40 protein-coding genes and 1 tRNA gene are annotated in these 43210 nt (G+C 55.6%); 23 read left to right on the plus strand and 18 right to left on the minus strand.

All coding sequences use genetic code 11. The annotated features are described in order from the left end of the window. Positions 1 to 23: 23 nt before the first annotated feature. From B2R17_RS04020 to brxE, 7 genes are all read right to left on the minus strand, one after another. Positions 24 to 218, minus strand: a complete 195-nt coding sequence (locus tag B2R17_RS04020; RefSeq protein ID WP_008661678.1) for a DUF2997 domain-containing protein — start codon at positions 216 to 218, stop codon at positions 24 to 26. A gap of 3 nt (positions 219 to 221) precedes the next feature. Continuing rightward, a complete protein-coding gene (locus tag B2R17_RS04025; protein ID WP_286762955.1) occupies positions 222 to 584 on the minus strand; it encodes a hypothetical protein in 363 nt (120 codons plus the stop codon). A gap of 201 nt (positions 585 to 785) precedes the next feature. Then, positions 786 to 4376, minus strand: coding sequence for a P-loop NTPase fold protein (locus B2R17_RS04030; protein WP_286762956.1), 3591 nt, complete (start codon positions 4374 to 4376; stop codon positions 786 to 788). Positions 4377 to 4921: 545 nt separating this feature from the next. After that, the gene (locus B2R17_RS04035) at positions 4922 to 6310 is read right to left on the minus strand and encodes a hypothetical protein (protein WP_286762957.1); all 1389 of its coding nucleotides are present in this window, start codon (positions 6308 to 6310) and stop codon (positions 4922 to 4924) included. A 42-nt stretch (positions 6311 to 6352) separates the two neighbouring features. Beyond that, positions 6353 to 7909, minus strand: coding sequence for a helicase-related protein (locus tag B2R17_RS04040; protein ID WP_286762958.1), 1557 nt, complete (start codon positions 7907 to 7909; stop codon positions 6353 to 6355). A 56-nt stretch (positions 7910 to 7965) separates the two neighbouring features. Continuing rightward, a complete protein-coding gene (locus tag B2R17_RS04045; protein ID WP_286762959.1) occupies positions 7966 to 8475 on the minus strand; it encodes a hypothetical protein in 510 nt (169 codons plus the stop codon). Positions 8476 to 8513: 38 nt separating this feature from the next. Then, a complete protein-coding gene (gene brxE, locus B2R17_RS04050) occupies positions 8514 to 9131 on the minus strand; it encodes a BREX-6 system BrxE protein (protein WP_286762960.1) in 618 nt (205 codons plus the stop codon). Positions 9132 to 9243: 112 nt separating this feature from the next. On the opposite strand from brxE, the gene B2R17_RS04055 reads away from it, so the two are divergent. The 14 genes from B2R17_RS04055 to B2R17_RS04115 all read left to right on the plus strand — a co-directional run bounded on the left by B2R17_RS04055 (position 9244) and on the right by B2R17_RS04115 (position 19897). Beyond that, positions 9244 to 9573 (plus strand): helix-turn-helix domain-containing protein, encoded by a 330-nt coding sequence (locus tag B2R17_RS04055; RefSeq protein ID WP_286762961.1) that lies wholly within the window; start codon positions 9244 to 9246, stop codon positions 9571 to 9573. Between the two features lie 39 nt (positions 9574 to 9612). Continuing rightward, entirely contained in the window at positions 9613 to 10707 is a 1095-nt protein-coding gene (locus tag B2R17_RS04060; protein ID WP_286762962.1) for an endonuclease NucS domain-containing protein, read from the plus strand. Between the two features lie 244 nt (positions 10708 to 10951). After that, positions 10952 to 11728 carry a hypothetical protein gene (locus B2R17_RS04065; RefSeq protein ID WP_286762963.1) on the plus strand — a complete coding sequence of 259 codons (777 nt, stop codon included), beginning with the start codon at positions 10952 to 10954 and terminating at the stop codon, positions 11726 to 11728. Between the two features lie 402 nt (positions 11729 to 12130). Next, entirely contained in the window at positions 12131 to 12385 is a 255-nt protein-coding gene (locus B2R17_RS28285; RefSeq protein WP_414707219.1) for a helix-turn-helix domain-containing protein, read from the plus strand. A gap of 134 nt (positions 12386 to 12519) precedes the next feature. Further along, the gene (locus B2R17_RS04070; protein WP_286762964.1) at positions 12520 to 12915 is read left to right on the plus strand and encodes a hypothetical protein; all 396 of its coding nucleotides are present in this window, start codon (positions 12520 to 12522) and stop codon (positions 12913 to 12915) included. Positions 12916 to 13190: 275 nt separating this feature from the next. Beyond that, a complete protein-coding gene (locus B2R17_RS04075; protein ID WP_286762965.1) occupies positions 13191 to 13865 on the plus strand; it encodes a hypothetical protein in 675 nt (224 codons plus the stop codon). Next, positions 13855 to 14826 carry a DNA primase gene (locus B2R17_RS04080; RefSeq protein WP_286762966.1) on the plus strand — a complete coding sequence of 324 codons (972 nt, stop codon included), beginning with the start codon at positions 13855 to 13857 and terminating at the stop codon, positions 14824 to 14826. The genes B2R17_RS04075 and B2R17_RS04080 overlap by 11 nt, the downstream gene beginning before the upstream one ends. Continuing rightward, positions 14823 to 15737 (plus strand): DnaB-like helicase C-terminal domain-containing protein, encoded by a 915-nt coding sequence (locus B2R17_RS04085; protein ID WP_286762967.1) that lies wholly within the window; start codon positions 14823 to 14825, stop codon positions 15735 to 15737. Before B2R17_RS04080 ends, B2R17_RS04085 begins: the two co-directional genes overlap by 4 nt. A 94-nt stretch (positions 15738 to 15831) precedes the next feature. Then, the gene (locus B2R17_RS04090; protein WP_414707220.1) at positions 15832 to 16059 is read left to right on the plus strand and encodes a MarR family transcriptional regulator; all 228 of its coding nucleotides are present in this window, start codon (positions 15832 to 15834) and stop codon (positions 16057 to 16059) included. A gap of 272 nt (positions 16060 to 16331) precedes the next feature. Beyond that, positions 16332 to 16568 carry a DNA-binding protein gene (locus B2R17_RS04095; RefSeq protein WP_286762969.1) on the plus strand — a complete coding sequence of 79 codons (237 nt, stop codon included), beginning with the start codon at positions 16332 to 16334 and terminating at the stop codon, positions 16566 to 16568. A gap of 56 nt (positions 16569 to 16624) precedes the next feature. Next, positions 16625 to 16891: a helix-turn-helix transcriptional regulator gene (locus B2R17_RS04100; RefSeq protein WP_144056543.1), complete on the plus strand. Its 267-nt coding sequence runs from the start codon at positions 16625 to 16627 to the stop codon at positions 16889 to 16891. Positions 16892 to 17796: 905 nt separating this feature from the next. Next, on the plus strand, positions 17797 to 18474 hold the full coding sequence (locus B2R17_RS04105; RefSeq protein ID WP_286762970.1) for a site-specific integrase: 678 nt from the start codon (positions 17797 to 17799) through the stop codon (positions 18472 to 18474). 152 nt (positions 18475 to 18626) lie between these two features. After that, positions 18627 to 18711 (plus strand) — tRNA-Leu (locus B2R17_RS04110). A 730-nt stretch (positions 18712 to 19441) separates the two neighbouring features. Then, positions 19442 to 19897 (plus strand): hypothetical protein, encoded by a 456-nt coding sequence (locus B2R17_RS04115; RefSeq protein WP_286762971.1) that lies wholly within the window; start codon positions 19442 to 19444, stop codon positions 19895 to 19897. A gap of 201 nt (positions 19898 to 20098) precedes the next feature. On the opposite strand, the gene B2R17_RS04120 is transcribed toward B2R17_RS04115, so the two are convergent. The 4 genes from B2R17_RS04120 to B2R17_RS04135 form a co-directional block, all read right to left on the minus strand. Next, entirely contained in the window at positions 20099 to 21145 is a 1047-nt protein-coding gene (locus tag B2R17_RS04120) for a DUF3500 domain-containing protein (RefSeq protein ID WP_286762972.1), read from the minus strand. Positions 21146 to 21223: 78 nt separating this feature from the next. Further along, positions 21224 to 22270: a tRNA pseudouridine(55) synthase TruB gene (gene truB, locus B2R17_RS04125; protein ID WP_286762973.1), complete on the minus strand. Its 1047-nt coding sequence runs from the start codon at positions 22268 to 22270 to the stop codon at positions 21224 to 21226. Positions 22271 to 22361: 91 nt separating this feature from the next. After that, positions 22362 to 23624, minus strand: coding sequence for a hypothetical protein (locus B2R17_RS04130; protein WP_286762974.1), 1263 nt, complete (start codon positions 23622 to 23624; stop codon positions 22362 to 22364). Between the two features lie 139 nt (positions 23625 to 23763). Beyond that, complete coding sequence (locus B2R17_RS04135) at positions 23764 to 24039, minus strand: ferredoxin family protein (RefSeq protein ID WP_007333249.1); 276 nt, start codon at positions 24037 to 24039, stop codon at positions 23764 to 23766. Between the two features lie 179 nt (positions 24040 to 24218). Between B2R17_RS04135 and B2R17_RS04140 the strand changes: the two genes are divergently transcribed. The 5 genes from B2R17_RS04140 (at position 24219) to B2R17_RS04160 (ending at position 29905) form a co-directional block, all read left to right on the plus strand. Further along, a complete protein-coding gene (locus tag B2R17_RS04140) occupies positions 24219 to 25583 on the plus strand; it encodes a class I SAM-dependent rRNA methyltransferase (protein ID WP_286762975.1) in 1365 nt (454 codons plus the stop codon). Positions 25584 to 25779: 196 nt separating this feature from the next. Next, positions 25780 to 26442: an FHA domain-containing protein gene (locus tag B2R17_RS04145; RefSeq protein WP_007327679.1), complete on the plus strand. Its 663-nt coding sequence runs from the start codon at positions 25780 to 25782 to the stop codon at positions 26440 to 26442. A 64-nt stretch (positions 26443 to 26506) separates the two neighbouring features. After that, positions 26507 to 28267: a hypothetical protein gene (locus tag B2R17_RS04150; protein WP_286762976.1), complete on the plus strand. Its 1761-nt coding sequence runs from the start codon at positions 26507 to 26509 to the stop codon at positions 28265 to 28267. A gap of 107 nt (positions 28268 to 28374) precedes the next feature. Further along, positions 28375 to 28527 carry a type B 50S ribosomal protein L36 gene (gene ykgO / locus B2R17_RS04155; protein ID WP_007327677.1) on the plus strand — a complete coding sequence of 51 codons (153 nt, stop codon included), beginning with the start codon at positions 28375 to 28377 and terminating at the stop codon, positions 28525 to 28527. Positions 28528 to 28609: 82 nt separating this feature from the next. After that, positions 28610 to 29905: a GNAT family N-acetyltransferase gene (locus B2R17_RS04160; protein ID WP_286762977.1), complete on the plus strand. Its 1296-nt coding sequence runs from the start codon at positions 28610 to 28612 to the stop codon at positions 29903 to 29905. Between the two features lie 64 nt (positions 29906 to 29969). Here B2R17_RS04160 and B2R17_RS04165 read toward each other — a convergent pair whose 3' ends face one another. Next, complete coding sequence (locus B2R17_RS04165; protein ID WP_008664197.1) at positions 29970 to 30464, minus strand: fasciclin domain-containing protein; 495 nt, start codon at positions 30462 to 30464, stop codon at positions 29970 to 29972. A 339-nt stretch (positions 30465 to 30803) separates the two neighbouring features. On the opposite strand from B2R17_RS04165, the gene B2R17_RS04170 reads away from it, so the two are divergent. Beyond that, complete coding sequence (locus B2R17_RS04170; RefSeq protein ID WP_286762978.1) at positions 30804 to 31676, plus strand: hypothetical protein; 873 nt, start codon at positions 30804 to 30806, stop codon at positions 31674 to 31676. A 193-nt stretch (positions 31677 to 31869) separates the two neighbouring features. Here B2R17_RS04170 and B2R17_RS04175 read toward each other — a convergent pair whose 3' ends face one another. The 6 genes from B2R17_RS04175 to B2R17_RS04200 form a co-directional block, all read right to left on the minus strand. Beyond that, a complete protein-coding gene (locus tag B2R17_RS04175; RefSeq protein WP_286762979.1) occupies positions 31870 to 32106 on the minus strand; it encodes a hypothetical protein in 237 nt (78 codons plus the stop codon). Next, entirely contained in the window at positions 32103 to 33290 is a 1188-nt protein-coding gene (locus tag B2R17_RS04180) for a DUF1552 domain-containing protein (RefSeq protein WP_286762980.1), read from the minus strand. The genes B2R17_RS04175 and B2R17_RS04180 overlap by 4 nt, the downstream gene beginning before the upstream one ends. 89 nt (positions 33291 to 33379) lie before the next feature. Next, the gene (locus tag B2R17_RS04185; protein WP_286762981.1) at positions 33380 to 36016 is read right to left on the minus strand and encodes a DUF1592 domain-containing protein; all 2637 of its coding nucleotides are present in this window, start codon (positions 36014 to 36016) and stop codon (positions 33380 to 33382) included. 265 nt (positions 36017 to 36281) lie between these two features. After that, positions 36282 to 36659, minus strand: coding sequence for a holo-ACP synthase (gene acpS, locus B2R17_RS04190; protein WP_008655454.1), 378 nt, complete (start codon positions 36657 to 36659; stop codon positions 36282 to 36284). A gap of 3 nt (positions 36660 to 36662) precedes the next feature. Beyond that, entirely contained in the window at positions 36663 to 37625 is a 963-nt protein-coding gene (trpS, locus tag B2R17_RS04195) for a tryptophan--tRNA ligase (protein ID WP_008655455.1), read from the minus strand. A gap of 224 nt (positions 37626 to 37849) precedes the next feature. Beyond that, positions 37850 to 39208 (minus strand): hypothetical protein, encoded by a 1359-nt coding sequence (locus B2R17_RS04200; RefSeq protein WP_286762982.1) that lies wholly within the window; start codon positions 39206 to 39208, stop codon positions 37850 to 37852. A 418-nt stretch (positions 39209 to 39626) separates the two neighbouring features. Here B2R17_RS04200 and B2R17_RS04205 point away from each other — a divergent pair, with 418 nt between their 5' ends. The 3 genes from B2R17_RS04205 to B2R17_RS04215 all read left to right on the plus strand — a co-directional run. After that, entirely contained in the window at positions 39627 to 40880 is a 1254-nt protein-coding gene (locus tag B2R17_RS04205) for a trans-sulfuration enzyme family protein (protein ID WP_008655459.1), read from the plus strand. 1 nt (position 40881) lies between these two features. Further along, positions 40882 to 42075: a trans-sulfuration enzyme family protein gene (locus B2R17_RS04210; RefSeq protein WP_286762983.1), complete on the plus strand. Its 1194-nt coding sequence runs from the start codon at positions 40882 to 40884 to the stop codon at positions 42073 to 42075. A 167-nt stretch (positions 42076 to 42242) separates the two neighbouring features. Then, the coding region (locus tag B2R17_RS04215) for a DUF58 domain-containing protein (RefSeq protein WP_286762984.1) at positions 42243 to 43210 on the plus strand (968 nt) is incomplete at its 3' end.

The raw sequence follows: 43210 nt of genomic DNA on the forward strand, positions 1-43210 counted from the left end.
ACAAAAAGAAAGCCCGGTCAGCTTCACTGCTGCCGGGCTTGTTCGTTGATGTTGGATGGGTTGGTTTGATGAAACTCCGCTTTCAATCGTTCGCTCTGCCGCGAACCCAAAGCGTGTTCCAAGAACTCACTGGCTTGGCGACATGAACTGCCGGCAAAGCCTTCCGTTTCGATCTTCGTTGAGCCATCGGACGCAACGATCACTTGAATGATCTTCATCGTTCAAGCTCCCACGTTGACGGATAACTGGATCCTTCCGCCCTCGAGCGAACGCTCGGTCACGGAGTATCCCTTGCGGCGAGCTTCCAGTTTCGTCTTCTCGACCGCGTAGGCCTGCAAGAACTCGTCCAGGTGTTGCTGGTTGCCCCAGTAGCCCTGGTAGTTGTCGAACTTGGACTCGCCGGTCGCGAGGTCAAAGACCACCGGGTATCGCCACTTGGCAAGCTGAACCGCCAAACCTGAAACGGTCTGGCTGAACAGCTTCACCTCTCCTTCGACGGGATCGTCCAAGCCCAGTCGATCGCAAGCCTTCCGGACCGCTGCCGCGTCCCGGACCTGGGTCGAAATCTGCACCACGTGCGACATGCCTAATCTCCCTGCGTACAAAAGTGCTGGTGGCAACGCTGCCACCTTCACCTCTACGTAGCGCAAAACGTCGGGGGATTTAGAACGTTGGCATGTTGTTAAAGCCAATAGCCAATCCCAACATGTTGCCCCCCCCCCCATCCATCTAGCGAGCTTCGACGAGCGAGTGATGGTGCATGCCGCACACAATTGCCGCCAAACTCAAGAAACATCTTCAGACGTGTCTTCCACCTGCATCTTGTCGCCCTCGGCTAGATCAGATCTCTCACTGGGGTCGGCGGTCTGAGGATAAATCGCGAACAATTCACGTAATTTCTCGAGTTGAAGGTGTGTGTCTTCGTCCTCGGTGCCGTGTTCGGCCGCTTCGAGGTGAGATTGAAGCAATTGACTCGCTTCGCCTTTCACACCCGAAAGAACTCGATCCTGCCCGATTAGAAATTCCAGCAACCATGCTACGAGCTCGCCGTCCGCTCCGTCCAACGATCGTGCAGTGATGGTTGCCAAATCCTCTGGCGAAAAATCGATATCTGCCAACAGGATCGCGTCGCCGTAGATGGTGACTGCGATCGAATTCAAACCGCACGTTGCGGAATGGATGTTTGCCAACGCTTGTTTACCCAAGTCCTTCTTGAGTGACGGGGATAGCTTACTAACCAGCGAGGCGACGATGGCCAATCCCTCTGTGTCTAACTCCAAGTCACCACGTGCGAAATCACCGGCGACGTTTTTCATTGCCGTTTTGAATGACGACCCAACGAACGACTTGGAATGCTCGTTCTGGATCTTGCCGGCAAGCACCACGAGTTTTCGCTCTTCTACTAGATCCGTCTGCCACTGTTCACGAGAAACTTTCCCGAGTTTCTTGGCAAAGGCGTCGGCGACGACGAGCTGACTGGGGGGCGGGCCGAAATCGAGAATGACCTCGACGCATTCCCGGACCTTATCCACAAGAGGATCGCCGTTCTCTACGAGGCTAGCGCATAAATCCGTATTTTGAACCAGTTGCTTTACGACTGCATGGACGTCGGCATCCCGATTCTCCAATCGATCAACCAGCAACCTCGAATTGGCTTTAACATAGCCTGTACCCACGGCGAGACTCGCATCGCCATCGTTTGACGCCAGCTCAATGAAGTCAACCTTGATTGCGACAGAGGCTTGCTTCCCAAGCTTTCCGACGATATTGCGGACATGGTAGTCGCAAAGTTTCCGCCAAACTGGCTCGACTGCCTCAAGGCCACCGTCCCTACAAAAAGCCTTGTATTTGTTCCGGGTTGCATCGGCCACCCCACCGAATTGCTTGTCGATGTCCATCGCTGGGTGAGAGTAGAGCAGTGACGCGATCAATGATTCCTTCACAATCGCCAACGCGTCGGCATTGGTCCAGCAGTCGAATATCGCCCTCGCTGTATTGTCGTCGCGCAGGTGAGCAGATGCGGACTCTTCGCCCTGCAACCGTAATGAATGCAGTCGCTCGATACAAGCACTGACCGTTTCGACGGCTTCTCGAGTTGGCACGGTTGCTTTGGTAGTCAAAGTCTCATGCAGCACCTCGCAGATCGCCGATCCGTCGATTCCACTACGAATCGTGGACAACTCCGCGAATGCGCGGACATGCAAGTCCTTCAGTTCCAATCTACCCTCGTCATCGACGCTTCCGGCTCTCTCACACAGCTCCTGCACAATCGACTCTGACGAGCAAATCGGATCAATAAAGACGAAACCGCTTTCATCGACGGCACTTGAAGCAGCAACATCAATCCATTCGGACGCCTCCATTGCGACCTTCCAAGTTCCAGCTCGCTGAGGGTTGTCCGGCACAACGGACGCTTCGCGTAGAGCCTTAACCAGCGACAGCTTCGCAATGACGTCGATGTCTTTGTTGGTACTGCGGGCGGTTCGCTCGCCAACCTCCCTGACGATTGACCGCATCTCGGCACCGCTGTCAATCCGAAGACACGCAACCAAGCCGTCAATCGTTTCCTCGCTGAGCGGATGCCAGACCATTCGCTCCTTACCTATTTGCTCTCGGATGCTCTCACGAATTTTTTCGGCGGCGTACGGCAACTCATCTTCATCTAGAAACTGAAGTCCTTTGACCCAGGTCGTCAGCCCCTCGGGCGACAGCGAATCAACCTGTTCTTCAACGATCCCCAAAAGAACGATCCAGAACGCTTCTTCATTTGTTTCGCGGTAAGACGACAGTGTTTCCAGTTCGCCATCGTTGAGGGCAGATTCGATTTTCTCCCACAGCAAGATCTGAATCGCCTCACTCGGCTCAACGTTGAAATGAACCGCTGCCAGATGATCGACAAGCTTTGGTCCACACAGCCGCAAAGCGGCCTTTGATGGAAAATCAGGACATTCCTTGTCTTCCTCCTTTCTTTCGCTATCCGGCAAACGCTCGATCCGACGACGCAAACACTCTTCATACTGACTTCGGTCCGCTGAATGAAGGACCGCATACGCGAGATCCGAGGCAGGAATCCTGATGCCGTTGTGATTCCAAATATCCCACAGAACGGCCAACGCGTTGACGTGAAGCTTCAGTTGCCGAGGGACGATTCGCTCGACTCGCTCACGCCGAACCAAATCGAAGACCTGAATAGCTCGCTCCATGTCGTTCGCAGGCATCTCGGGGATTGCCTCTCGCAACATGCTCCGTAGATGTCCCTGCCAATTCGAGAGCGTGGGTGGTGGCGTCGTAAATCGAACTTGAAACGTCTTCTCAAAGAACGACGCCGCACTCGTTACCGCGCCGGCATCGCCCCAAAGCTTCTGCAATGCCGCAGGCGTGTAGGGGACTAGCAACGAGAACTGGTTGCTCCAACCATTGCCATCCAAAGCACGCTGGCTCACGAAGGTTTGCAAGTTGGACCAAATGGCGAGACTCTGCTTCGCGGTCAATCGGTCCAAGTTGTCCACAACTAGCACGATTCGCTTGTCAGTGCCTTCGATCGCTTCACTGATCAACTCTGAAAATCGGCTTTCAAACTCCACTGACGTCGGATCCGATGACTCGTAGGCATCCGATTCGCTTTCAAGCGTTCCTTGCTGAGCCAGGAAGCTATAATTTACGGTTGCAAAGCATCCCCAGTAGCGACGTGGTGCCACTCGACGGCAATTGAATGTCCATCGTTTCAGCAGGTTTGCCCGACCGCGTGGAATCCAACCAACCGACGTGCGGAGAATGTACCCAAGGTGTAAAAAAAGCAACCGCGTCGCCGCGACGAGAATGGGGGCAACAAGCAACAGCAGACCGATTGTTATCGGCCACTGCTTTATGTGATCCCAATCAAGAACGAAATCTTCCTTCGACGTCTGAGCCCGACTAACAAGCAAACCAACGGGAACAAGGCCGGTTGCAATCGCGACCCAGATGCCGAATCCCGAGGGGCTAGATTTCTTCGTCTCTCTGCTTTTGCGGTGACGCTGCGAGAGGCGTTCCTTTTCTCTATGCCACTTTTCTGGAATAAGCCCGTCGCAGTGGTCCATCAACTCGTTGATCAGCGTTTCAAGAAACGCTCGCCGTAGAGGATCCCCTTCGTGCGACCAAGCGTCAAAGATGATCAGTTTGATATTCTTGTGCTTGTCCAGCTGATTGCTGAGCAATCGCACGATGGTGGACTTTCCAGATCCATAGTCGCCCTCGAGTCCGATGGTTCCGCCACCTTCTTCCGAGACGATGCGACGTTCAATCGCGGCTGCGATACTTGCATGGGGACCAATGCCGTCGGCCCCCTTGCCGAAGCCGTCTTTCTTAGCAGGTTCATCACGAAGAATTCTGATCATAGCTGCCGGTGCCCTTGTTGCTCAGTATGCGTTGCGTCCCCAAAGCAAAGTGACACGCCCAAACCCTCTTGGTCGGACCTCCCTGTCCCTCGTCACGAATTATGTGGCACGCATCTTTGCGTTTCTTTGATTCGAGATATATCGTTGCCGACCATCTCGGCACCGTCTATAGCATATTTAATTCATACGAGGAACAAGTCTGAAAGACGCAGCCAAAGGACGTCGATATCCTTTCGCACCGCGAGGGTTTCCTCTCGCGAACCGGGGAAGATTGGACGCGTCATTCCGTGAGCGCCTGCCATGAAACAGATCTAATTGAAATCCTTCAAACCGAGCCGGACGGCAAACCCATTCGGAACGATTACAACGTCGACCGAAAGACGCGATGATCAAATCGAAAGGAGCGTGAACAAGCGATCGTGCAAGGACCGAGGCGTCACATCACACGACTCCGGAGCTTTGAATCCGCTTCGATGCCCCGCCTGCTGACTTGAATGTCGTTTGGAAGGTACCCCCAAGGCAGCAACTGACAACCGATCCTCCGACTATGAAGCGGAATCCATAATCTGCCTCCATAAATCCACCATCGCTCGAATTGCACCGATGAAGTACCGGGCTTCGTCGAATGAACACGTAAACTGGTCGAACTCATGTATGACGGGATTTCTATAGGAACCGTTCAAAGACATTCCGATGCTGGCCAGTCGGGTTTCGGCTGACGTTGACGTTGAAACGCGAAGCCTGGCACTCAAAATCCGAGCGAGGCTCACATTATTCGCCTTAAGGAAATCTCCCGGCCACACGCGGCGGGCTATTGCTTCAATCAACGGGAGAAGTCGAACAATCGTGTCCTTTGGGTCGACGTCGCTATTCGTTGTGAGTTCTTTCTCGACAACCCTAATCTGCTTAAGAACGTCGTCGGGCTCGTCTTCGGGCGTCAATCGAAATGAGCGAGGCGCAGCCGATTCCACATCCGCTGCCATCACGTCGGCGTCCACGTCATGAAGCACTCCGAGAACGTCTCCGAACGCCAACCAGAAACACATCTGTGCATGCCTCGCGTCCATGGTTGCCGCCTTGGCAGCATCAAAGTGCGGGTCCGGACTCGATCCTTCTACAACCTGAAAGTGCAGGTCGACAATTTGCTCCAGAATCGTTTCCGCGTAATGGCAACGCTGCACGATGCGCGTAGATTTCACTTGTTCAGCGAGTGAGGCAACAGAAGCAGTGAGTGTTGGTGGACTGTCTGTGTCGATTGGCTTGACCACTCCGACCAAACGAGAGAGGTACGCTTCGTTTGACTCGCCAGGAGCCGGAGGAGCATCGTCAGGCGGAACCAAATACTCCGTCACTTCGTTCATTGGGTCGGTCACCTCCCATGCATAATCATAGAAAGCGTCAATTCGACTCAAGAGCTCGCCGAACAACTCCCCTGCCTCAAACAAGCTAGAGCAATCGTTGGCAGACACCAGTTTAGCGATGATGTTCTCGAGTTCCTCAGGATCATCGGATTCGGTTGGGATACCAGTCACTGAATTGACGACGCGCTCAAATTGATTCAGGGCTAAACTGTCGCTCGCACACATCACGAGCAGGTCGAAGAATGACCGACGTGGGTGCTCAACCTTCAGGTAAGAATACTCCCCGGCACTATTAAAGAAGACGCGGCAAAGATCACCTTTGGAGGTACCAACTCTATCGCCAGGGATATCGCTAATCCAATGAATGTCATCGGGTAGTTCAGTCGCGACTATCGGCACTTTCTTTAAGCTGCGAAAGCTAGGGAAGTGCGGCCTTACGCGGGATTCCAAAAGACTCATGAACCTCACTTCGTGACTTGGGTTGGCCAATAGTTTCGCCTTGTACTCGCCCAGGCAGAGCCCCAGCAGCAATGCTTCTGAGGGCGAAATCACGAACAGTTCACTTGAAGACATTTGGGTATCCTGCCGGCTTGGCACTGGTCGGGTTTAGTATTTTCATGACACCGTTGCTGCGTCTACCAACCACGCTCGCGAGCCATCTGCATCAAGCAGGTGTTTCTGCAACACCTCCCGCTCAACCCAGTCGGGCATGAGGGGCTGAAACTTCGTTAGTCGGTAGTTAGGGATGGCGGCGGTGATGGATGCGTGGAGGGCTTCGTTGGTCCAGAAGTCTTCGGTGGCGATGTGAGTGATCGCTTCGCCTAGCCAGGCGGAGGTTGGGCTGTCGCCTCTGATCTTGATGGCGTAGTTGTCGGGGGTGAACGTCCAGGTTGGTTCAAGGAACGCTAGGGCGTATCGGAGGGTTGAATTGATGCGCCCTCCAGCGAACGTCCACCAGCGGAGTTCGTGGGTGTCGCCGTCGATGCCACCGGCACGAGGCGTGAGAAAGCTGCCTAGGTTTTGGCGTTCCTCTCGCAGGACTTCGCGAGACTGGTTCTCGAGGTAGGCATAGTCTTCATTCGAGGTAAGCACCCGCAAAACTTGTTGGCATAGGTCGTAGCCGAGAAACTGTGGCAAGAATCCGCCCCAAGTTGGTTGGCGGCCCATCGTGGACGGCACCACAAAGATCCGGCGATCGTCGTGGTTGATTTGGTTGACGGCCCAGGGGCGTCCACCGAGAAGGAAGCTGCTGACGTCTTCGACGAGACGGTCTACGTAATCTTGGGTGAGCGAACCAACAGGTTGACCAGCCAGTGTCATCACGGCGTAGGTCTTCGGCGAAGAGAAAACCGCGAACAACTCCATGAAGTTGCGGCGACCGAAACGACGCTCAGCGGTCGGACCGAGTGACAGCAGACCGCTCGACAAGACCATGGATCCATCCTCCACCATCCACGCAAGCAGACGGTCAAACTCGTCGCGGTTGATCCCACTGAAGTCGGGCAGCCGCGAAAGATGCTCCCAGGCTTCCTCGGGGCGCAGGCCGCCCGTGGACAACGACATCGCGAGCAATTGGTGAATCAGGACTGGCCAACAACGGTCATTCACCTCGACGTTCTCGACCCAACCGGTCTTTGCGAGTTCGATGATTGCGATCGCCTGTAGAACACCTTCGCTAGTTTCGCAATAGAACGACGTGTTCGCGGGCGTGTCGCCGCGGCGCCCCGTTCTGCCCATTCGCTGCATGAATGAACTGACCGTATCGGGTGCCTCGGATTGCAGCACGTAGTCTAGATCGCCAACGTCGATGCCCAGTTCGAGCGTTGACGTGCAGACAATGCAAGCGTCGCTGCCGCTGTGGAACTGCTCTTCAGCGAACTGACGCTCTTCTTTGGATACCGCACTGTGGTGGACGAAAACTTCGGTCCCTTCGCGTCGCATTTGTTCGGCGACCGCTTCGGATGTCGCACGCGATTGGCAAAAGAAAAGGCTTTTCGAACCACGAGCCTTTCGGGAGGCGGCATTGGCGATGGACACCAAGCCATCGCGGTGAATGACCTGCAGGTGTCGCTCAACGGCTTTCTTAGGCGGATCAACAACCACACCGTCTCGCTGCGAACTTCCCGTCAGCCATGTCAGGATTGCGTCTGGATTGCCCACAGTCGCACTCAAACCGATTCGCTGCAGGTCGTGTTTCGAACACTGGGCAATCCGCTCCATTACACTCATCAGATGACTGCAAGGTCACTGACACGAGGGAACGCGATGGGGCGGGGATTGCGGTTGGAACTGACAATGCCTGCGGAAAGAGCGCACGTCAGCATCTTGCTCGCGATCTTGTTGCGAGTGGCGATTTGCCATCGACCAGGGACGGTCAATTCAATCCAGCGGCTGACCATGTCGTTATCCACATTACCGGCGGGGCCGTAGTATCGCTCCACCAAGTACTCGCCGGTGAATTTACGGTAGATTGGGTCAGCAAGCTGTGTGTGCCAGTGGCAAATGAGTGCACGGTCGCCCAGCTCCATCGGTCGCCACTTCCCGAGCACTTCCAAAGCGAAGGGAAAGGCGTCGTATCGGTGTCGCATGTCAGCGATCAGACGTTCAACCCGTAGGAACGTCTTTGATCCGAAAGCGGATTTGTCAAAGGCCTGCTCTTTCGATACGGCTCCACCCGCCGATTCGCACAGGTGCCAATACGCACGGGTTGGTTCGATCTCAAGAGTGCATTTCATCATTCGTGTATGCGGCTGCGTCTCCTCCTTGTAGTGCATCGCTACTGATCTCTCCGGAAGTGAGGCATCGGATAGCTATCGGCGATTGGCGCGAGACCAGCGATCAGGCGATTGGTGATCTCACCCAGTTTCTCTGGTGGCTTGCCTTTGAGACGGCGACCCGAAGGTACTTTGGTGAATGACTCTTTACCGAACGAGGTGGCCCACTCCGCAATCAACTCAAGGCTCCACGGCTTCGAAACGATCTCGCCCAGTTGCGGAATTTCATCGCATGGATCCGCGCCGGCCAGCTTCAGTTGTCGAAGTCGATCTTCGACCTTCTCGTCGATAGCAAAACCCAAGGAGAAAAGCGTCAGCAATCGATCGGGATCGTGATCCTTCTCGCGCACGGAAGAATCGTGAAGTCGTGCGGCTTCTCGAACGGCTTGAAATTTCGCCCATCGCCAAGTGTTTGGCAGAAGCTCTTGCAGTTCGTACTCGGCAGCATCACCCACCAAGTCAGTTCGCCACCACCCGAGCCGCCTTGTTGCGGGATCATCGTTCGATCCCGATTCACCTGCCCACGCAACGATCAGTTGGGCAGCAAGCAACGCATCAATCTCGCCTCGGAGCGGTGTCGCTGAAAGTACAGATGCTGTCGCTGCATTCGCTTCGCTCATCGAACAATCACCCCTCGCCCGTATGTTGACCTGAAAGTGCCGGCAACATACGCTGCGTCAGGGCGCAAGACAATCAGGGGCGTTCACAACCCACTCTGTAGCGAGCGATGCGATGCTGTTCGGAAAAAGAGTCAAAGAACTGCGACTGCAACGCAATTTCACACAGCAATACCTTGCCGACCAGATGGACGTCAGCGTCTCGTACATCAGCAAGGTTGAGAACGGCAAACTGCACTTCGGTGATTACCCGTCGGAGAAGTTCATTCACAAGCTGGCAGCCGAACTGACCGCGGATGAGGACGAGTTGTTACTGCTGGCGGATAAGGTGCCTGAATCAATTCGAAAACGGATCCGACAACGGCCGGAACTGTTTCGAAAGCTTGCCGGCTGCAGCAAGCGTCAGCTTGATGAGCTGGAACAAATGATGAACACGCCTAGCTAGCCCCTCTCCGCCAAACCAGATCCGAAGCTTGGAGCAAACATGACCGTGGAAGTGGGACTCTGGCGTTTGGGCGACCGGCCCGAGAAAGTTCGTTTCGTGCCGATCCCGAAGGAGGAGAAGCTCGAAGACATTCTCGCAGCCGACCTGAGCATCCTCGATCCGAGATTGCTTCTGATCGGGCGTCAGGTGTTGACCGGTTTCGGAAAGTACATCGACCTGCTGGCCATGGATGCCGATGGGAAGCTGGTGGTAATCGAGCTGAAACGAGACAAAACACCTCGGGAGATCGTTGCCCAAACCCTGGACTATGGATCGTGGATTCGCGAACTAGAAAATGACGCGATTGCAGCGATCTTTGATGCCTTCCTAAGCAAATATCACCCTGAGCAATCCGGCATCAGTCTCGACGATGCATTCCAGCAGAAGTTTGGCGGCATTGAACCGCCGGAAAATTGGAACGAAGGTCACGAGCTGTTGATCGTCGCCGGCCACTTGGACGCCAGCACCGAACGCATCGTCAACTACCTGAACGATGAACATGGCGTCGCGATCAACGCTGTATTCTTTCGTTTCTTTGTCGATGAAGGACGCGAGTACCTGAGCCGTGTTTGGCTGATTGACCCTACAGAGGTTGAGGTGAAGTCCGTCGAGGCAAAAAGCGGCGAACCGTGGAATGGCGAGTTCTACGCCAATTTCGGACACGGCGAGTCGCGTCGGTGGGAAGACGGACGCAAGTTTGGCTATCTTGCCGCCGGCAACGGCACGTTCTACGTCAAGACGTTGGCTCTCCTGGAGCCAGGCAACCGCATTTGGGTGAACGTACCGGGAACTGGCTATGTCGGCGTGGGAATCGTTGAAGGGGAGCCGACCCCAATCGGCGATTTCAGAGTGCCCCTGGAAGACGGAACGACGAAGCCCATCGCCGATGTGATCTCGCCGGTCCCTAACATGGACCTGCCGGAAGATGAGATTGAGCACTACGTCAAAGTTCGTTGGGTGGAGACGACTTCTTTGAATGATGCTGTCAAGGAAAGGGGACTCTTCGGCAACCAAAACACGGTGGCGAGACCGAAGTCGGCAAAATGGGCCCACACGATCGAACGACTCCGCAAGCGCTTCCGCATCAAGGACTGACGTCAATTCGCCCCCCTGCCCTGGAGTCGTTCATGCGACGACGTTGTGGTGAGCAGCAGCGAGGCCCAACAAAACCAACTGGCCCAGTAACTCAACAACCCCGAGCTCGCCGCCAAAGTTCCAACGAGTGATTTTCGACTTGCTGCTGGCGAAGGGTGCGTGAGCACTAGCCGCGTCCCTTCTTTTCAAAATCTCTGCCACGATCATCCGATTGAGACATTCTTCAAGACAAGAGGCATCACCTATGCCACCGACGAAAGCTGAAGTTTCTAACGCCTATCGAGCTCTCGAAACGTTCATTTTGGAGCTAGAACTTTTCAACAAAGCTCGTGAAAACATGGTCAGAGCTAGCGTTGTCAGTCCAGACGAGCAAGAGCGATTTTCAGAGCTTCACGGCGGGGTACAGCGAGGTCTTTCTAGAGCCCAAATGGGTCTAGAGGACGCCATCAAGCTATACGCACCAATCGCTCAAGCAATCACCAAATTGGAGCTAGAGCTTCCTGCCTCGCAATCCCAGCCGGGACCGCCGCAGCAAGATATCATCACTCCGCTTCGACACTACATCGATCAACTTGAATGGATGTGGATGCGCCCTGAAGCGAGCAATCCCCAAGTCCCGTTTGTATTGGAACAGCTCCCGGGGCAGATTGCCGCGGAAAGAGAGGCCTGGAAATCTTGGTTCAAAAAGCAGGACGAAACAACACCAGAGCAAGATTCTCCGATGCATCCGGAAAACTGGGACACCCGCAACCCTTCCGAAGACATGCCAAAATGGCCGCTCGAACCCGAACCAGCGAGTTTCGAGGGAGTCGACCTGGAAAGTGCTCGGTGGATGTATTGGACGATTCGCGCCTATTGCCTACTTAAAAAGAGTAAGAACGAGGCGTTTGCTCAATACAAAAAAAAGTTCTCGCGAGAGGATAAGAAGCTTCGCCACAGATCCACTCTGAACATTTGGGCATCGGACTACGCCAAATGGGCAGACCTGCCGGCTGTGGTAGTTCCCCGCCAGCCAAAATGACAATCTGGCATGACTTGGCCGTCGCACTGTAGCGACTGACATGATGCGCATGACGATGCGCAAAAATCATTTTGCGCAGTGTGCCACGACTCCAAATAGAAATTTGGGGACTTGAGACCTTCTCCGGATGCGCAATCGCGTGCGCATTCCGAATGCGCATTCTTGACATGCGCACCTCTTGTTTTTGGCATCCCAATCGCTTCAGAGCCCCATCGCTCACACTCGGCCTGTCAGGACATCACGGGACTGGCAGAGCTGAATGAGTTCAACGCTGTCAGTTTGATTCTTACAGCGTTGAAGTGCGGGCACGGACAAACCACGTGAGATGCTTGATGCGGACTCGTTGTCCCACACGCCATATCGTCTCACTGAATTCGCGAAGAGAGGAAGGACACAATTCACATGACCAAAGATCATTCCTGCACAGTTGACAAACACGCAGCTACGAATGAACCGGAACCTTTGTGGACCTACGAAACGGCGTCGCGACGCTTGAACTGTTCCCAACGCCACCTGCAACGGCTGATTGACTCAGGCAAAATTCCGCCACCACTTCAGGTTGGGGGCCTCTACCGGTACCAACCCGAAGTGATCGAGGAGTGGATCGCCGCACAAGCTTCAAAGGCAACAAACATCAAAGGCGGACGCCCCCAGTGAAAGACCAACGAACTCGGAAAACCTCTCCCGCAAACGCATCGGAGAAACGTCAAGACGGGAACCTAGGAGGCGGTGGTTCCACTCCGTCGTCAATAGGTTGCGAGAAAGAGACCGCCAATTCGTTGTCGGCAAAAATGAAAAGCGAACAACCGGCCACAGACGCCAATCAGCAACCGGAAGTTCGCTTCACTACATCCGAAAACTTATCAACAGAAAGCTTTGACATGCTCGTCCTCCATTTTAGCGAGTGCAGTCCGGAAGTCCATGGAACGGCACTTGAATCGCTATTCATTCCATCATCGTCCGCTGATTTTGAATGGCGAGACACTGTCGATGGCAAGCGACACTTCGACCCGGATGGCATATCCGATTTTTCCTACGAGATACCAGACCTTCAGGATGAAGGAGGCTCCGCATCAATATGGACCGGTACACCAACGCCTGCGGATGACGACTTCTCGTTCCAGCAGATGCGCGACGACGTCGACGTCGTTTACACCCGGACGCCAATAACCGACGAAGTGAGTTAGTCGGCAGCTAGTTGCCCTCTTCGGCAACAACGTCAAACCAGGCCGCTCCTGCGTGAGCGGCCATCGCCTGGGCCCGCCGATGCGGACCAGAGGAAGACGTCTTCGACACTGTCAATCTGGAGCGATTTGCTTCAGACACCGCTGAAAGTGCGCGCATCACGAAGTCAGATTGACTTCCCCCGGAACGCTCCAGCTTTCAGCGATCCAAGACGTGGGGGCCTCGGCCATCTCGTCTCTGATTCAATCCACAACCATCTGCTAATAAGTGAGAATCGATGGGAAAACTAACGGACATACTTAACCGTCAAGGCAAGCTAGCAAGCATCGAGGATGCTTGGGAATCTACCCCGGAAGCTTGCGATGAGGATGTGCTCCCCAAGGGCACCTACACGGCGAACATCATCAAAGGAGAAGCGATCGAGTCGCGATCAAACCAAACTCCCGGCTACAAACTGACGTTTGAAGTCACCGAAGGCGACCGAGCAGGGAGTCGGTTCTGGCACGACTGCTGGTTTACAACAGCCGCCTTGCCTCGGGCGAAACGTGACCTCGGGAGATTGGGGGTGACATCCCTAAAGCAGCTGGAGCAACCGTTGCCTGCGATTTATCGATGCGAAGTTCAGTTGACCATCCGTCGCGATGACGAGGGTGGAGAATCAAACCAGGTTCGCAGCTTCAAGGTCCTGGAGGTGATCCAACCTAAGCCGGATCCCTTCGCCCCTGAAGCCGACGAATCAGGAAGTGCCGCCGTTGCCGAGGACGACCGACCAACCGCTTCGGTTGCGTCTGAGAAGTCAACGGATGAGTCAATCGTCGCCTCGACTAACACTGAAAAACGCCCTGCTGCTAGGCGTCGCAAGAAGGCAGTGAAAAAGAACAAGAAGAAAGCGGTGGGAAAGCCGGCGGCCGCGAACAAGCTTCCAGCAGGGGGATCGCCTAATGAGTTGTGATCATACGCTTGGGTTTCGCATCGAGGGTGGATGTTCCAACCAACGCAAGCTCGTTGACTACGATCGAGCGTTCTTGGCATACGCCTCTTGCGACCCACTCGCCAAAGTTGAGTTTGAAGGGTTCCTCTCACCGTTCCAGTACGACGAAGCTATTCGTTGCCGGTGTCAGGATGCAGGACTGCAACTCGACGTCTGCGGGTTCGATGGCCGTTGCTGGTCAGCGTTTGTTTGGTTCGATATCGATCGAGAAAACAACGTTGCCGCTGCGACTCAAGACGCGCGACGAATGGCAGCGTCTCTGCTTCAGCGATACGGCCTCAATGACGAAGAGCTCTTGCTCTTCTTCTCGGGCTCCAAGGGGTACCACATCGGTCTCCCAACGTCGCTGTTTGAGCCGCGGGCTGACAAGCAGTTCAACCGCTCGTGCAGGATGCTGGCAGAGGAACTGGCAAAGGTAGCTGAGGTCGCGATCGACATGTCGATCTATTCGAAGGTCCAACCGCTTCGTGCTCCCAACAGCAGGCACGGAAAGACAGGACTTCACAAGCGATTCCTCGCCTTCGATGAACTGCTGAATCTGAAACCAGAGAAGGTTTTGGGTCTGGCAGAAGAGCCGATGGAGTTTGACCTGCCGCTACATCCTAAACCTCACGAGCTTGCTTGCGAGGACTGGGACTTGGCATGCCGAATGGCCACTGAATGGGCGAATGAAACGGTCGTCTGGGATGAGCACCGATCGGAACTCAACCAATTGACCGTCGACTTCATCCGCGACGGAGCTGTTGAAGGTGAGCGTCATACGCGGCTTTATTCAGCTGCGGCCAACTTAGGTGAATTCGAATTCACCGAGCGACAAGCAGGTGTGGTGCTCGGCCCATCGGCTCTCGATTCAGGTCTATCACAGCGCGAGATTGACCGGACGATCCAAAACGCAATCAACCCAAAGGGAAATTCTAAATGACGTATTCCGCCAGTAATTTCATTCGCTGCGATGAGCTGCTTCCCGAATGGCGAGAGGATATCCTCATCGGACATCCTCCTATCCGTTATGAGCTGGGGAGGGAACTCGGAAGCTTCCACTTCACCCCCGGAACAGTCGCCATTCTAGGAGGTGCACCGGGTATGGGTAAAACGGCTTTCACCATGCAATGCGTGGTCGAAGCGATGCTGTTGAACGAAAAGCTACGCGTCTGCGTTGCCAATGTGGAGATGCCTCCCGAACGGCTACTGGAACGGCAATTGAGCCGTCTCAGTGGTGTTCGGCTGGACGACATCCAAACAAGGAAATTGAACCCAAACCAAAAGAAAGGCTTGAAGAAGTCATTTGCGGATCTGGATCGCATTGGCGAACGACTGGTGTTCGTTCAGTCCCCGATGACCCTTGATAACGTGGCGAATGCCGCGGACTTCATCGATGCAGACCTGATTGTGCTGGACTACATCCAGCGAATTCAACCAAAAGGTCAGCACAGTGACAGACGCGGTTCCGTTGACGCGACGATGGACTCCCTTCGTCAGTTTGCAGCGGCGGGTTGTTGTGTCCTTGCGTTGTCCGCTGTTGGAAGATCGAAAGACTCGCGAGGGAGATCGAGCTATTCCGGTGATGGACTTTCACTGGCATCGTTCAGGGAATCGTCGGAGCTGGAGTTTGGAGCCGACGACGCCTACATGCTCGTTCCTGCGAACGGTGCCGACCAAGATAGCACTGACGAAGTCGTCGATGTCAGCCTGCGTCAGCTGAAATCAAGGTACGGGAAGCCGGATCAAATCGATCTCTCGTTTGATCGCTCGATACAGAGCTTTGATTTGAAATCCAGTGAGAGTCCACTTGGTGCCCTCTCTTCTCTGTGGGAGGCGCCAAATGAAAACTAAATCGCTGAGAGACACTCCTGACCGCTTTCGCGTGCTCAACGCTTTCGTGGATTTCACCGCGAGTGAATTACGGAGGTCTGAGCTGCTAGTGTGGATGACTCTCTATCGAGACACTCGTAACCAAGTAGCGTCAACCGCACAGCGAGACATTGCACGCCGTTGCAGTGTCTCGCGTAAAACAGTGGAGAGGTCGGTGAAAAGCCTTGTCGAGCGGGGCTTGCTTCGCGTCGTCCGCCAGGGCGGGTTTCGCAAGGGTTCATCGAGCTACCAGGTGATTCCCCTGAGCCGAGAACGCTACGAAGAACTGCAACGTCCAAAGTAATTGAGACGTGTCGCAATACTCACAACGCCCCGCCGATTCACATGGTCTCGGCGGGGCGTGAACGCTCGCCCGCGTGCACGACGCCGACCATCATCGACGACAAGTGGACCGGGAGATGCGCGGCAGTCGTTTTAAAACGCTACGACATTCGAACCACCAAAACGAATGGCAGCCGTGTTTGCCGTATGCCGGTTCGAAAAGTCATCGACATTGAGAGTCGGTACGGCTTCAATGCGAAGTCAGAGTCAAACTACTTCTGTGAGACAACAAATATGGCACCACAATCGACATCGGGTTCATCGCCTCCGTTGAATAGCACTCGACCACTGACAAAGAAGGAGGTGGCTAAGTTCTTTTCGGTCAGCCAGCGAACCATCGACCGCGGGGGATCTGAGAGCATTTTGCCCGCCGATGCCAAACTGACCATCGGCGGCACAGTCTGTTTCAACCCGCGAGTCTTGGAGGCTTATGTCAATCAATCCGCGATCGAAAAAGGGGGCAACGAGTGAAAGAGAGTTCTCCATTCAGTCATCTCGTCCAGACTTCACATCCCTTGGATTCGGCAATGAACAAAAATGATAAACGACCAACCGTGAACAATGAACTGAAGCCGATCACTCTCGATCCGAAGTGGCCCGCCGCCATGAATGCAGCCGCCGCAGCAGCGTACTGTGGCATCGGCGAGCGGACGTTTCGCTCGCTTGTCGCTTCCGGCTGGGTGGTGCCGCGAAAGATCGGCCCCCGTTGCATCCGCTACCTACGGGTGGATCTGGATCAGTCGCTTTCTGAGCTACCGACCGGTCGTGGCGAGATGCCAGCGAAAGACGCTTGAGGTTGCTCTAACTTGACCGACCGTAGTGGGCCGCTAGCGTTCGAGTTGAGGCGGCTTTTTCTCCTTCCTGCCGGGGATCGGCGCCGGCGGGAAGGGCCATGTGATGCAAATTTGATCCTAACAGTGGTGGAGGAATTCTCGCGTTGGCAAGTCTTTACAAACGAACTCATCGAAAACCGGCTCCAGTGGGTGCGGCAATCACTAAGTCCTGGAAGCCAATTCCGGCGAACGCGGTGGTGACGGACGGCGTCGCAGTATGGAACGACCGCACGGGATGCCAGCGAAGCGGAATCGTGTCGGGCGACCAGGTGCAAACGCTATTTGCGACGATTACAACGGGTCGCGGCCAGTCTCAATCACTTCCGCTCGATCACACGGGCGGCTGGACCTTGACCGCCGATCGCAACTACATGGCCTCGTACACAGATGCCAGCGGGGCCCGAATCCGGAAATCTACGAAGACCACCGACAAGGCGACTGCACAGAGGATTGCGAACAAATGGGAATCCGATGCGAGGCTGCGAGAAACAGGGGTCATTGATGAACTGGCCGAGAAGCTTGCAATGCATGCTGCCAGACCGATCGAGGAACACATCGCAGCATTCATCCAATTTCGAGCGAGTAAGGGAGGGACGGAGAAGCATCGTGCGCGAACGAAGCGTCATATCGAGGAATTTCGTGAGGCTGGTGGATGGCGTCGGATCACCGAGATTGATGCGGATGCCGTGACGAAGCACGTCGGCGAGATGATGTCTCGAAATGCAGCTGCTCGAACCATTCAAAGTAAGCTCCAGTCGATCAAGTCGTTTACGAAATGGCTGGCCGATCATCACCGGCTTCACATCAATCCGTTGTCGATGGTACGCAAACCTGACCCCAACGCAGACCGCCGGCATGAACGTCGAATGTTGCTTCCAGAGGAATGGCAATGGATCGTGACAGCACTCGATCAACAACCAATTGACCGAAATAGCATGTCAGCACATGAACGCGTATTGCTCTACCAGACCGCGATACAAACGGGCTTACGGGCGACCGAACTGGCTGAACTGACTCGAAGCAAACTCATACTGCTCCGCGGTACGCCCCATATCTTGTGCGATGCGGCTGGCACGAAGAACCGTAAACCCGCAAGACAATTCCTCGATCTCAACCTCGCCAACCAGTTGAAAGACCATGTCGCCACGAAGCACCCGACGGCATCGGTCTTCGGCATCGGTAGCCAGGAAGAACTCTCGCGGGGCCTGCGAGCTGACCTTGCCGCGGCAAGGAAACTTTGGCTGCGATCTTTCACGGACGAACAGGAACGCATTGAGGCCGACGCCTCAGATTTTCTTCAGCGAACCAACCACGACGGTGCTCACCTTGTTTTTCATAGTCTGCGGCACACTTGCGGGGCATGGCTGGCGATGAGCGGGGCACACGTCAAGACCGTTCAGACGATCATGCGCCACGGCTCGATCACCCTGACGATGGACCGTTACGGGCACCTTTTTCCGGGTGAGGCCGAGGGTGCCGCGTCAAAGATTGCGGCGATGCTGGGCAAGCCCAGACAACATGCCAACTTGCCTGCGTTGGGGTAGTCCGTGACTTCCGCTGCCACTGGGAAACAGCTATCCTGCCAAACTGGCGGGTTAAAACTCGCGCATGGATGGTGCCAAATCTGTCACCATGGACCTTTGAAAGCCCGTGGCGGCAGGTCGAAATCACGAAAAACACCGTAAATCACGCACCTGCCCAGGTGGTGGAATTGGCAGACACAGGGGACTTAAAATCCCCCGGACGTTTAGTCCTTGCGGGTTCGAGTCCCGCCCTGGGTACTGGAGAAGGCGATCGCACATTAGCGATTCGAATGAAACACCGGTTTTAACTGGTCATTCAACTGCCCCCATCTCATCCCGGAACTCGCTTTCGCAACCTGCTGTCACAAAGCGGGGTGGATTTTGGGGTGGGAGACTCTCTACTCGCGCATGTCGCGTTCTCGTGGTTCGGATCATTCATCGCTGGTTTCCACTTTCGGCCGCGTATCGTTATCCCCGGTACTGGAGTGCACCTAAAACTTGGTGCACGGTTATGAACGTAGGGATCGGCTTGGACCTCGCTGGTGAAACGTACACTCGGAGTAACCGATCCACCCTAGAATCGCGACTGACCAAATCGGTACTGGCAGATTCTCACCCAACAAGCCAGAAGCATCGTGAAAGGGTGCGATCAAGAAACCGTTTCCGCGTGCAGTGGAAAGACCTTGGCGCTCAGAAGTAGCTTGCCTTCTTTGATCCGCAAACTATTCCCTGTGGTAGAAAAACTGGTTTGCTCGTAGCGACCCGATCGTCAATTATCACGTCAAGCCGGCCCGTATTGGACTTTTCAGACTGCGTTGGGAATTCTCGCAGCACAACGAAGTCAGGACCAACTTGTGCCAATGAGTAGACTTGACCGGCCAAAAACAACTTGATCACGACTTGTGCCGAGTATGGACTTCGTTTTCTAACCATGGATCAGTTGACATCAGAGGAACGAGCGTCGGCGTACTGCAGAGAACGATGTTCAGTGCCTGATTTTGGCAATCTGCTGGGGATGGGCCAAGAGGGGTCTGTCTGGCCTACAGATAATGAAACCGCGATCAAGGTATTCGACCGGGAACGAAACTTCAATTCGGAAGTCAGTTGCTATGAAATTCTTCGGGATAATCAAGTCTACGAGATCGACGGATTCACGATCCCTCACTTGATAGACAGCGATTCAGACCTTCTTGTCGTCGAGATGACGATTGTAGCTCCTCCATTTATTCTCGATTTTGGAAAAGCCTACATCAACCACCGGCCGGACTTTTCTGAATTGGTGATGGAATACTACGAGCAAGAGCGAGCAGAAATGTTCGAAGGCAATTGGGACTTGGTTGACTCAGCCGTGTCGTCGCTTGAGCAATTCGGAATTTTCTATTGGGACGCGAGACCCGGCAATATCGATTGCCGGAATCACCCGCGGGCAACGCAGAACAAGTAGTGCATGAAACTAGCACTTTTCGGTCCGAAGGATCGCAAACGTATTCCGCAAATCACCGGATTCGTGAGCACAGTTCCCCTCTCGTTCGCATCGAAAAAAAGCCGCTTCGGCGTGAGCGGTGATCGCTGACGCTGAAACGGCTTGGATGGCTCGCGAGACCCGATCGGATGACGAGCGAGCCTGCATTGAAAGCGTCGTCGATCAGGGAGCGACCGGCAAATCAAAGTCGCCGGACAAGTCGCGGTAGACACAGTGAATGTGGTTGGCTGGGTTGCCGGCTGGATCGGCTTGCGTGTTCACAAACTCGATCAAGAATCGTTCGCCTTGAACGCGGTAGTAGTGGCCGATGCCTGGCTCGAGAGCTCCGGCCCAGGCGAAGTGCACCTTGCTCCAACCGTCTAACTCAATCTGTTGCGAACGTTCGGCTGCGACTTCTTCGGGTGCGACTTGCACATACAAATCGACCACCTCACGAAGTTGTTCTTGCTGATCCGGATTCAAACTCGAGTAGGCAATCCCTTCGGGTTCCCCAACTTCGGGCTGAGGTTCACCGGCGAATCGAATTTCTCCCAAAGCTTCTTCGGCGATGCGGGCGACCTTAAGCTGTTTTGCATCCAACGAGTTCACAAGCTTGAACGCGAGTTGTTCTTCTTGGTTCAGAACGGCGGTGCCTTTGCCAAGCGTGACACTGGTTTCGTTTTTGACAACCGCTGGGTTGGTCGCCAAGAACTGCGGTGTGGAATCAACAACCTTTCCACCACGGCAAACAAAGTTCAGCGACAAGTGGTGCCCTTCGAATGACAATCCCCATCGTGCGTCTTCGCCTTCCGCTTTGACATCGCCGAACAATGTGACGTAGTAACGCTGTGGGTTTCGTTCCCAAGTTCCTTTGCCGGCTTCCATTTCATTGAGAACTTCTTCCAGCAACATGATCCGGTTGGCTTTGCTGTAACCGGCTTCGCTGAGTGCGGAACGCAAAAGACGCAAAGCGGCGGTTCGCTGAGCATCGTTCATCTGCTCGAGCATCAAACCTTTGCGTTCTTTCTTTGGAATGAAGTGCCAGCCGACTCGTTTGGGCGAATCAAACGCCATCACAGCGTCGGCCTTTTGTTCAGTTGTCAGCGTGTCCAAAAACGCGACGGCAAAGGTTTGCATTTGTTCGGCGGGAGAAGCCGCCAATTTCCAACCGGCGAGTCCAACGACCGCGACTGCGAAAAGAGAAAGCGTGGCAAAACGAATTTTGTTCATGGCGGGGAGGTGAAAGGGAGGAAGTGAGTCTCGGAACGGCAACCGATCCGAAAGGAGGGAACCCGGCGGAGCGGGAAATCAGCCACGTAGGGTAATTGATTCCGTCGTGGGAAACACTCTCAGCGGGTGCCACAATTTGCCATGAGGACGAAGAATCGAGACCAATCCCCCCCAGGGGCCGGAGGAAGCGTCCGAACGATCGACTCCGATGCAATCCGAAACATCGGTGTTTCGATCGAACGTATCGACTTGATCGATGCAGCCAATCCACTCTTCGGGCAATGGCTCAGCCGGCGTTTCAGGCGTCCCAGCGATCCGTATTCCAGCTTGAAGCATGCCAATTTGCTGCTTGTCCAGGTTGATCGCCGGCATGTGCGTCAGGCCCTCAATCGGCGGTCGGAGGTATTTCAGCATCGGTTCGGGGGACTTCTTCTCGCGGTCATCGTCATCGAACATGAACTCGCAATCGAGCGTGTCGTCCAGAGTGAATCGCCCGACCTCGTTTCGAATCAACTTGGTCATCACCGCCGCGCATCCACAAGCGGCAGCGACATCCATCCCCAGCGTCCGCAAGTAAGTCCCCGATCCACAACGAACGTCCAATCGCATCATCGGTGGCTCGTACGAAATCAGCTTCACCGAGTCGATGAGAATTCGACGCTTGGGCATTTCGAAATCTTCGCCGCGACGTGCTCTTTTGTGAGCCCGTTGCCCGTCGACCTTGATCGCCGAATGGGCCGGCGGGATTTGCTCCACCACGCCGTGAAAGTCCTTCAGCACTTGCTGGATCTCCGTCGCAGTGGGCAGCTTCACGTCCGTCTGCGTGATCACCTCGGATTCCAAATCGCCTGACTCGCTCGATACACCGAGTTTAAAATCAGCGAGATACCGTTTACCGTGCTGCAGCACCCAAGGTGTCAAACGTGTCGCCGATCCAATCGCCAGCAACACCAACCCTTCCGCCAACGGATCAAGTGTTCCGGTGTGCCCGACCTTCAACTTGCGGAGTCCGAATTCACCGCGCAGTCGTCTTTGGGCGCGGTTGACCAAATCCCTTGAAGTCGCGCCCGCCGGTTTGTAGCAAGGCAAAAAACCGAGCGGGGAATGTTCGCCGTTAGGGTCCATAAAAACGCGTCAACTCAGTGAATGAAAACGACATTGAAAATAAGAAAGCACTGGGCCATCCAAGAACGGACAACCAAACGCTCCCCCCGGTTCAAACCGAAATGGCTCGCAGATACAGGTGACTAACCAAAGCCAAGATGCTCTCGACGACAATGAACAGCATCCTCGCGGTGATCACGCACAACAAGGCGTGAGTGGGATCGGTCACGGTTCCCAACACAATCAATGTCACCCACTCGCGAACGCCGGCGCCACCGGGCAACAACGACGCAAAACCGAGAACCATGCCAAGGCTGATGGCGGCGGTGGCAACGGTCAGCAACTCGTGACCAACAGGCAATCCATTGTAAGCGGGAATGGCCTTCATCACGCAAGCAAAGGACAACCCGATCAAACACCAAGACAACAATGACCAGGCCCAGCCCGACATCAACCGGGGCCAAGTGATCGCGGAAGAGACATCCGCCGCGGCGGTGGACGAAGTGGTTGATTGATCTGCAGTTGGCGCCGCACCGGTCGACTCACCCGTCGATTCAACAGATCGAGACCGAGCCCGAGCTCGTCGCTTGCTCACCAATTCGATGACGCGGCGCATCACGGGAGGAAGAGTCGGTATGCAAGCGGCCACCGCCATCGCCGACGCTGCCCATTTCACCCACTGAGGAAGTGGTGTCGACCACATCAAACATCCCGCCAGCGCACCACCGACGGACATCATCAACAGCGTTTCGAAAAACACGCATGTGGAAGCCCGACCGATCAGAAGCTGCCTCGACGGGGTGTCTCCCATCACGGCTGGCAAACTGGCAGTGTTAGACGTCGACACCACCGCGGACACACGAAGCACCACCACCATCGCTTTGCCGGGGATGTACTTCCCCGCGTGGCCGAGCAACTGAGCGGCAGTGGCCCTCATCAACGAACAGGGAACATGGAATCCGCGCAGGGCTCCATGCAACACGCAAGCCGGTGGCAACAAACCAACGGCGTAAAAGATCGCCGCCAGGATGATCGATCCCAGAGAAACGTTCTGCCACGTCGGAAGAGACTGCAGCAACCGAGTCCGTTCTTCGACCAGCGATTGCCGATCGGCCGAAGATGTATCGACTGATTTTTGGCCGGATGGTTGATCGAATGCGGACGGATTTGTGGCCAGCAACTTTTCATCGAGCGCGTCGACGCGAATTTGCACCGCGGCGACTTCGGTTCGCCAACGCTCGATCGCATCCTTGGCCGCCAAAAGCAATCCAACGACAACCAGAACTGCAATGAGTCGTTTGGCCCAGCGCATCCATCCAGCAGTCCGCCGAACGGGAGCAGGCTCCCGCGATTCGGATTCGGCGGAATCAACCACAGATCGTTGGCTCGGATGATTGTGCCATGAAGTGGCTCAAACGAATGGTCTGACTTCCGGCCCGCGAATCGGTTCGATGGATGAATCGAACTCGCGGACCGGTTGAGCAGACAGGTTCATTCGCTCCAAGAGCAACGAATCAGTTGTCAGCGAGAGGTTCTTTTTTCTCGGTGATCACTTCGGTCTTTTCAGACATCTCTGCGTTCAACTCGATGTAGCTCTGCCACTCTTCAGGCAGATTGTCTTCGTGGAAAATGGCTTCCACGGGACACTCCGGTACACAGGCTTCGCAGTCGATGCACTCTTCCGGGTGGATATACAACATCTGTTCGCCTTCGTAGAAACACTCCACAGGGCAAACGACGACGCAATCGGTGTACTTGCATCCCGAGCAGGGTTCAGCAACGACGTGCATGGTCTAACCTTCCAATTTGATTGAGAAATGGAACGACCCAACTGAATCGTTCTCGCACTATATCGGTTCGAGCAAGGCAGTAACTTCGATCAAAACAAACGTGCTCTGAGCGACTATCCTCGCAGTTCGCCTATTTTGCCATTTCCGCCGTCCCCGGCAAACCCGCCTCCATCGACAATTTGGTCACTTTCAACCTGATGCAATCTTCTTCCGCCCGTTGGCAAATTCGCACTCGTCCCAATCGTCACTACCCGTTTTTGTCGCGACACCCTTGGGTCATGGCCAACGCATTAGCACACGCAACGCTCCGCGAAATGACTCCCGAGGTCGAAACTGACGACAGCCAGTCACAACCTGCCGACAAGAATGCCGCCGCCGAAACGGACCCGCAGGCCGCTGAATCGGATCCCAACGATCGCCAACTTCCGGTGTGCGGTGACATCATCGATTTGCTCGATTACGACGGAAACTCGATCGCTCGCGGATTGATCAACCCAGCCAGCCGTCTGCGAATCCGGCTTTATGCGTTTTCATCGGAAGAACAAATTGATGACGCAATGTGGGCAGAACGGATCGAGCAAGCCGTTGCGCGTCGACGATTGACCGGCTCGCCCAACCCGCAAGGTGGCGAACGCCTGATCTTCAGCGAATCCGATCGGATGAGCGGCCTGATTGTTGACCGATACGCCGATTGTCTGAGCGTCCAAATCACCGGCGGAGCACTGATTCCGCGAACGGAAATGTTGATTCGCGAGGTCACTGCCGCGGCGGCCCGCCATCAAACGCCTTGCCAACGAGTCTTGGTTCGGATGGACGACGCCACCGTCAAACACGAAGGCGTCTCGGAAGAAACCTTGGCTGAACTTCAGTCGCTCACCACCCTGGATAGCGAAGCCGATTCGACCGTGTGGTACCAACACAACGGCTTGGAGATGGCAATCGATTTGCAAGACGGCCAAAAGACTGGCGGCTATCTCGATCAACAGCTCAACCATGCCGCCGCAGCCAGCTACATGGCCGACCGGCGAGTACTCGACATCTGCACCTACACGGGTGGGTTCGCGCTGGCCGCGGCGCGGGCTGGTGCCAAAGAAGTGGTTGCTGTCGATAGCAGCGAGCGAGCCCTGGACATCGCCAAACGCAATGCCGAACGCAACCAATTGACGAACGTTCGATTCGATCAAGGCGACTGCTTCGATGACCTGAAAGAACGGCGTGAACGTGGCGAACAGTTCGATGCGATCATCCTCGATCCACCACGATTTGCTGGCTCACGCAACCAAACCAACGCGGCGCTACGAGCCTACACGCGGCTGAATGCTTCGGCGGTTGATTTGCTGCCTCCGGGCGGGATTTTGGTCACTTGCAGCTGCTCTGGCCGAGTCTCTCGAGCGGACTTTTTGAACATGCTGGTCGACGTCGGGCGAAAGCGCGGTCGCGACCTGATCGTTCTCGAAAGTCGTGGCCCATCACCCGATCACGTCTTCGCGGTCTCTTGCCCTGAGAGCGACTACTTGAAGTGCATCGTTGTTCAGGTGATTTAACGTGATCCCGAATATGCGATCTTTCCTTTCGGAATCTTGGTGAATTTTGGTGCGGGGTAGGATCGCGGAACGCGCATTTCAACTATAACGGACGTGTACTTGTGACGGCTTGGAAGTCAGCTCAATCATTCGGCGTTTGCCTTGCTTTTCTCCGACGCCCAACAATCGTAAGCATCACTCCAGATCGAGGCCCGCGGTGTCCAGCGTAACGATCAAAGTCCTACACGGCGCCGACCGTGGAAAGGTCTTCGAGGGGATCGAGCCTCCCCTGACCATCGGGCGAGAGGAAGGGAACGACATTCAGCTCAACGATGAGCGTGTCAGTCGCTGCCATCTCAAGATCCAAAGGGATAACGAGCGGTTGGTGTTGACCGATTTGGATAGTACGAACGGCACCAAGGTCAATGGAACGGAATGCCAACTGAAGATCCTCCGACACGGTGATTTGGTTGCGGTCGGCCGCAGCCTTTTATTGCTGGGTTCCGAGGAACAAATTGCGGCGCGGCTCCAGGCGATCGGCGGTGGCAGCAAGGGTGCGATTCAGCGAGACGTTAAGTCGTCAGACGAATCGATGGCGGTCGATCTTCGCCAGGACCCAAAGTCCCCCGTTCCCGTCGATGCGTTGCATGTGGAAGATCTGCCGGCAATTCCAGACGATTTGACTCCTGGCCAAAAAGCACAACTGTGCGAAATCCTGGATTATCTACAATCACGACTGGAAAGATTGATCGAATCTGCGACCACGCAAGAGGATTCGGAACAAGTCGTGCTACAGCAGGCTGCCTGGCAACGTCTGCTCGATGTCCAATCGCGGCTGGCGACCCTCAATCGAAAAATCACCGATCCGCAGTGGCCCTGAGCGACCTGTTCTCGCGGGCTGACTAGCGATTCGCTTCCGAGTCATCGACCCACGAAAGAACACTTTGAGCTCCTCCCAATCCAATCTCGCTCCGCCCGCTCAAAACGCCACTTCGTTGACCGCGAATTCGTCCCCGACTGATGCTGGCCAATCGCCCGCGACCGAATATCGCGAGTTGCGGGCCCCCACCCAGACCCTGGGAACCCTGATCGAACCGCCGATCTGCGACGCGGAATTGCTGCTGAAAAACAATCTCGCGACCGCGTATGCGGAAATGCCCGCCGGATCATTCTGGTCCGATTTGCGAAAGGTCGCTCGAGAACAATTGGTCGGCGATGCCCGACGCTACACCTCTTCCTACCGAGACGTTGCCTCGTTCTGCGCGGACCAACCAATCGGCACCGGCGAAAACAATAGCCGTCCTATCGCGATGGCGGGCCACCAACCAACCCTGTTTCATCCCGGGGTTTGGTTCAAAAACCACACGCTGCAAAAAGTCGCTGGCGAATGCTGTGCGTTGCCAATCAATCTGGTCATCGACAACGATGTGGCCGCCGCGAGATCGATTCGCGTGCCTCAACTGCGACCACTCGCCAACCTAGCGGGCGATGACGCGGACGCTCCCCTTCGAGGGACATGGCAGAGCGTCCCGTATGACCAAGGCGGTGAAACGCTCCCGTTTGAACAAGCACAAATTCGAGACAAGGATCTGTTCGATCACTTCGATTCAGGCGTCCGCCGCCTGATCGCACCGCTGGTTTCCGATCCGTGCGTCACCGCTCTGTGGAAGCACGCACGCGAAGCGATCGCTCGTTGTGGCATCGCCGGATGTGCGCTGGCTCAGGCTCGTCATGCTCTCGAAGCGGAAATGAATTGGCAGACACTCGAGATCCCTCTCGGGGTCGCCGTCCGTGGCCTGCCGTTCGCTCGCTTTGTGATGGAAATCATCGACGAAATCGAGCGATTCCAGGCGGTCTACAACGGATCGGCCGATCACTACCGTGCTTGGCACGGCATCCGCAGCTCGGCGCATCCGGTCCCCAACCTTGGATTCCAAGACGGTTGGTACGAAACACCGCTGTGGGTCTACGGCAACAACCAACCGCAACGTCGTGGCGTCTGGGTTCGCCGCGAGGGCGACCAATGGCACATCAGCGATGCCCCATCCGGAAACGCTGGATCGAACTCGGGTTCCGCCGGAACGATTTCGGTCAAGGTTTCTGCGATCGACCGTCAACTCGCATCGACTCAATTGGCCGAAGCGGCTTCTCCGGAATTCAAACTCCGTCCTCGGGCACTAATGACGACGATGTTTGCCCGGCTGGTTCTCAGCGATCTGTTTCTGCACGGAATTGGGGGCGGAAAATACGATCAGCTCGCCGACCGCATCATCACTCAGTTCTTTCAAATCACCCCGCCCGGACTGCAAGTCGTCTCAGGAACGATTCGGTTGCCCGGCCAAGAACCTGACCATTCCCGCGAAGATTTGCGACGGGAACTGCTGCGGAAAGAACGCGAACTTCAGTTCCAAGGCGAAAAATGGCTCGACGCTTCAAACTCGGATCAGAAAGCACTCCGCGATCAGAAACTCGAACTGCTTGACCAAATGCCAACGTCGGGAAGTCGACGGGAGTGGCATCATTCGGTCTCTCGTCTGAACGCTCAGATCACCCTGCAACTCACCGAGCAACGTCGCGAAACTCGCGGTCAATTGGCACGGTTGGACCAAGAAGCGGCGACGGAAAAGATTCTCTGCAGCCGCGAACTTTCGTTTTGCCTCTTTCCCTTGGAATTCCTTCAAGAATCCTTTGCCAAAATGGCATGAGCGTGACGATTGGAGTTGTCGAGCGCTAATTTTTCGCTATTCTCTGCCGTTTGCCGACGAACAAAGTTGGTTTTTGGCATCAACATTTAACCCGCGAGTAGCATCGGATGAAGGTCGTTAGTAGCATTGGAGCGTTGAAGTACCGCCACCCGGATTGCCAGGTGGTCAAGCGACGCGGCCGTATTTACGTGATTTGCAAGAGCAATCCAAAGTTCAAGGTCCGTCAGGGCGGCGCTAAGAGCAAGAAAGCCCGACGCTAGACAATCCGTCTCGTCGAAGACCGGGTGACTTGTATCAGCACCTTTTTCGATGAGACCGGCATTGTCACGCCCCATATCTTCCATGACTCCCCAACCTTCGACGCCCAGTAATTCACTGGCAAACGGTTCGGGTGAGCGCTCGACGGAAGATTCCGATCCGGGGGCAGCCCGCATGCCCGCGGCGAAAGCTTTGGATCACGGCCCTGTCAACCATTCGGCCGTCTCATCGATGGCGAACAGCCAAGACGTCCACCAGATTGACGTCTGCGAGTTCGCCAGCCTGTCGTGTGACGACCTCGAACGATGGGAACAGATCCGAGCCCTGCGAGATGAATTCGCGCCGCCATTTTTCGCGGCCCGTTTCGCCGCGGCGGTCAACGCCGTTCGAGGCGATGTGCTGACCGCCGTCCTTCGATCAAGCGACGGCACTCCCCTGGGTTTCTTTCCCTTCCATCGAGTTGGCGGCGTCGGCGTTCCGGCGGGACGTTTTCTAAACGACGCTCAAAACGTGATTGCGATTCCCAGTCTCGAAATCGACTGGACCGCGATCGCACGAGCGGCAAAAGTTCGTGCCTTCAATCTCCACGCGATCGTCGGCAGCGATGCTGACTGGGTCGACCGCTATCACTTGCAATCAGTCAAAGCTTTCCGGGCCGACTTGGGAGGGGATTCGGGCGACTACCTCAGACGCCTTGAAAAGGAACACCGAACGATTGGCAAGCAGGGTCAAAAGACTCGCAAGCTTGGCCGCGAGATCGGAGCCGTCCGGCTCGAGATGGACTGCCGTTGTCCAAAAATCTTGAATCAAACCGTTGCTTGGAAACGAGCCCAGTATCAACGCACCCATATATTGGATTTGTTCCTTCCCGATTGGACCCGAGATCTCATCACGACCCTCTACGAAAACTCGCTCGCGCAACCCGGTCTGCAGTCCGATTCGGCTGTCGCGGGTGACGACTTTTCCAGCGACGCGCTACGTGGAATTTGCTCGGTGCTGTGGGCGGGCGACCGTCCCGTTGCGACCCACATCGGAATGATCGAACACGGACGACTGCATTATTGGTTCCCGACCTACGACCCAGAATTCGCGCGATACTCTCCGGGAACGGCCTTGTTCACCGAAACGATTCGGGCCGCGACGCAGCATGGGATCGACTGCGTCGACATGGGCTATGGTGAGCAGCAGTACAAGACAAAACAGACCGGCACGACGACACAAGTTGTCCATGGCACGATCACGGACTCCAGATGGCACCGAATCGCTTTCGCGGCGGAAGCCACCATGGTCCAGGCCCTCAAACGCGTCCCAATGAAAGAGACGGTGAAACGTGCAATTCGGACGATCAACCCATCGGCGGGCATCAAGAAACTAAAATAGCTCGCCGTTTCCGACGAGCTATTTTCAATTTCAGTTTGCGGCGGTTTGCCGCGTTGGTCACTGCTTACTTGCTGGGTGGCAACAGGACCGAATCGATCACGTGGATGATGCCATTGCTGGTCATCACATCAGTCTTCACGACCTTGGTCTTGTCGTTCAGCATCACGGTGCCGTCTTTCACTTCGATGCTGACTTTACCGCCGAGGGTTTCAGCTGAATCCAAGGTGACAACGGTCTTCGCAGGAACTTTTCCCGAAACAACGTGGTACTTCAAGATCGCAACCAACTGATCCTTGTTTTCTGGTTTCAGCAGGCTTTCCAGAGTGCCCTCAGGCAGCTTTTCGAAGGCTTCATCAGTGGGCGCGAACACGGTGAACGGGCCTTCGCCGCTCAGCGTTTCCACCAAACCGCCGGCTTTCACCGCAGCAACCAAGGTGTTGAACTTCGCCGCAACCGCGGTTTCGACGATGTTCTTCTTCGCTGTTTCGTTGTGGTGATCCGCTTGCACGGTTGCGGGCAAAACGAACAGAGCCAATGCAGCCAAAATGATCTTCTTCATCGTAAAATCCTAAGTCTCGTACAGGAGGTGGGAACTCGAGCTTGAAAGAAGCAGTCCAGCGACGGCCGTGGCCGAACTGCCTCACTCGATTGGCTGATTCGCGAATCGCTGGACTGTACATTTCGGACAAGCGGCAACGGCAAAGTTTTTTTGGAAACGGGAGGCCGGGCGGGCGTTTCAACTTTGACTACAAATTGCAAATGTTGCGAAACCTCAAGGGAAATGGCGGGTTAGAACTTTTGAATCAACTTTGGTTTCAGTTTGTACGCCCGGCACTTTCGCTCTGGTGACGACTGATCCCCCGCTTCTCATCTGACCATTTCGAAGGGTTGCCTAACAATGAGCCGTTTGTCCCAAGCCCAATTCGCTCCTAAATTGCGTTTCATTGCCATGCTGGCGATGGCCGCTGGCCTCACGCTCCAGTCGGTCTCCATCGCGAACGCCCAAGGCCGTGGTGGCCGAGGCGGTTTTCCAGGTGGCGGCGGCGGAGGCGCCATGTTCGGCGGTCGCGGTGGTGGATCCACCCTCGGCCTGCTGCGTGCTGAAAAAGTTCGCGAAGAACTCGGCATCGACGAACAACAAACCGAAGCCCTGAAAAAGCTGGAAGAACAAGCCCGCGAGCAATCGCGACCAGACTTCGACTTCCGCAACGCATCGGAAGAAGATCGCCGCGAGTTCTTCGAAAAGATGCAGTCGCAGCGTGAAGAGCAAGAAAAAGAAACTCGCATGCAGCTTCAGGAAGTCCTGACGCTCGAGCAAATGGAACGGCTCGATGAGATCGGCATCCAGGCGCAAGGCTTGATGGCACTGTCGTCGCCCGAAGTCCAAGAAGCCCTGACGATGACCGAAGACCAAAAGAAAAAGCTGACGGAAATCCGCTCAGGAATGGAAACCAAGATGCGTGAAGAAATGCGTGAGATCATGCAAAGCCGCGATCGCGAAAAAATGCAAACCGCGATGGAATCGATGCGTGAGAACATGGAAAAAGAAGTGATGGCCGTTCTGACCACCGAACAAAAGAAGAAATTCGAAGAGATGAAGGGCAAACCATTCGACCTGGAAGCCCTTCGTGGCGGACGCGGCGGTGAACGTGGTGCTCGCGGCGGACGTGGCGGAGCAGGCGGCGGTGAACGCGGTGCTCGTGGTGGACGCGGTGGAGAAGGCGGCGAGCGTGGCGGCCGAGGTGGACGTGGCGGTCGCGGCGGAGAATGATCCCGCCTGAAAGCCACACTCCTTTCAATCAACGCCTCGCTCGTGACTGATTCATGAGCGTCGACATGATTCGAAACCCAAACGACTCAAGCCGCATGTGTTGCCACATGCGGCTTGTTTCATTGGTCAACTGAGTTTTGTTTGATAAGTTTTTTTGATACCCGAGCGAAGGCTGCTCCGGCCGAATCGACCGTCAGGCTCGAATCGAATCAATCTGCTGGGCATCCCGCTTCTTTGGACCAAGCCGATCCTTGGTGCCAAAGGCGTCCAACATCGTGTTGTAGACATCAATTCCCTCCGCCCCAACGTCGATGATCTGGCCCGTCTTGAAGCGACCATTGGCGCCGGTGATGCAGTGGAAAACTCCCGACAACTCTCGCTTCACATCGTTGTGGCGACCATCTCCTGATTCGGTTGAGATGGTGATCAACGAGTCTCCAGAATTGTCCGCCCATTCGGCTCTTTACACTCATCGCTATCCAATGCACTCAGGAAGTAAGCAACCTCCTGCATCTTCATGTGAGCATGAGCACGGAGCGCCTCGTTCTTCTTTTTCTCGTTGAACTTGTGCCACCACTCGTGACTGCAGCCTTTGTCACCACCGGCGTTCTGCTGCTTCGCATCATCAAATTCCCACAGCTTTTTACCGTTGTACATGTAGTCGCCGGTAAGACGAATTCGTTCGCCAGCAGCCAGGAACGTCAGTGCACCAAAGCGAACGCGATCCATCTGAACGGCCAACGCATAAACGTCCGACAGCAAACGCCATTCGGATGAAAGCTGCTCCAACGTGATATCGATGCCTTGGCCACCGGGATCAGCCGGTCCGCCATGCGGAATGATCGAACGAGGCGGGATTTGCGGCCCGCTGGATTGCCGATGCTTCATCGCAAACGCTCGCTGCTCAAATTCGCGAATGCGATCCAAGTGATCCGCCACGCGGGCGCGAGACGATGCCCCGAAAGGCGAGTTGGCACCTGTGTAGTGCCGATAATCTTCGACGACCGTGTCCAACACGCTTCGCTTCAATCTCTCACTTCGATCGCCACCCGCCAAAGCGACGCCGCCAAACACACGCTCAAACAGTTCGCGAGGCTTTTCCTGAATCGTTGCCGCAACGGTTCCGTCCATGTTGTAACTATGGACATAGCGCCCAACCCGCGATCGGCGAAAGAATGTACCGCCGACCAATGTCGGCACCATGCCCTTTGGCAGACCGTTGGGATAGTGAGCGCGGCGAATCACCTGGTCAATGGACGGCCCGCCGGACTTGGCTTCGCCGTCGGGTGGCTCAGCGGTAAAAGCAGCGGTGGCGCCATCGTAGTGTGCATTGATGCCTTTTTCGTCGCAGCGAACCTGATCGACCTCACGCATGATCAGCAACTTCTTGCTTAGCGGCTGCAGTGGCTCAAGAACCCCTTGGAACCCTTCCTTCTGCAACGGCGCAGGAATGCCCAAACCGAAGAACACATTGAACGCACGAACCGGAATTTCCGGCGTCGCATTCGCGGCCGACGCAGTCGAGGTCAACATTTCTTCCAAAAGCGGTAGGCCAACCGTGGCGGCGCCCACGCTTCGAAGCATCGTGCGGCGGTGAATCCGTTTGTTCTTCATGATGGGTCCTATTGAAAACACTTGGACAGGTGAGCCTGGAACAACGCCCAGGCCAAGACTGCTGATTCAAATTGCTTGAGATGCTTTGGTTACGGTTCGTCCTGCGATCGAGTCTTCTGCACCAGATCGCTCATCACCACCGCCGTGATCACATCGGCGTACCGACCGCCCGCACTCGTAGCCGCCTGATGAATCCGCTGTACCTCGGTTGCATCACGGGCACCCAAAGGTCGCCCCATCGCGAATTGTGTCACTTTCCACGTCAGAGTTTCGCGAACGCGGTCGCTGGTCGACAGCAGCTTCATCAACTCAGAGGGCGTCGTGTATGGCTGCGGCTTTGCTTCGCCGGGGACCACGAGCTGACCTTCTGAACGAAGCTGATTGCCAAACTCGTCTTTGAGATGAAACGCCCCCAGTCCATCGAACTGCTCCAAGCCAAACGCGAGCGGTTCGAACTTGATGTGACAACCGCCGCACGATTCGTTCTGAATTCGATCCTCAGCGACATCACGATGAGTCATCCCGGGTTTTGGTGGCACCGGCGTCGTATCGACGCCCGGCGGAGGTGCACCGATCACACCACGAAGCAAGTCTCTCATCACGAACAGACCTCGCGTGACCATGGACGCATCATCGCCCCCAATCGTCAGCACGCTACCTTGCGTCAACAAACCTCCCCGGACGGGTTCACCCGACAGATCGTATCGACGAAGCCCACCTTCCTGCGGCTTCAAACCGTAGTGCTTGGCCAGCTGAGGAGTCGCGTAGGTGAACTGTGCGTCGAACAAATCGCTCATGGGACGTCCTTGCTTCCAGACCAAATCTTCGAAGAAGGCGAGCGTTTCGGCACGCATGTCCTGCCCCAATTCCGGCGTCCATTCAGGAAACCGCTCTTGGTTGGGCTGCATGTTGGTGAGCCGGTCCAGATTCAACCAGTCGGCTGCGAACTGCTTCGACCGCTCGACCGCTCGTCGATCCATCAGCATTCGCTCCACTTCCGCTTGGCAGCGATCTTTGTCCGCGAGTCGTCCATCTCGAGCTGCCTTCAACAAGGCTTCGTCTGGCGGCCCGCCCCACAGGATGTAGCTCATCCGCGACGCCAATTCAAAGTCTGTGACTCGCTGGTTTCCACCTCCGTCGGGCTGCGTTTCGATGCGATAAATAAACCGAGGCGATTGCAACATTGCCTCGACCATCAGCCCAACACCTTGTTCGTAGTCGCCGCCCGCACTTGCGACCGCAGTCAAAATTCCGCTGTAGTTGGTTACCTCGCGATCGTCCAACGGACCACGCAGCAACCATTCACCCGCCGCCGCGACAAATTTTCTTGCCGTGGCGTCCGTGTTCAGACTTTGTGACTTTGAAAAACGCTTGGCGAACTCGAGCACATCCAGTCGCTGAACGATCATTTCCGCAAGCTGCGAATAAGCCTCCACGTGTTTCAAGTCCACGCTCAGGTTGTATGCGGTGTTGCTAAACCCGTCGGCTCGCAGATCTGGCGGCAACAACCGCGTTGCTTCTTTGGCGATATCCACACCAACCGCACTGCGAACCGTTTCGATGTATTCGGAAACGGTGAGACGCTGAACCCAATGGTCACTTGCCCCCGGCTTGGAGGCGTAAACGGCGGGATCGATCATTTCGATCGACCAAACCGCCCCATCATCTATCCATTCTTTAATCACAGCCTGATCGGATGCTGAAAGACCGGGCCCCTGCGGCGGCATATCGCCGGAAACAATCTGCTCCCACAGCGGGCTTTCGTCCGCGTTGCCAGACAAAATCACTTTCCCGCTTTCGCCGCCCTCGAACGCGGCTAATTTGCGAGACAGATCCAGGTCACCTTTTTTCGAACCGGTATCGTGACACTCCAAGCAATGGCGGGCGAACAAAGGAGCCACCTTGGTCGCAAATGTTTGCTCCGCTCTCGCTAGTTCCCGACGTTGAGCTTCGTGCGGGTCGATACCAGCTTTTGGACCGGCGGAATAGTTTTGCGAGATTTCCGCGCTGCTCAATGCTCGGGAATAGATCGCAACGAGATGAAACTCACCCAACCAAGGCCGCTCCGCCTTTCGCTCATTCGCCAATATCAATGGAAAGCCGACATCCCAATTGCTCAGCCGCCCGGCCACTTTCCTCGACTCGGTTTGTTTGCCGTCGACATAAAAACGCACTCGGCCGTCACTTCCCCGAGTGAAGACCACATGGGCGAGTTTCGTTTCGGCCTTTCCGTTGCCACTGCCTGTATCAGGAATTCCGTTGTCGCTGGTCGACGTTGCTCTCAAACGAAACTGATACCGATCACGCTCCTGCCCCAGTGTGAAGTTTCGCTGAACTGAGTTGCTCGACATCGAAACAATTCGAGCAGGCCCCTTTTGAGAAGTGTTTGCTGGCTTGATCCAAGCTTCGATCGTCAATGCGTTGGACCGCTTGCACTGCTCGGCCAACTTGGTAGCCGAATGAACCGATTCGATCTTGGTTGCCGAACGCACCACCAGGGCGCTGTCTTTCCAAGTCACCGCGGATGGTTTCTCAATTTTCAGATCCAGCGATTTCCCGTTGCCGCTGCGATCTTTAACCACGTCGCCTTCGCCTTCCTCAAACGTATAAAACGCCGAGAGACCAGCACTGACCCGCGTCGCATCCGCCGCGGATGCTGGTGGAGCAGACACCTGCACGATTGCTCCACACGTGATGGCAACGAAGGCACACCAACGAAGTTCCATCGCGATTCTTCGCTCATTCACCATTGATCGATCCGCTAGCTCGCAGGGCGTAGGCGCTAGCATTGATGCCAACACCGCCCCCTACTGTAACGCAGCACACCGCAATTTGCTGGTAACGGGCAGCACGAGGCCACCGAGAGACGCTTCAGAACGTTGCCAGTAATGAGGCGCCGGCAACACTGCACAGACGAGAGCCCTCAAAAACTTGTGGCTATGGCAGTCGTTTCGCCCGAGGTAGATCGAGCTTGAGCCATTGAAAATCGAGTCAGTCGCAGAGCACGACGTAGGCGATTGCTTGTGTGCGACACCCACCGAGACTCAAGTGAATCGCATCAATCTCCGCTTCTTCCGCCAACTCCGCGGCGATGCCATGCAGCTCAATCGACGGGCCTTCACTTGGATGCGTCGCGATTTCAATGTCAGTCCAACTGACGCCTCGCCGATGACATCGCAGTGCCTTGAAGACGGCTTGCTTGGCCGCCCACCGGCGAGAGAAATGGCCCGTCGCGTCGGGCCGCTGAGCACAGTGGTCAATCTCGGCTGCCGTGAAGACACGCTCTAGAAATTGTTCTCCGTGCTGCTGAATCATTTGAGCGATCCGAGCACACTGAACAATTTCCGTCCCGACTGCCACGATTGCCATTGGTTAACGCAATCCACAATTGCGTCGGGCCCGGTCAACCACGCTGGCCGCGACCTCGCGAGCCCGCTTGGCACCTTCAGCCAAAATATCTCGTACCGTATCCAGGTCCGATTCCAACTCTTCACGCTTCGCTCGAGCCGGGGCAAAGTACTCTTCGCTCACTTCGGCGACGGCTTTCTTGATTTCGCCATATCCAAACCCGCCGGCGCGATACTTCGCTGCCATGGCCTCGACCTCGGCTGGACCAGCGAACAACTGATAGAGCTGGAACAAATGATCGTCGGTCGGATCCTTGGGATCTTCCATTGGCCGACTGTCAGTCACGATCCGCATGATTTGCTTGCGAATCTTTTTCACGTCGCCAAACAGCGGCAACGTGTTGTTGTAACTCTTGCTCATCTTCTGACCGTCGGTGCCAGGAACCTTCGCGCCGACGTCCAGTGTCTTCGCCTTGGGCAACACAAACGTCTCGCCGAACGCATGGTGAAATGAACCAGCCAAATCACGACAAACTTCGATGTGCTGAACCTGATCCACGCCAACCGGAACGATTTGAGAGTCGTACGCCAAGATGTCAGCAGCCATCAACACCGGGTAAGTGAACAAGCCAGCGTCAGCGGGCAACCCCTTGGCCTTTTTCTCTTTGTAAGCGTGGCAACGTTCAAGCAAACCCATTGGCGTTCCCGTCATCAGCAACCAAGTCAGCTCGGCTACTTCGGGGATATCGGACTGCACGAAGAGGTTGGCCTTGGAAGGATCCAATCCCAACGCCAACAAATCCAACGCGGCATTGATCACATTTTCGCGAAGCACTTCCGGTTCACGAACAGTGGTCAGGGCGTGCAAATCGGCGATGAAGTAAAAGCCCTCATTGTCTTCTTGCAAATCAATGTATTGGCGAATCGCACCGAAGTAGTTTCCCCAGTGGGGACGACCGGTTGGCTGGATTCCCGAGAGCACTCGCATAAGTCAGTCAAACAAAGAAGAAATTTCGATCAAAGAAAGCAACTCAGAACCTCTCAACTTAACCAAATCTCACGGCTTCGGGAGATCACCCCCCGACAAAGAATTGGCTTCGACGCGAAATTCAAAACCGTTCATCGCGATTGGCGACGGGGATCGCGAAACCAGTCTTTGCAAACGGAAACAACCAGCGTGCCATGCGAAGCTCATGGTCGCCCAACCGGCTATCAATTCGATTCAGTTTCGCTCGGAGCATCCACTGCGGGTTCATCGTCTGACTCAAGCAACTCATCCAGAGCTTCCAACATCTTGCGACGAGGTTCAGGATCGTTGGCTGGAAATCCCAGGTCTCGTGCGACAAAGCCAGTCTTTGGATGCAGAGAATTCGGGTTCAATCCAATCTCATCGAGCGGCTTTCGTTTCAAGATCATGATCGTCGCGGCCGCCAAATCTCGCACTTGAGCCTGGATTGGACTGTCTCCGATGAACTCAAAATCCGTCACGGGTCGCTCGTCACCCAACAACCCGCGCACCATGTCCACGTTGTTTTCATCGCCAAACCGGCTGATCAGCTGCAACGAAAAGGCAACTTCATCGATGCCAGATTCTGGTTGCTGGACAATCTTTTCCGCAAACGGCAGCGTTCGTTCCAGATCTCTCTGCAGCGACATCCATAAAACCTCGGGCCGACTCGCTTGGTTGCAACGCGGGATCCACCCCGCCAACAGAACGCGAAAAGGTTCGGCCAACTGGTCGTCCCGAAGAACCTCCGCCGTGACACTCATTCGCAACATCCGCAGCAAAGCTTCTTCGTGGATGTTCGACAGTTTTAATTCGGGATCGTTGAAGCAAAGCAGCATCGCGATCACATCCGGTGCTGATGGCAACTGCGACTCGATCAACTGACGCCGCTGAACTCGCGCGATCACCTTTTCCAAAGCGGCCATCCTGGCCTCCGTGCTGACCTCGAGTGCCTGAACAAGATCTTCGTGCCTGAGCATCATCTCGACGAAGACTTCTCGCAGTCTCGGTCCATCTCCCAAAACCCGTTGAAAAACTTCCCAACCTTCGAACGATCCGGGCTCGCCCTCAAGAAACGAATCGATCCGTCCGGCGACGGCACTGTTGACGATTCCCGTCGCAACATCTTCCGCTCGAAGACGGACTTCCAAATCATCGTGCTCGATCGCCGCGGTTCGCAGGGCCGGGAGAGCGTCATCAGCCAACTTCCTCAAACCAGCGGTCGCTTGTTCACGAACAGCAAACTCGGGTGCACCAAGCTGTGAGATCAATTCGGCGATCTTGATTTGTACTTCCTGTTCCTCGCCTGATCCTTCCGTCTGCTCTCCGGGGTCCGATTGGTCTTCGCCAAACCCTGGTATCACCGTCGGAACGTCTTCTGGCATGACCGCCTGAGCCTGAAAGACGCTGGCAATTTTCTCCGGGTCCATCGGGGGCTTGCGAAACGATTTCATCGCCACGCGATCCGTTCCTGGATCGCTCTCACTCGATTCCGCGGGCGGATTGGAATCAGTTGGCGAATCAGCTTCGCTGGCTTGCCCGCATGCGACCGTGGGTGACAGCACCAACACTGCAACCACCAACGCGGACGAACGAATCCATTCGGTCGTGAGAAAGGTTGAGAACAAAACGTCAGCCTAACGGGAAAGGTTTGCGTAACGGGAAATCTGGACGGCAACCGCGCTTTGAAGTGTACCAAGAACCACGCTCAGACAGCAGCGATCCTGGAACCGCCACTTTGGCCAGAGAATTGTTCGGTTTCGAAGATTGGCCCCCCGGAGAAAGGCCTAGCTCTTCCGGGCGGCGAGCGTGCCGAATACGGTCCGCCCCAAAAGGCGAAAAAGCGAGGCAGAAAATCGGTTGCCCAAAACTGACGCCGTGGCTAGGCTGAAGGCACGTCGTGGAGAAATCGCATCCCCTCCACTGTGACGTTTGTTTAGGGATTTGCGGCCGCTTGCAGCCTCACTGCTAAAAAGCCAACACATGAAACCGATCGCAATCGATCCGGTCGAAATGACCGACCATGCGTCCCGCGCCGCGGGACCTTCTTCCACGGGTTTGTCGACCCAGTGCGTTCACGGGAACATTGATCCCGATTCGCCTTCGCGACAACACGCCGAGGGCGCCATCACGGCACCGATCTACTCAGCCTCGACTTTCACGTTCGAATCCACTGACAAACTGTTAGATTTTGTCGAAGGTCGCGAGCAACGCGAAGAGTACGGGCGGTACGGGAATCCAAACGAACGTTTGGTCGAACAGAAACTGGCCGCACTCGACAATGCGGAAGACGCGGTGGTTTATTCCAGCGGCATGGCGGCGATCGTCGGGTTGCTGATGAGCCGCTTGTCATCCGGCGATGAAATCATTTTCTTCGACCAGTGTTACCACCGCAGCCGTGAATTCTGCGGCAAACATTTGGCGAAGTTCGGTGTCGTCACCCGACAAGTCCCGACCGGTGACTTTGCCGCGATGGAAGCCGCGATCACCCCGCGAACCAAGATGCTGGTCAGCGAGTCGCCCACCAACCCGCACCTGACATGCGTGGACCTGGAACAGTTTGTTGCTTTGGGCAAAGCACACGAAATCGAAACGCTGATCGACGCGACTTTGGCGACCCCGCTGAACGTTCGCCCGCTGGATCACGGCGTCGATTACGTTTGGCACTCCGCCACCAAGTACCTCGGCGGGCACAACGATTTGTTGGCGGGAGTCATTTCTGGCCGCAAAGAATTGCTGGATCCGATCCGGGCCCTCCGCGGTTGTTTGGGAAGCGTGACGTCGCCGCACAGCATGTACTTGCTCGAACGCGGATTGAAAACGTTCTCGTTGAGGATGCAACGTCACAACGAAAACGGTCAAGCCGTGGCCGAATTCCTCCATCAGCATCCCAAGATTGAACGTGTCTACTACCCGGGTTTGCCAAGCCACCCGACTCACGCAATCGCTAAAGAACAAATGCTGGGATTCGGCGGCCTGATCACTTTCACGGTCAAAGACGCTGACTGGAAAACCACGTCACGCGTCGTCGACGGAGCCAAAATTGCTCGCATCGCTCCCAGCCTCGGTGGCACCGAATCGTTGATCGAACAACCGCTGGTGATGAGCTATTTCCATTACAGCCCGGAAGAACGAGCTTGCTTTGGAATCGCTGACAACATGATTCGATATTCTTGTGGCATTGAAGATTCAGCAGACTTGATCGCGGATCTGGATCAAGCGTTGGCGGCGATCTGAGATGAGCTCTTCCAACTCGAACCACAAGTTTCGAACTCGCGCGATTCACGTCGGCAACGAAGTGGATCCACAAACCGGCGCGGTTGTTCCGCCCATTCATTTCGCCAGCACGTTTCGCCAACCCGGCGCGGGCGAGTGGGGCCAATACGACTATTCACGCAGCGGCAACCCAACTCGGACTGGCCTGCAAGACACGCTCGCCTCACTCGAAAACGGTTGCGGATCGCTGGCGTTTTCGTCGGGCATGGCCGCCATTCACGCGGTCACCATGCTGTTGGAATCCGGTGATCACGTCGTTGCGGGATCTGATATCTACGGCGGTGCCTACCGATTGCTGCACCAGATCTGCAATCGCAGCGGCATCGAAGTCACCTTGGTTGACGTCACCGATTTAGATGCAATCGAAAACGCGATCACCGATCGGACCAAGCTGATTTGGACCGAATCGATCGGTAATCCTCGGATGACGATTTCCGATTTGCCGGCGATCGCTCGCTTGGCAAAGTCCAAAGGAATCCTTTCAGGCGTCGACAACACGTTCGGCACCCCGGCACTTCTGCGGCCATTGGATTTCGGCATCGACATCGTGATGCACTCGGCAACGAAGTACCTGGGCGGTCACAGTGATTGTTTAGGTGGAACATTGGCGGTCGCAGATTCCGAGCTCTACGACCAGCTTTACTTCGTCCAGAACGCGACCGGTGCCGTGCTCGATCCTATGAGCAGTTTCCTGATTTCGCGTGGGCTGAAGACTCTCGACCTGCGTGTTCGCGAGCAATCACGAACGGCACTTCGATTGGCGAAGTGGTTGGAAGCCCATTCCATGGTTCGATCCGTGCTCTACCCAGGTTTGGCATCGCACAACCAGCACGAGCTGGCCGGACAATTGTTCGGGCAACACCAAAGCGACTCAGATGAAACGCACTTCGGTGCCATGATCACGTTCGAACTGGATGCCACCTTGGACCAAGTTCGCGAGGTTTGCCAATCGACCGAACTGTTCCATTTGGCCGTCAGCCTCGGTGCGGTGGAGTCACTGATCGAACAGCCCGCCACGATGTCCCACGCTTCTTACGCACCGGAAGCTCGCGCGGCTCATGGGATCACCGATTCGTTGATCCGTCTTTCGGTTGGTCTGGAATCGCCTACCGATCTGGAAGCAGATTTGGATCGTGCGATCTCGATCATTGGTTAGCCCCCTCGTCTGTCGGGTGGAATTAGCCCAGGACAGAATCAGGTTGCCGCATCACTGAGAGCCGTCTCAGCGAGGGCTCGCTTTGCTCAGCGACTTTCGGATGCGATTGCACTAGAATATTGGCTGCGAATTCGCCCCCGCCTGCCGCCTGCCTGATTCCGTCCACCATGCGTTTCCCCGATCTGTTCACCTCCCGCGATGCATCGCGAGCTGCTGCATTGCAATGGATCGCGCGGCAGGCGGTCGAGGGACTGACCGCGGGACGCCATCGCTCACCCCACAAAGGGTCCAGCGTCGAGTTCAAAGAACACCGACCTTACGTTCCCGGCGACGAACTGCGAAACATCGACTGGCGCGCCTTCGGAAAGAGCGACCGACTCTACATCCGCGAATTTGAAGAAGAAACCAATCTGCGGTGCACGTTATTGGTCGACCGCAGCGGCAGCATGAAGTACGCCGGCAGCCGAGCATTGCAACTGACCGACTCCAGCACATCGATTGGTAAACGCAAACAAGATTACGCGACCGCGGTTGCGGTCGCGATTGCGTACATGATGCTTTCCAGCCAAGACGCGGTTGGACTGATGACATTCGACGACCGCATCGGCGACTCGTTGCCTCCGCGGACGACGCCCTCCCACTTGCAATCACTGCTCGCGATTTTGGCGGGCGATTCGGGTGGAGGTGAAACGGACTTGGGAACCGTCATTCGCCAAGCGATGTTGAAACTCCCTCGACGCTCGCTCGTGGTGCTGATATCCGACGGCCTCGGCGACCCGGAATCGCTGGGCAAGGCACTGGCTTCTCTGCGAGCTCAACGCCAAGAGGTCGTGTTTCTACAAATTCTCGATCCCGACGAAATTGACTTTCCTTTTCATGACCGAATCGAATTTCGCGACTTGGAAAACACTGATCATCGCGAAATCATTGACTCGAGACAGATTCGATCTCGCTACATCGAGTCACTTCAGCGTCACAATTCAACGTTGGAAGCGGCCTGTCGTCGCAACCGGGTTGACCATGCATTGATCACCTCCGACGTGCCGGTGGTCGATGCACTGGCACGTTTTGTGGCGTTGCGTCGCGGAGGCGGAGTCAGTGGTGCTTTGAGCCTGAACAACCCGGCCGCGCCCGA

The sequence above is a fragment of the Rhodopirellula sp. UBA1907 genome (assembly GCF_002337565.1).
Taxonomy (GTDB): domain Bacteria; phylum Planctomycetota; class Planctomycetia; order Pirellulales; family Pirellulaceae; genus Rhodopirellula; species Rhodopirellula europaea.

What these genes read in the sequence shown, in the direction of transcription:
- B2R17_RS04085 (WP_286762967.1), top strand. Translation starts at nt 14,823, where the DNA reads ATGACGTATTCCGCCAGTAATTTCATTCGCTGCGATGAGCTGCTTCCC.
- B2R17_RS04210 (WP_286762983.1), top strand. Translation starts at nt 40,882, where the DNA reads ATGAGCTCTTCCAACTCGAACCACAAGTTTCGAACTCGCGCGATTCAC.
- B2R17_RS04170 (WP_286762978.1), top strand. Translation starts at nt 30,804, where the DNA reads ATGAGCCGTTTGTCCCAAGCCCAATTCGCTCCTAAATTGCGTTTCATT.
- ykgO (WP_007327677.1), top strand. Translation starts at nt 28,375, where the DNA reads ATGAAGGTCGTTAGTAGCATTGGAGCGTTGAAGTACCGCCACCCGGAT.
- B2R17_RS04070 (WP_286762964.1), top strand. Translation starts at nt 12,520, where the DNA reads ATGAAAAGCGAACAACCGGCCACAGACGCCAATCAGCAACCGGAAGTT.
- B2R17_RS04100 (WP_144056543.1), top strand. Translation starts at nt 16,625, where the DNA reads ATGAACAAAAATGATAAACGACCAACCGTGAACAATGAACTGAAGCCG.
- B2R17_RS04105 (WP_286762970.1), top strand. Translation starts at nt 17,797, where the DNA reads ATGTTGCTTCCAGAGGAATGGCAATGGATCGTGACAGCACTCGATCAA.
- brxE (WP_286762960.1), bottom strand. Translation starts at nt 9,131, where the DNA reads ATGAGCGAAGCGAATGCAGCGACAGCATCTGTACTTTCAGCGACACCG.
- B2R17_RS04080 (WP_286762966.1), top strand. Translation starts at nt 13,855, where the DNA reads ATGAGTTGTGATCATACGCTTGGGTTTCGCATCGAGGGTGGATGTTCC.
- B2R17_RS04075 (WP_286762965.1), top strand. Translation starts at nt 13,191, where the DNA reads ATGGGAAAACTAACGGACATACTTAACCGTCAAGGCAAGCTAGCAAGC.
- truB (WP_286762973.1), bottom strand. Translation starts at nt 22,270, where the DNA reads ATGGACCCTAACGGCGAACATTCCCCGCTCGGTTTTTTGCCTTGCTAC.
- B2R17_RS04095 (WP_286762969.1), top strand. Translation starts at nt 16,332, where the DNA reads ATGGCACCACAATCGACATCGGGTTCATCGCCTCCGTTGAATAGCACT.
- B2R17_RS04160 (WP_286762977.1), top strand. Translation starts at nt 28,610, where the DNA reads ATGACTCCCCAACCTTCGACGCCCAGTAATTCACTGGCAAACGGTTCG.
- B2R17_RS04180 (WP_286762980.1), bottom strand. Translation starts at nt 33,290, where the DNA reads ATGAAGAACAAACGGATTCACCGCCGCACGATGCTTCGAAGCGTGGGC.
- B2R17_RS04060 (WP_286762962.1), top strand. Translation starts at nt 9,613, where the DNA reads ATGACCGTGGAAGTGGGACTCTGGCGTTTGGGCGACCGGCCCGAGAAA.
- B2R17_RS04025 (WP_286762955.1), bottom strand. Translation starts at nt 584, where the DNA reads ATGTCGCACGTGGTGCAGATTTCGACCCAGGTCCGGGACGCGGCAGCG.
- B2R17_RS04135 (WP_007333249.1), bottom strand. Translation starts at nt 24,039, where the DNA reads ATGCACGTCGTTGCTGAACCCTGCTCGGGATGCAAGTACACCGATTGC.
- B2R17_RS04090 (WP_414707220.1), top strand. Translation starts at nt 15,832, where the DNA reads ATGACTCTCTATCGAGACACTCGTAACCAAGTAGCGTCAACCGCACAG.
- B2R17_RS04035 (WP_286762957.1), bottom strand. Translation starts at nt 6,310, where the DNA reads ATGTCTTCAAGTGAACTGTTCGTGATTTCGCCCTCAGAAGCATTGCTG.
- B2R17_RS04185 (WP_286762981.1), bottom strand. Translation starts at nt 36,016, where the DNA reads ATGGAACTTCGTTGGTGTGCCTTCGTTGCCATCACGTGTGGAGCAATC.
- B2R17_RS04065 (WP_286762963.1), top strand. Translation starts at nt 10,952, where the DNA reads ATGCCACCGACGAAAGCTGAAGTTTCTAACGCCTATCGAGCTCTCGAA.
- B2R17_RS04205 (WP_008655459.1), top strand. Translation starts at nt 39,627, where the DNA reads ATGAAACCGATCGCAATCGATCCGGTCGAAATGACCGACCATGCGTCC.
- B2R17_RS04165 (WP_008664197.1), bottom strand. Translation starts at nt 30,464, where the DNA reads ATGAAGAAGATCATTTTGGCTGCATTGGCTCTGTTCGTTTTGCCCGCA.
- B2R17_RS04055 (WP_286762961.1), top strand. Translation starts at nt 9,244, where the DNA reads ATGCTGTTCGGAAAAAGAGTCAAAGAACTGCGACTGCAACGCAATTTC.
- B2R17_RS04045 (WP_286762959.1), bottom strand. Translation starts at nt 8,475, where the DNA reads ATGATGAAATGCACTCTTGAGATCGAACCAACCCGTGCGTATTGGCAC.
- B2R17_RS04120 (WP_286762972.1), bottom strand. Translation starts at nt 21,145, where the DNA reads ATGAACAAAATTCGTTTTGCCACGCTTTCTCTTTTCGCAGTCGCGGTC.
- B2R17_RS28285 (WP_414707219.1), top strand. Translation starts at nt 12,131, where the DNA reads ATGACCAAAGATCATTCCTGCACAGTTGACAAACACGCAGCTACGAAT.
- trpS (WP_008655455.1), bottom strand. Translation starts at nt 37,625, where the DNA reads ATGCGAGTGCTCTCGGGAATCCAGCCAACCGGTCGTCCCCACTGGGGA.
- B2R17_RS04030 (WP_286762956.1), bottom strand. Translation starts at nt 4,376, where the DNA reads ATGATCAGAATTCTTCGTGATGAACCTGCTAAGAAAGACGGCTTCGGC.
- acpS (WP_008655454.1), bottom strand. Translation starts at nt 36,659, where the DNA reads ATGGCAATCGTGGCAGTCGGGACGGAAATTGTTCAGTGTGCTCGGATC.
- B2R17_RS04020 (WP_008661678.1), bottom strand. Translation starts at nt 218, where the DNA reads ATGAAGATCATTCAAGTGATCGTTGCGTCCGATGGCTCAACGAAGATC.